Source organism: Acinetobacter sp. YH12105 (genome assembly GCF_013419095.1).
GTDB lineage: Bacteria > Pseudomonadota > Gammaproteobacteria > Pseudomonadales > Moraxellaceae > Acinetobacter > Acinetobacter pseudolwoffii.
Genome location: NZ_VPAU01000002.1, coordinates 1 through 57,671, shown reverse-complemented (window position 1 = coordinate 57,671; position 57,671 = coordinate 1). Strand labels below are relative to the sequence as shown.

The 57,671-nt window shown below is 42.9% G+C and carries 54 protein-coding genes and 1 riboswitch (1 of these 55 running past the window's edge); of the genes, 29 read left to right on the top strand and 25 right to left on the bottom strand.

What is annotated here, in order from left to right:
• The 5 genes from FTU44_RS02280 to FTU44_RS02260 all read left to right on the top strand — a co-directional run.
• A protein-coding gene (locus tag FTU44_RS02280) for a SulP family inorganic anion transporter (RefSeq protein WP_180049348.1) crosses the window boundary here: on the top strand, nucleotides 1–1,535 show its 3' portion. It extends 214 nt beyond the left edge of the window; 1,535 of the gene's 1,749 nt are visible here — the last part of the coding sequence; its start codon lies beyond the left edge, outside the window; its stop codon occupies nucleotides 1,533–1,535.
• A gap of 328 nt (nucleotides 1,536–1,863) precedes the next feature.
• On the top strand, nucleotides 1,864–3,060 hold the full coding sequence (sstT, locus tag FTU44_RS02275; protein ID WP_180049346.1) for a serine/threonine transporter SstT: 1,197 nt from the start codon (nucleotides 1,864–1,866) through the stop codon (nucleotides 3,058–3,060).
• Between the two features lie 42 nt (nucleotides 3,061–3,102).
• Nucleotides 3,103–3,777: a YoaK family protein gene (locus FTU44_RS02270; RefSeq protein ID WP_180049344.1), complete on the top strand. Its 675-nt coding sequence runs from the start codon at nucleotides 3,103–3,105 to the stop codon at nucleotides 3,775–3,777.
• A 15-nt stretch (nucleotides 3,778–3,792) separates the two neighbouring features.
• Nucleotides 3,793–4,329: a DUF2058 domain-containing protein gene (locus tag FTU44_RS02265; RefSeq protein ID WP_005096992.1), complete on the top strand. Its 537-nt coding sequence runs from the start codon at nucleotides 3,793–3,795 to the stop codon at nucleotides 4,327–4,329.
• A gap of 187 nt (nucleotides 4,330–4,516) precedes the next feature.
• Nucleotides 4,517–5,755 carry a mechanosensitive ion channel family protein gene (locus tag FTU44_RS02260; protein ID WP_180049342.1) on the top strand — a complete coding sequence of 413 codons (1,239 nt, stop codon included), beginning with the start codon at nucleotides 4,517–4,519 and terminating at the stop codon, nucleotides 5,753–5,755.
• A gap of 132 nt (nucleotides 5,756–5,887) precedes the next feature.
• Here the strand turns inward: FTU44_RS02260 and FTU44_RS02255 are convergent, their stop codons facing one another.
• Nucleotides 5,888–6,544, bottom strand: coding sequence for a hypothetical protein (locus FTU44_RS02255; protein ID WP_180049340.1), 657 nt, complete (start codon nucleotides 6,542–6,544; stop codon nucleotides 5,888–5,890).
• 207 nt (nucleotides 6,545–6,751) lie between these two features.
• On the opposite strand from FTU44_RS02255, the gene FTU44_RS02250 reads away from it, so the two are divergent.
• From FTU44_RS02250 to FTU44_RS02230, 5 genes are all read left to right on the top strand, one after another.
• Entirely contained in the window at nucleotides 6,752–8,605 is a 1,854-nt protein-coding gene (locus FTU44_RS02250) for an ABC transporter ATP-binding protein (protein WP_005096995.1), read from the top strand.
• Entirely contained in the window at nucleotides 8,605–9,054 is a 450-nt protein-coding gene (locus FTU44_RS02245) for a MaoC/PaaZ C-terminal domain-containing protein (RefSeq protein WP_005096996.1), read from the top strand. Before FTU44_RS02250 ends, FTU44_RS02245 begins: the two co-directional genes overlap by 1 nt.
• A 151-nt stretch (nucleotides 9,055–9,205) precedes the next feature.
• Nucleotides 9,206–10,234 (top strand): AraC family transcriptional regulator, encoded by a 1,029-nt coding sequence (locus FTU44_RS02240; RefSeq protein ID WP_100354802.1) that lies wholly within the window; start codon nucleotides 9,206–9,208, stop codon nucleotides 10,232–10,234.
• A gap of 82 nt (nucleotides 10,235–10,316) precedes the next feature.
• Nucleotides 10,317–10,691, top strand: coding sequence for a glycine cleavage system protein GcvH (gcvH, locus tag FTU44_RS02235; protein ID WP_005097000.1), 375 nt, complete (start codon nucleotides 10,317–10,319; stop codon nucleotides 10,689–10,691).
• 241 nt (nucleotides 10,692–10,932) lie between these two features.
• Nucleotides 10,933–12,117 carry an MFS transporter gene (locus FTU44_RS02230; RefSeq protein ID WP_100328583.1) on the top strand — a complete coding sequence of 395 codons (1,185 nt, stop codon included), beginning with the start codon at nucleotides 10,933–10,935 and terminating at the stop codon, nucleotides 12,115–12,117.
• Between the two features lie 55 nt (nucleotides 12,118–12,172).
• Here FTU44_RS02230 and FTU44_RS02225 read toward each other — a convergent pair whose 3' ends face one another.
• The 4 genes from FTU44_RS02225 to FTU44_RS02210 form a co-directional block, all read right to left on the bottom strand.
• Nucleotides 12,173–13,369: a PilT/PilU family type 4a pilus ATPase gene (locus tag FTU44_RS02225; protein ID WP_180049338.1), complete on the bottom strand. Its 1,197-nt coding sequence runs from the start codon at nucleotides 13,367–13,369 to the stop codon at nucleotides 12,173–12,175.
• A 251-nt stretch (nucleotides 13,370–13,620) separates the two neighbouring features.
• Complete coding sequence (locus tag FTU44_RS02220) at nucleotides 13,621–14,670, bottom strand: 3-deoxy-7-phosphoheptulonate synthase (protein WP_074382738.1); 1,050 nt, start codon at nucleotides 14,668–14,670, stop codon at nucleotides 13,621–13,623.
• 519 nt (nucleotides 14,671–15,189) lie between these two features.
• Entirely contained in the window at nucleotides 15,190–15,720 is a 531-nt protein-coding gene (locus tag FTU44_RS02215) for a hypothetical protein (protein WP_005097004.1), read from the bottom strand.
• A 210-nt stretch (nucleotides 15,721–15,930) separates the two neighbouring features.
• Nucleotides 15,931–17,043, bottom strand: coding sequence for an S-(hydroxymethyl)glutathione dehydrogenase/class III alcohol dehydrogenase (locus FTU44_RS02210; protein ID WP_159515735.1), 1,113 nt, complete (start codon nucleotides 17,041–17,043; stop codon nucleotides 15,931–15,933).
• A gap of 120 nt (nucleotides 17,044–17,163) precedes the next feature.
• Here FTU44_RS02210 and FTU44_RS02205 point away from each other — a divergent pair, with 120 nt between their 5' ends.
• The gene (locus FTU44_RS02205; RefSeq protein WP_180049336.1) at nucleotides 17,164–18,720 is read left to right on the top strand and encodes a phospholipase D family protein; all 1,557 of its coding nucleotides are present in this window, start codon (nucleotides 17,164–17,166) and stop codon (nucleotides 18,718–18,720) included.
• A gap of 170 nt (nucleotides 18,721–18,890) precedes the next feature.
• Entirely contained in the window at nucleotides 18,891–19,328 is a 438-nt protein-coding gene (locus FTU44_RS02200) for a hypothetical protein (protein ID WP_180049334.1), read from the top strand.
• Between the two features lie 275 nt (nucleotides 19,329–19,603).
• Here the strand turns inward: FTU44_RS02200 and FTU44_RS02195 are convergent, their stop codons facing one another.
• Together FTU44_RS02195 and FTU44_RS02190 are read right to left on the bottom strand one after the other, a co-directional pair.
• Entirely contained in the window at nucleotides 19,604–20,188 is a 585-nt protein-coding gene (locus FTU44_RS02195) for a uracil-DNA glycosylase family protein (RefSeq protein WP_005170739.1), read from the bottom strand.
• 32 nt (nucleotides 20,189–20,220) lie between these two features.
• A complete protein-coding gene (locus FTU44_RS02190) occupies nucleotides 20,221–20,931 on the bottom strand; it encodes an SGNH/GDSL hydrolase family protein (RefSeq protein ID WP_180049332.1) in 711 nt (236 codons plus the stop codon).
• Between the two features lie 182 nt (nucleotides 20,932–21,113).
• Between FTU44_RS02190 and FTU44_RS02185 the strand changes: the two genes are divergently transcribed.
• Nucleotides 21,114–22,484 carry an alpha/beta hydrolase-fold protein gene (locus tag FTU44_RS02185; protein ID WP_257226371.1) on the top strand — a complete coding sequence of 457 codons (1,371 nt, stop codon included), beginning with the start codon at nucleotides 21,114–21,116 and terminating at the stop codon, nucleotides 22,482–22,484.
• A gap of 41 nt (nucleotides 22,485–22,525) precedes the next feature.
• Here the strand turns inward: FTU44_RS02185 and FTU44_RS02180 are convergent, their stop codons facing one another.
• From FTU44_RS02180 to FTU44_RS02160, 5 genes are all read right to left on the bottom strand, one after another.
• Nucleotides 22,526–23,587 (bottom strand): fatty acid desaturase, encoded by a 1,062-nt coding sequence (locus tag FTU44_RS02180; protein WP_074382733.1) that lies wholly within the window; start codon nucleotides 23,585–23,587, stop codon nucleotides 22,526–22,528.
• Nucleotides 23,588–24,068: 481 nt separating this feature from the next.
• Nucleotides 24,069–24,812, bottom strand: a complete 744-nt coding sequence (locus FTU44_RS02175) for an SDR family oxidoreductase (RefSeq protein WP_005097014.1) — start codon at nucleotides 24,810–24,812, stop codon at nucleotides 24,069–24,071.
• 53 nt (nucleotides 24,813–24,865) lie between these two features.
• Nucleotides 24,866–25,564, bottom strand: a complete 699-nt coding sequence (locus FTU44_RS02170; protein WP_005097015.1) for a histidine phosphatase family protein — start codon at nucleotides 25,562–25,564, stop codon at nucleotides 24,866–24,868.
• Nucleotides 25,561–26,682, bottom strand: a complete 1,122-nt coding sequence (locus tag FTU44_RS02165) for a phosphotransferase family protein (RefSeq protein WP_005097016.1) — start codon at nucleotides 26,680–26,682, stop codon at nucleotides 25,561–25,563. The genes FTU44_RS02170 and FTU44_RS02165 overlap by 4 nt, the downstream gene beginning before the upstream one ends.
• Nucleotides 26,683–26,737: 55 nt before the next feature.
• A complete protein-coding gene (locus tag FTU44_RS02160) occupies nucleotides 26,738–27,979 on the bottom strand; it encodes an acyl-CoA dehydrogenase family protein (protein WP_180049330.1) in 1,242 nt (413 codons plus the stop codon).
• A gap of 92 nt (nucleotides 27,980–28,071) precedes the next feature.
• Here FTU44_RS02160 and FTU44_RS02155 point away from each other — a divergent pair, with 92 nt between their 5' ends.
• Both FTU44_RS02155 and FTU44_RS02150 read left to right on the top strand, forming a co-directional pair.
• Nucleotides 28,072–28,989 carry a LysR family transcriptional regulator gene (locus FTU44_RS02155; protein WP_180049328.1) on the top strand — a complete coding sequence of 306 codons (918 nt, stop codon included), beginning with the start codon at nucleotides 28,072–28,074 and terminating at the stop codon, nucleotides 28,987–28,989.
• 222 nt (nucleotides 28,990–29,211) lie between these two features.
• Nucleotides 29,212–29,766, top strand: a complete 555-nt coding sequence (locus tag FTU44_RS02150; protein ID WP_180049326.1) for a thermonuclease family protein — start codon at nucleotides 29,212–29,214, stop codon at nucleotides 29,764–29,766.
• A 67-nt stretch (nucleotides 29,767–29,833) separates the two neighbouring features.
• Here the strand turns inward: FTU44_RS02150 and FTU44_RS15140 are convergent, their stop codons facing one another.
• Genes FTU44_RS15140 through FTU44_RS02140 form a run of 3 tightly spaced genes read right to left on the bottom strand, consistent with a single transcriptional unit; the run spans nucleotide 29,834 to nucleotide 32,397 of the window.
• Complete coding sequence (locus FTU44_RS15140; protein ID WP_100328576.1) at nucleotides 29,834–29,941, bottom strand: DUF2474 domain-containing protein; 108 nt, start codon at nucleotides 29,939–29,941, stop codon at nucleotides 29,834–29,836.
• A 9-nt stretch (nucleotides 29,942–29,950) separates the two neighbouring features.
• On the bottom strand, nucleotides 29,951–30,955 hold the full coding sequence (gene cydB / locus FTU44_RS02145) for a cytochrome d ubiquinol oxidase subunit II (RefSeq protein ID WP_180049324.1): 1,005 nt from the start codon (nucleotides 30,953–30,955) through the stop codon (nucleotides 29,951–29,953).
• Entirely contained in the window at nucleotides 30,952–32,397 is a 1,446-nt protein-coding gene (locus FTU44_RS02140) for a cytochrome ubiquinol oxidase subunit I (protein WP_005097024.1), read from the bottom strand. The genes cydB and FTU44_RS02140 overlap by 4 nt, the downstream gene beginning before the upstream one ends.
• Nucleotides 32,398–32,653: 256 nt before the next feature.
• Here FTU44_RS02140 and FTU44_RS02135 point away from each other — a divergent pair, with 256 nt between their 5' ends.
• Together FTU44_RS02135 and FTU44_RS02130 are read left to right on the top strand one after the other, a co-directional pair.
• A complete protein-coding gene (locus FTU44_RS02135) occupies nucleotides 32,654–33,094 on the top strand; it encodes a MarR family winged helix-turn-helix transcriptional regulator (protein ID WP_180049322.1) in 441 nt (146 codons plus the stop codon).
• Nucleotides 33,094–34,293: an MFS transporter gene (locus tag FTU44_RS02130; protein WP_005097026.1), complete on the top strand. Its 1,200-nt coding sequence runs from the start codon at nucleotides 33,094–33,096 to the stop codon at nucleotides 34,291–34,293. Before FTU44_RS02135 ends, FTU44_RS02130 begins: the two co-directional genes overlap by 1 nt.
• Before the next feature lie 6 nt (nucleotides 34,294–34,299).
• Here FTU44_RS02130 and FTU44_RS02125 read toward each other — a convergent pair whose 3' ends face one another.
• Nucleotides 34,300–35,280 carry a GlxA family transcriptional regulator gene (locus tag FTU44_RS02125; RefSeq protein WP_100354793.1) on the bottom strand — a complete coding sequence of 327 codons (981 nt, stop codon included), beginning with the start codon at nucleotides 35,278–35,280 and terminating at the stop codon, nucleotides 34,300–34,302.
• Nucleotides 35,281–35,394: 114 nt separating this feature from the next.
• Here FTU44_RS02125 and FTU44_RS02120 point away from each other — a divergent pair, with 114 nt between their 5' ends.
• Nucleotides 35,395–37,182: an acyl-CoA dehydrogenase gene (locus FTU44_RS02120; RefSeq protein ID WP_180049321.1), complete on the top strand. Its 1,788-nt coding sequence runs from the start codon at nucleotides 35,395–35,397 to the stop codon at nucleotides 37,180–37,182.
• Between the two features lie 54 nt (nucleotides 37,183–37,236).
• Here the strand turns inward: FTU44_RS02120 and FTU44_RS02115 are convergent, their stop codons facing one another.
• Nucleotides 37,237–38,451, bottom strand: coding sequence for an alkane 1-monooxygenase (locus FTU44_RS02115; RefSeq protein WP_180049319.1), 1,215 nt, complete (start codon nucleotides 38,449–38,451; stop codon nucleotides 37,237–37,239).
• Nucleotides 38,452–38,638: 187 nt separating this feature from the next.
• On the opposite strand from FTU44_RS02115, the gene FTU44_RS02110 reads away from it, so the two are divergent.
• Nucleotides 38,639–39,589, top strand: a complete 951-nt coding sequence (locus FTU44_RS02110) for an AraC family transcriptional regulator (RefSeq protein WP_180049318.1) — start codon at nucleotides 38,639–38,641, stop codon at nucleotides 39,587–39,589.
• On the opposite strand, the gene lpxB is transcribed toward FTU44_RS02110, so the two are convergent.
• Nucleotides 39,578–40,750 carry a lipid-A-disaccharide synthase gene (gene lpxB, locus FTU44_RS02105; protein WP_180001439.1) on the bottom strand — a complete coding sequence of 391 codons (1,173 nt, stop codon included), beginning with the start codon at nucleotides 40,748–40,750 and terminating at the stop codon, nucleotides 39,578–39,580. The genes FTU44_RS02110 and lpxB overlap by 12 nt on opposite strands.
• A gap of 389 nt (nucleotides 40,751–41,139) precedes the next feature.
• On the opposite strand from lpxB, the gene FTU44_RS02100 reads away from it, so the two are divergent.
• The 3 genes from FTU44_RS02100 to FTU44_RS02090 all read left to right on the top strand — a co-directional run bounded on the left by FTU44_RS02100 (nucleotide 41,140) and on the right by FTU44_RS02090 (nucleotide 43,838).
• Nucleotides 41,140–42,030, top strand: a complete 891-nt coding sequence (locus FTU44_RS02100) for a sulfite exporter TauE/SafE family protein (RefSeq protein WP_005097034.1) — start codon at nucleotides 41,140–41,142, stop codon at nucleotides 42,028–42,030.
• Nucleotides 42,031–42,157: 127 nt separating this feature from the next.
• Nucleotides 42,158–43,249 (top strand): 3-deoxy-7-phosphoheptulonate synthase, encoded by a 1,092-nt coding sequence (locus tag FTU44_RS02095; protein ID WP_180049316.1) that lies wholly within the window; start codon nucleotides 42,158–42,160, stop codon nucleotides 43,247–43,249.
• A gap of 64 nt (nucleotides 43,250–43,313) precedes the next feature.
• On the top strand, nucleotides 43,314–43,838 hold the full coding sequence (locus FTU44_RS02090; RefSeq protein WP_005097036.1) for a hypothetical protein: 525 nt from the start codon (nucleotides 43,314–43,316) through the stop codon (nucleotides 43,836–43,838).
• A gap of 2 nt (nucleotides 43,839–43,840) precedes the next feature.
• Here the strand turns inward: FTU44_RS02090 and ispF are convergent, their stop codons facing one another.
• On the bottom strand, nucleotides 43,841–44,329 hold the full coding sequence (gene ispF / locus FTU44_RS02085) for a 2-C-methyl-D-erythritol 2,4-cyclodiphosphate synthase (protein WP_180049314.1): 489 nt from the start codon (nucleotides 44,327–44,329) through the stop codon (nucleotides 43,841–43,843).
• A 100-nt stretch (nucleotides 44,330–44,429) separates the two neighbouring features.
• Here ispF and FTU44_RS02080 point away from each other — a divergent pair, with 100 nt between their 5' ends.
• Entirely contained in the window at nucleotides 44,430–45,083 is a 654-nt protein-coding gene (locus FTU44_RS02080; RefSeq protein ID WP_180049312.1) for a hypothetical protein, read from the top strand.
• Nucleotides 45,084–45,167: 84 nt separating this feature from the next.
• Here FTU44_RS02080 and FTU44_RS02075 read toward each other — a convergent pair whose 3' ends face one another.
• The 6 genes from FTU44_RS02075 to FTU44_RS02050 form a co-directional block, all read right to left on the bottom strand.
• Nucleotides 45,168–46,412: a D-amino acid dehydrogenase gene (locus FTU44_RS02075; RefSeq protein WP_180049310.1), complete on the bottom strand. Its 1,245-nt coding sequence runs from the start codon at nucleotides 46,410–46,412 to the stop codon at nucleotides 45,168–45,170.
• A gap of 135 nt (nucleotides 46,413–46,547) precedes the next feature.
• A riboswitch (glycine riboswitch) is annotated at nucleotides 46,548–46,635 on the bottom strand.
• 330 nt (nucleotides 46,636–46,965) lie between these two features.
• Complete coding sequence (locus FTU44_RS02070) at nucleotides 46,966–47,874, bottom strand: AEC family transporter (protein ID WP_180049308.1); 909 nt, start codon at nucleotides 47,872–47,874, stop codon at nucleotides 46,966–46,968.
• A 127-nt stretch (nucleotides 47,875–48,001) separates the two neighbouring features.
• On the bottom strand, nucleotides 48,002–48,520 hold the full coding sequence (locus FTU44_RS02065; protein ID WP_180049306.1) for a GNAT family N-acetyltransferase: 519 nt from the start codon (nucleotides 48,518–48,520) through the stop codon (nucleotides 48,002–48,004).
• A 68-nt stretch (nucleotides 48,521–48,588) separates the two neighbouring features.
• Nucleotides 48,589–49,683, bottom strand: a complete 1,095-nt coding sequence (gene aroC, locus FTU44_RS02060; RefSeq protein ID WP_005170683.1) for a chorismate synthase — start codon at nucleotides 49,681–49,683, stop codon at nucleotides 48,589–48,591.
• Between the two features lie 13 nt (nucleotides 49,684–49,696).
• Nucleotides 49,697–50,707 (bottom strand): 50S ribosomal protein L3 N(5)-glutamine methyltransferase, encoded by a 1,011-nt coding sequence (gene prmB, locus FTU44_RS02055; protein WP_034609000.1) that lies wholly within the window; start codon nucleotides 50,705–50,707, stop codon nucleotides 49,697–49,699.
• A gap of 204 nt (nucleotides 50,708–50,911) precedes the next feature.
• Nucleotides 50,912–51,298 (bottom strand): hypothetical protein, encoded by a 387-nt coding sequence (locus FTU44_RS02050; protein WP_005097047.1) that lies wholly within the window; start codon nucleotides 51,296–51,298, stop codon nucleotides 50,912–50,914.
• Between the two features lie 199 nt (nucleotides 51,299–51,497).
• Here FTU44_RS02050 and FTU44_RS02045 point away from each other — a divergent pair, with 199 nt between their 5' ends.
• The 6 genes from FTU44_RS02045 (at nucleotide 51,498) to FTU44_RS02020 (ending at nucleotide 57,465) form a co-directional block, all read left to right on the top strand.
• Complete coding sequence (locus FTU44_RS02045) at nucleotides 51,498–51,806, top strand: hypothetical protein (protein ID WP_005097049.1); 309 nt, start codon at nucleotides 51,498–51,500, stop codon at nucleotides 51,804–51,806.
• A 160-nt stretch (nucleotides 51,807–51,966) separates the two neighbouring features.
• The gene (locus FTU44_RS02040) at nucleotides 51,967–53,340 is read left to right on the top strand and encodes an AarF/ABC1/UbiB kinase family protein (RefSeq protein WP_005097050.1); all 1,374 of its coding nucleotides are present in this window, start codon (nucleotides 51,967–51,969) and stop codon (nucleotides 53,338–53,340) included.
• A 239-nt stretch (nucleotides 53,341–53,579) separates the two neighbouring features.
• A complete protein-coding gene (locus tag FTU44_RS02035; RefSeq protein WP_074382715.1) occupies nucleotides 53,580–54,875 on the top strand; it encodes an acyl-CoA dehydrogenase family protein in 1,296 nt (431 codons plus the stop codon).
• Between the two features lie 22 nt (nucleotides 54,876–54,897).
• Complete coding sequence (locus tag FTU44_RS02030) at nucleotides 54,898–56,097, top strand: acyl-CoA dehydrogenase family protein (protein ID WP_180049304.1); 1,200 nt, start codon at nucleotides 54,898–54,900, stop codon at nucleotides 56,095–56,097.
• An 89-nt stretch (nucleotides 56,098–56,186) separates the two neighbouring features.
• On the top strand, nucleotides 56,187–56,675 hold the full coding sequence (locus FTU44_RS02025) for a GNAT family N-acetyltransferase (protein ID WP_100328563.1): 489 nt from the start codon (nucleotides 56,187–56,189) through the stop codon (nucleotides 56,673–56,675).
• Nucleotides 56,676–56,886: 211 nt separating this feature from the next.
• A complete protein-coding gene (locus FTU44_RS02020; protein WP_005097055.1) occupies nucleotides 56,887–57,465 on the top strand; it encodes a transglycosylase SLT domain-containing protein in 579 nt (192 codons plus the stop codon).
• Nucleotides 57,466–57,671: the final 206 nt, after the last annotated feature.

The window sequence follows — 57,671 nt, the reverse complement described above, 5'->3', positions numbered from 1 at the left end:
TCGGTGGCAGTTCGACTTTATCGATTGGCCCGGTGGCGATCATTTCAATGATGACTTTTGCCACGCTCAATCCACTGTTTGAAGTCGGCTCACCGGTCTATATCGAAGCTGCGACCTTATTAGCACTCATGGTCGGTATTATTTCCCTGCTCTTGGGGTTATTCCGTTTCGGTTTCTTAATTCAGCTGATCAGTCATCCGGTCATTCAGAGCTTTATTATTGCCTCGGCACTATTAATTGCTTTTGGACAATTGAAGTTCTTGGTCGACCTGCCCTTAAAAGCCAATAACATTCCAGAATTTACAACAAGTCTCCTGGAGTATCTGCCGCTCCTGCATTTACCAAGCCTGTTATTTGGCCTGTTGTCGATGGCTTTACTGATCTATCTGCCCAAGTTGCTAAAATCTCAGGCAGTACAAAGCCGGATCGGCTCTACAGATTTTCTGGTACGGGCTGTGCCTCTCATTCTGGTATGTCTCGGGATTGCAGCGATTGTATTTCTGAATTTAAAGGGCCAAGGCATTAAAACAGTGGGTGCAATCCCGTCCGGTTTTCCGCCCTTGTCTTTTCCGCACTGGAACTGGGAACTGATTGTGACCTTGTTACCGGGTGCCAGCATGATCGCCATGATCAGCTTTGTGGAATCACTGTCGATTGCTCAAGCCACAGCCTTGCAACAACGCAGTCATTTAAACAGTAATCAGGAATTGATTGCCTTGGGGATTGCCAATATCAGTGCAGGCGTCAGTTCAGCCTTTCCGGTTACTGGCAGTCTGTCGCGTACCGTGGTCAATGCCGATGCCGGTGCCAAATCCCCCATGGCAGGAGTTTTGTCCTCCATTCTGATTATTTTCGTCAGCCTGTTCTTTACCGGATTTTTTGAAGATCTGCCCCTGACCATTCTGGCCGCCACGATTATTGTTTCCATCTGGAAACTGGTCGATTTTCGGCCTTTCTTTGATGCCTGGCGTTATTCTAAAGCCGATGGTATTGCCATGTGGATTACCTTTCTGGGTGTGGTGCTGATTGATATTTCCACTGGTCTGATTATTGGGATCATATCGACGTTTATCCTGATGTTATGGCGAATCAGTCGTCCGCATATTGCAGTGCTCGGATTGGTCGAAGGTACACAGCATTTTCGTAATATTCAGCGTCATCAAGTCAGTACCTCCGATCGGGTGCTGTCACTGCGGATTGATGAAAATTTGACCTTTCTGAATGCCAATAGCTTCAAAGGTTATCTGATCAATCAGATGAGCCTGAATGACAAGTTGCAACATGTGATTTTAAATTGCTCCAGTATCAGTGCAATTGATTTAAGCGCTTTGGAAATGCTGGAAGATTTAAATGCGGAATTGGCCAAACTGAAAATTCGACTGCATTTTGCCGAAGTGAAAGGCCCGGTGATGGACAAGCTACAAGCCTCGAAGCTGATGATTCATCTGAGTGGCCACATTTATCTGACTCATTTTCAGGCAATTCGGGACTTGGCTCCAGAAATCTTTGAGCAGCATAAAGACTATACGATTTAGGACAGCAGATCGTTAAACTTATGGCCGGAGATTCAAACCGGTCATGACGCCAAACTTTTTTAAATTTTCAAATATAATTTGAATTTATCGATTTAACTTTGATATTTATTTCATGAATATAACTTTAAAAGAGATGATTTATTCAGCATCTTTAGATTGTTTTTTCAAATAAAAGTATTCTTTTATATTGATTAATTTTAGAATAAATCAATTATATCAATAACTTGTTTTTTATATAAAAATATATTTCAAGCCTTGTTTAAATTAAGTATAAAATAGCGAAACTTTTTCCCAAATTTAGCCCTCGTAATTTTCACAAGGCAATCTTATGTTTTCTGCCCTTATGCGTATGAGCCTAGTCTCTCGAATCATCATCGCCATTATTTTAGGTGTAGGTGTGGCTGTGGTATTTCCCGAAGCTACTCCCTCATTAAGCCTATTGGGCGACCTGTTTATTAAAGCCTTGAAATCTGTTGCACCGATCCTGGTTTTCATTTTAGTTTTAGCTTCTATCGCAAATTTTAAAGTGGGGCAATCCAACACCGCCATTAAACCGATTATGATGATGTATGCGGTAGGTATGTTCCTTGCTGCACTCAGTGCTGTCGTTTCGAGTATGTTATTTCCAAGTACGCTGTTTCTGGATATTGCTGCACAAGCGGACTTACAGCCACCTGGCAGTCTGGTAGAAATCCTGAAGAATCTGCTGCTTAGCTTTGTCGCCAACCCGGTCGTTGCTATTGCTGAAGCAAATTTCATTGGCGTTCTGGCCTGGTCTGTGGCATTGGGCATCGCCTTCCGTCATGCATCGGATACCACCAAGACCCTTTTGAATGATGCCGCCTTTGCGGTTAATTATGTGATTCGTTTAGTGATCAGTTTTGCACCTGTGGGTATTTTTGGTCTGGTTGCAGTGACTTTTGCTGAATCCGGTCTGGATACGCTGACCAGTTATGCACATTTACTTGCGGTACTATTAGGTACGATGGCTTTTGTTGCACTGGTAATTAACCCAATGTTGGTGGCTTTAGTGACGCGTCACAACCCCTATCCACTCGTCTTTACCTGCTTGCGTGAAAGTGGCATTACCGCCTTCTTTACCCGTAGTTCGGCAGCCAACATTCCCGTCAATCTGGACTTGGCAAAACGTCTGGGCGTCAAGGAATCAACTTCAAGTATCGCAATTCCTTTGGGTGCTACGATCAACATGGCAGGTGCTTCTGTGACCATTACTGTATTGTCATTGGCGGCTGTAAATACTTTGGGGATTAGCGTCGATTTCAGCACTATGCTCATTCTTTCTGTGGTGGCAACCGTTTCGGCATGTGGCGCTTCAGGGGTTGCAGGCGGTTCATTGTTACTGATTCCAGTTGCATGTGGCCTGTTTGGTATTTCTTCGGATATCGCCATGCAAGTCGTTGCGATTGGTATGGTCATCAGCGTATTGCAGGACTCTACTGAAACTGCGCTAAACTCATCGACCGATGTTTTATTTACTACAGCAGTAGACCGCGCATCAAATTGATTTTATATTGATTAATCAATATGTTTAGCCAATGATGTTGTTATGCCATTACAGCGTTTACCTACCTGGGTACAATTAGGGGCGTTTTTTCTTGCGGTCAATGCCGGCATGATTAACGTCCTGGGTCTGGTGACGGTACTGCACCAGTCTGTTTCACATATGACCGGCAATGTCAGCATGCTGGCCATGGCGCTGCTGGACTGGCAGCCAGACATGATGCTATATCTGCTTCTGGTCACACTCTGCTATGTCATTGGTTCTCTGTATAGCGGGCTGATTCTAGGAAATAGTCACTTTCGCTTGGGACGACTTTATGGTTACCCTTTAAGCCTGGTGGCTTTTTTTATTCTGATCTGCTGGTTATTATTGCCCTATTTCCCGCGCTATGCCCTGTTATGGGCCTGTGTCGCGATGGGTCTGCAAAATGCCATGGTCAGCCATTATAAAGGTGCCATTATTCGCACCACGCATTTATCTGGTGTACTGACCGACCTTGGCTTGGCCATGGGTTACCGTTTACGCGGCTTAGATGTAGAACCACGCCGAGTCGTTTTACATTTACTTATTTTGCTCGGTTTTTTAAGCGGTGGTATTCTTGCCAGCTGGCTTTATCCTTATTTAAAATTAAATGCATTCCTGATCCCGGCAGGGCTGAGCCTGATGCTCAGTCTGATTTACTGGGTGATTTATTTACGTTATCGACATCAACACGATTAATTTCTGGACATTCTCATGGTTAAAAATGCATTGCAGGCACAATTGTTAAAGGCAGGTTTGGTCGATAATAAAAAAGCCAAAAAACTGTCTAAACAGGCTGTGCATGAAAAACGCACCGGTGATAGCACCGAGGCTGAAATCAAGGCGAAAATTGAGCAAGACAAGCAGCAGAAACTGGCCAAAGACCAAGCCATCGAGTTAGAGAAAAAAGCGGCCTTACAGGAAAAAGAACTGAAAGCCGCGATCATCCAGATGATTAACCAGCACAAAATCCGCGATACGGATGGTGATGCGGTGTATCAGTTTATTGATGACAGCAAGATCAAGAAGGTTTACCTGAACCAGCAGATCTATAATGCACTGGTGGCAGGCAGTCTGGTGATTGCACGTGAAAATGACAGTTATGTGTTCTTGCCTAAGGCTTTGGGAGATCGTATTAATGCCAAGATGCAAGGCTTTATCATTGTGAATAATTCAGAGAAAAATGAACAAATTACCGATGAAGAAGATCCGTATGCAGCCTATGTCATTCCGGATGACCTGATGTGGTAAGTTATTATTAGTATTTGATATCATACTAAACCGGCTTAGGCCGGTTTTTTTATATCAGATCACAGTCTAAAAGCTATTTCAGGTAAACACTTTCCAAAGATATGTATTAAAAGTTTAATTAAAATTAAAAAACTCAGCTTAAAGCTATAAACTCTTTCACAATTTTAACAGTGTGAGAAAAGATAAGTTGGAACAGTTTAAGCTTGTCCAGAATATACAAGTGTGGGCAGATCAATATCCCTGGCTAGAAATGCTCTCTTCATTGAGCATTGTGATTTTACTGGCAATTATTGCAAATTTATTTGCCAAACAAGTCGTTGTTCGCGGAATTCGTAAACTGATTTCCAAAATGCCTTTTGCACATAATGAAATCATTGCTGAGCATAGCGTGATCCGCCGTATTGCCAATATTGTGCCGGCCATTGTGATTATGAATGGAATTACCACCGTTCCGCATTTATCAGACAAGGTCGAGACCTTTATCCAGATGGGTGCGCAGGCCTTTATCTTCCTGACCATTGCCCTGGCGATTGGCGAATTGCTGAATATTTTTAACCTGATTTATCAGCGCAATCCGAAATCGCGTAACAAGCCGATTAAAGGCTATTTGCAACTGGTCAAGCTGATCATCTTCATCGTTTGTGGTTTGATGATTCTGGGGACTTTCCTCAAGAAAGATGTCTTTACCTTGCTGGCCGGTTTTGGTGCCATGGCTGCGGTACTGATGCTGGTGTTCCAAAATACCATCCTATCGCTGGTGGCTTCGGTACAGATTTCCTCTTATGACATGGTGCGTATTGGTGACTGGATTGAAATGCCATCTTTAAATGCGGACGGCGATGTCATTGATATGTCATTACACACTATTACCGTGCAGAACTTTGATAAAACAGTCACCACCATTCCGACCAATAAACTGGTGACGGATACCTTTAAAAACTGGCGTGGCATGCAGGAAGCCGGTGCGCGCCGGATTAAACGTTCCATTCATGTCGATCAGAGCAGCGTGCATTTCATGTCAGCTGAGGAACAGAACAAGCTGAAAGAATTTATTCTGCTGGATCAATATCTAAATACCAAAACTGAAGAACTGCAGCAATTTAACTTGCAGCTCAGCCATCATTCGCAATATAACCAGCGCCGTCTGACCAATCTGGGGACTTTCCGTGCCTATGTGGAGTTTTATCTGCAACAGCATCCGGGAATTAGTAAAAATCACTCGCTGATGGTTCGTCAGTTACAACCGACCAGTGAAGGTTTGCCTCTGGAAATTTATGCATTTACCAATACCACGGTCTGGGTCGAGTATGAAAATATCCAGTCGGATATTCTGGATCACCTGTTGGCGATTATTCCTGAATTTGGCCTAAAAGTGTATCAGGCACCTTCAGGTTTCGACATCAAGGAATCTTTTAGCGTTTCCTGAAAAGCTGCGACAATCTTCAAATAAAATAAAAGCCTGAAACTGGCTACAGTTTCAGGCTTTTTAATTGGTCTAATTAAATAAAAATATAAAAAACGACAACTTAAACAAATATTAGATTGGATATTGAGATGCTCAGGCTGAGATTACAGACGCTTGCGGCTGCATCAGTTCTTGTAGCATTTTATAAAAATCATGTTCTGAGTCAAACTGCTCTTCACAGATCCTTTCGCCGTTTAGTAATAAATGATGATAGCTTTGATGCTCATAAATCACCGTGTTCAGAAACTGTGCACCGGGCATATGCTTGAGCAGGTGCTGTGTCTGTTTCATTTCTGCAAGTTGCTGCTGTTCAGGAATCTTATTCAATACCGTATAAATTTTTAATTGAGTATTATATTGTGCGATCCCAATCGCCAATTGCACCAGTTCGGTTTCAAGTTGAATATCTTCTGGATTGATGGAACTGGGAATAATCAGCTTATCTGCATGTTTCAGGACTGAACGCAAGGCAGATGTATCCTGCCCGTCAATATCAACAATAATATAGGCGAACTGCTGTTTCAGTAGTTCCAGACGATGATCCAGACTACGACCATCTTGTTTTAAGATATCCAGATGCTCGAAAGAAAATTGTTTATTTTTCAGATTTGCCCATTCATAACCATACGGTTCCAGATTGGCATCAATTAGCAAGGTCGCGCCTTGCCCACGTAATAACTCATTGATATACATCGCAATCGTGGTTTTTCCTGAGCCTCGTTTACGGCTGGCCACTACCCAAATACTCATCTTTAAGCTCTCTCGTTTTTGATTCTTTTTATGAGGAAAAATGGTTTAAACTTTAATATAATTATGGATTTAGAATTACGTATCTGGCATGAAAAGTAAAGTCTGATTTGGATAATAATTTTGTGGCTATTTCATCTAATCCTAGGCTTAAAAAAATTCAATCCTTTATAATCACTACAAAGCAAAATGCATGATAAGAGTACGATAATGTTTCGATGGCTTGAAAGACTGGTTGATCCCTATCCCACCAAAAACCTGAATCAACCTTTACCGACCAAGTTTTTTCCATTTGTCTGGCAGGCAGCCTACGGTGTGCGCCGTTATTTGCTGATTCTGGTGCTGTGTACGGCCGGTGCTGCCAGCTTTGAAGCCTTACTCTACTCAAAAATTGGCGATCTGGTAAATTGGCTCAGCAAAAGCCAGCCAGATACTTTTCTGGAACAACATGCCAGCAACCTAACCTTGCTGAGCATTATCCTGCTGGCCAATATTTTCTTTGCCAGTGCCCAATCCCTGATCAAGCACCAGATTTTGTATAGCAACTTTCCGATGCGGTTACGCTGGCGCTTTCATAATTTACTGATGAAACAAAGTCTGGATTTTTTCCATAATGATTTTGCCGGACGTTTATCTGCCAAAGTCATGCAAACGGCGCTGGCCATCCGGGAATTCTGGGTCATTTTGGGAGATATGCTGGCCTATGTGCTGATTTATTTCGTCACCATCAATATCGTTTTAGGCAATATTTCTCCCTATTTAGTTATCCCTTTGATGGTGTGGCTACTGCTATTTATCTGTGCGGCCTGGTACTTTATTCCGCGTTTAAGCAAGATTTCCAAGTCACAGGCCGATGCGCGTGCCGTCATGACCGGCCGTGTCACCGATGCCTATACCAATATCCAGACTGTCAAGCTGTTTGCCCATGCTGGTCGAGAAAGCCAGTATGCTAAAACCTCCATGCAGGAATTTATGGTCACGGTTTACAAACAGATGCGTCTGGGGGCTCAGTATGAAATCAGTATTTTATTTCTGAGCATTATTCTCTATGGCGGTGTGTTGGGTACGGCCATCTGGCTATGGATGGAAGGACAGGCCGAATTGGGCATTATTGCAGCCACCACGGCCATGATACTCAAACTGAACAGTATTGCCGAGTTTATGATGTGGCAGACCTCTGCCCTGTTTGAAAATGTCGGGACCATTCAGGATGGTATGAAAACTTTAGGCCGCAAGATTGCCATTGAAGATAAACCCAATGCCAAAGAGCTACAGCTTCAGCATGGTGAAATTAAATTCGACAATGTCAGCTTTGCCTATAATGATAAAAATGTCATTGACCAGTTTAACCTGACCATTCGCCCGGGTGAAAAAATCGGGATTGTGGGACGTTCAGGCGCAGGTAAATCGACCCTGATTCAGTTATTGCTGCATTTTTATCATCTTGACCAAGGTCGTATTTTAATCGATGGGCAGAACATTGAAGATGTGACGCAGGACAGTTTGCGTAAGAACATTGCTTTAGTGACTCAAGACACTTCGCTGCTGCATCGTACCGTTGCAGAGAACATCAAATATGGTCGTCCTGATGCAACCGATCAAGAGATGTATGAAGCGGTACGTAAAGCCAAAGCAGAAGAGTTTATTCCTCATCTGACCGACTTACGCGGCAAAAGAGGCTATGAGGCTTATGTCGGTGAGCGTGGTGTAAAACTTTCTGGTGGTCAACGTCAACGTGTTGCAATCGCACGGGTATTTCTAAAAGATGCACCCATTTTGATTCTGGATGAAGCCACCAGTGCGCTGGATTCTGAAGTCGAAGCGGCCATTCAAAACAGCCTCGATGATCTGATGCAAGGCAAAACCGTAATTGCCATTGCGCATCGTTTATCGACAATTGCCCAGATGGATCGCCTGATTGTAATGGATCAAGGCAAAATTGCCGAGCAAGGTACCCATGATGAACTGGTAGCATTAAATGGAATCTACGCCCAGCTTTGGCAGCGTCAAACGGGCGGATTACTGATACAACAACAGATCAAAGCAACGAAGGATCGTGAATAATGCTGTATTTGGAAGATTTGAACATCGCTGACCGCTTTAGCAGCCGTAAATATCATATGGGACTGGAAGAAATTCAAAATTTTGCCCGGGCTTATGACCCACAAGTCTTTCATACTGATGAACAGCAAGCTGCAGCCCATCCGGTATTTCAGGGAATTGCCGCCAGTGGTTGGCATACTGCGGCAGTGGTTATGCGCTTGTGGACTGAATGTTTTCCTGTGGCTTATGGGCTCATTGGTTCAGAGTCGCATCTGCGTTGGCCTTGTCCGACCCGCCCCGGGGATGAAATTCACGTCGAAGTCGAAATCATGGATATTCAGCCCTCCAGAAGCAAAACTGATCGTGGGATCGTTAGCTACCAGACGCAGGCATTTGACCAGCATCATAAAATGATTTTTAGTTCAACCACTAAAATTGTGGTATTTAAACGAGGATTTTCTCCGGTTTAAATTGATTTTTAGGCGAAATTCAGGCTAATCTGCCACAATGATTGTGGCAATAGCCAAAACTTTGTCCAACAATTTTAATGAAAAAAATGGCAGTTTCATGCCAATATCAGACCATAAATAAAAAAATTTAAGTGAGTGCAACGGATCGCGCATGAAAACAATTGCTCCACGCCAAGATCATGGAATTCCAGGTGTATACGCTCTTTTGCTGCTCGATGTCATTTCCCGCTGGGGATATAATGACGAATCGTTGTTCAAGCCCTTTGGCCTGAGTACGGAGCAGCTGGCGGATCCTGATTTTCGCATCCCGACACCTGTGGCCAATGAACTGGTCAAACATGCCCTCAAGCTGAGCGGTGAACCGACACTTGGTTATCATCTGGGTACCCAGATGCGGATTTCTATTCATGGTTTTATCGGCTATGCCATCATGACGGCCAAGGATATTACCGATGCATTAGTACTGGCCAACCGTTTCATCCAGCTGCGTATGCCCTTTTTACAGCTATTCTTTTCGACCTTTGGTGCCAAGGCTACAGTCCAGTTGCAAACCGATATTCAGCTGGAACCCTTACGCACCGAAATCTCGATTGCACTGATTTTTGGCATGATCAGTATGGCCAAGGCCATTACCGGAATTGATTATGCCGCTGGAGAAATCGATTTTGATTTCAAAAAACCGGAAGGCTTTGAACGCTTTATGGCCAAATTTCCACATCATCAGTTTCGCTTTGAACAGCCGCATTTGATCTTGAGTTTTGATAAGAGCTACCTGATGAACAAGCTGGTGCATGCCGATCCGATTGCCAGCCAGATTGCAATTAACCAGTGTGAAACTGAACTCTCGGCCTTGGGCGAGCGACACCGGATTGCGATGCGGGTTCGTGATATTCTAACCCATTCCGAGCAGCATTATCTGAGTATTGAAAGTGTGGCAGATCGTCTGCATATGTCCGACCGCACCCTAAAACGCCAGCTGGCGGCTGAAGGTACCTCTTTTTCTACGCTGGTCGATGAAGTACGCTACCGGCATGCGACGTCGTTATTGTCCCGGACCGACTTTAGCTTGGAACAGATTGCTGATGAACTTGGTTATAGTGATGTCGCCAATTTTAGCCGGGCATTTAAACGCTGGAGTGGTCGCAGCCCGAGCAACTGGCGCAAAGATCCTTATTTATAAAGGGTCATAAGCCTTTTGTTTTGGCCAAAAAGAATGTATAAAACATGTCAAAAATGATCTAAAGATTTTTAAGGAGTTATCAATGAATCATCCTTCAGAATTAAAGTACGCAAGTACGCATGAATGGGTACGCATTGAGGGTGATCTTGTTGTGACCGGTATTTCCGACCATGCACAGGATGCATTAGGTGATTTGGTCTATGTAGAAGCACCAGATCTTGATTCACACATCACTGCGGGTCAGCAAGCCGGTGTAGTTGAATCGGTCAAAACTGCGTCTGATATTCATGCACCTGTTTCTGGTATTGTCGTTGAAATCAATCCTGATCTTGAAGATGATCCTGATTTTATTAATGACGATCCCTATGGCAAAGGGTGGATCTATAAAATCAAACCAGACAATATGTCAGATGTTGAACACCTGCTTTCCAATACAGCATATGAAGCTGGCCTATAAACCCGCTTATATTTAGAAAATCAGCCTGCGGGCTGATTTTTTTATGCCATAGATATTGTTCAGCTTTCCCAATCGGCTTCAATTACATATATTCATATTAAAATATTATTGTATTTTTCACGTATATTTCCTAAAGTACTGAACAGGACGCGCTGCACTCCTGAATATGCCACACTTATTTATAACAATAATTCCCCCATTCTAAGACCAGCGTCTCATCACCCATCATTTTAGGATAATCATGAATGCCATTGTAGCGCCGTTATGGACCAAGTCATTTGTACTGTGTCTGGCCAACAACCTGTTTTTATTTATTTTCTATTTTGCGCAAACCACAATTTTGCCGATTTATATCTTAAAAGAATTAGGTGGTAATCTGACCCAAGCTGGTCTGGCCATGACCTTATTTATGGTCTCTGCCATTGCAGTACGTCCTTTTAGTGGCTTAATTATCGAAAAATTTGGCATACGCAAAACTTTAATTGTCTCAGAAATATTTTTCAGTCTTTTTTCCTTAGCTTACCTGCTCGCTGATCAGCTCACGATTCTGTTTATCATCCGTTTCTTGCATGGCATCTGGTTTAGTATTCTGACCACAGCCTGTGTGCCGGTGGTCAACCAGTTTATTCCAGAACAGCGTAAAGGCGAAGGCATGGGTTATTTTGTCATGTCTGTCAATCTGGGAATTGTCCTGGGGCCTTTAATTGGTCTGAGTTTAATTGAATACTGGTCTTATTTTCAGGTCAGCACCTTGTTGATCGCTTTGGTTTTTATCGGCTTTATCTTCTGTTTACTGATTCCGGTCAAAGAGCCTGAAAAAATGATCGACAACACCGACAAGAAAACATCACTAGGGCTGACTGATTTTGTCGAAAAGAAAGCACTGCCTGTGGCAGGACTTGCCATGCTGATTTCCTTTTCTTATGCCAGCATCATGTCTTTTATCGCGCCATTTGCAGCCAGTAAGGATTTAATGGCCTATGCCGGTTTATTCTTTGTGATATTTGCAATTTCCATGATGAGCCTGCGTCCGATCACTGGAAAAATTTATGACCGCAAAGGTCCACAATACGTGATTTATCCGGCACTGCTGGCTTTTAGTCTGGGTCTGTTTTTACTGAGCCAGATTCAGACTTTATGGGGATTTATGCTGGCTGCGGTTCTGGTCGGAGTCGGTTTTGGTAGTGTGCAACCGTGCATTCAAACCTTAGCCATTCAACGTGCACCAAAACACCGGATTGGCTACGCAACTTCGACTTTTTATACCTGCTATGATCTGGGTATTGCCATTGGCTCAGTCCTGATCGGTGCTATCATTGCCGCTTATAGTTATCAAACTGCTTTTGTGATTTGTGCTGTCTTGACCCTAAGTAGTATGGGATATTTTCATCTGGTGGTTCAGGCTAAAGCAGTCAAAAATAGCTAACCCAAAACAGGCAGAATTCAAATCTACCTGTTTTGATTGTGCTTCAAGACACTCTTTATTCAGCTACATTTTGATTTTCTGCTGATTTTTCTTCAGGTTTTGGTTCTTGTAGCATAGAAAACTGCGTACTTTCTCCGACTGCTGCATTATCCTGACGATTACTTTTCAGCTTGATCTGTAAGCGTAATTCATTGGTGGAGTCGGCATTGCGTAACGCTTCCTCATAAGAAATTTCGCCCTGGTTATACAATTCAAATAAGGCCTGGTCAAAGGTTTGCATCCCCAATTCACGGGATTTTGCCATAATCGCTTTCAGCTCATGAAACTCACCTTTCAAAATCAGGTCGGAAATCAATGGTGTATTTAACATGATTTCAATCGCTGCACGACGGCCTTTACCATCCTGCGTCCGAATCAGACGCTGGGAAATAATCGCCTTCATATTCGAGGATAAATCCATCAATAACTGATTGCGGCGTTCTTCCGGGAAGAAGTTAATAATCCGGTCTAAAGTCTGATTGGCATTGTTGGAGTGCAAAGTTCCCAGACAAAGATGCCCGGTTTCGGCAAAAGCAATCGCATGTTCCATGGTTTCAGTATCACGAATTTCCCCGATCAGAATCACATCGGGTGCCTGACGCAAGGTATTTTTCAGCGCATTGTGCCAGGAATGACAGTCCACACCGACTTCACGATGCGTAATCATGGATTTTTTATGTTTATGTACATACTCCACCGGATCTTCCACGGTAATAATATGCCCGGCTGAATTTTCATTGCGGTAGTCAATCATCGCCGCGAGCGAGGTTGACTTTCCTGAGCCGGTTCCCCCGACCACCAGCACCAGACCACGTTTCTCCATAATCACATGTTTAAGTGAATCAGGAAGTTTGAGCTTCTGGAAATTTGGAATTTCTGCGGTAATAGTACGAATCACCATACCAACATTCAGTTGTTGCTGGAACACGTTAACCCGAAAACGCGAAACACCCGGCACAGTGATAGCAAAGTTGCACTCCAGTTCTGTTTCAAATTCCTTGCGCTGCTTTTGATTCATCAGGCTATAGGCAAACAGCTTGGTTTTTTCAGCCGTCAGTTCTTGCTGTCCAAAAGGCTTCATTAAACCCTGATGTTTAATACTCGGTGGAAAGTCGGCGGTAATAAATAAATCTGAACCACCATATTCGACCACTTTGGTCAGCATGTGGTGCATGAATTTTCGTGCTTCTTCTAAGAGCTCTGTTGCAAACATCAAGATCCCCAAACAACCTGCCATGACATTAAATTATTGAAAAAAAGGTTATATATTCAAATGGATATATTGTCTTTTAATTGTGTAGGGATTTATAAGAGGACACAAACAGATTTTATTTATTTTATAAAATTTATCATCTTATTTGTGTGATGTATTTCATGTTAAGTCAATTTACTGGGAAGCACTTTAAGCTTCTAAAATAAAATGCACTTTCACCAAACCTGTTCAGAGAAAGTGCTTTTAAAGCTTTATGCACTGCGTTTTAGACAGCGAAGCGATAAATGCTGAGCAATGCCAAGCAACAACTGTTCAGTTTTTACCCAGCCCAGACATCCATCAGTAACTGATTGACCATACACCATCTCTGCAGAAATTTTCTGGTTGCCATCCACCAAGTGACTTTCCAGCATTACGCCGCGAACATTGGTCTGCAGGCGTTCTGCGACGATTTGCTCCAGCACTTTAGCTTGCAGCATTGGATTTTTTGCACTGTTGCCATGACTACAGTCAATCACCAGTGCTGGCAATTCTGCTGAGTGTTTCGCTTTGATTTTCTCGATTTCTGAGCACTGGTAATTCGGCCCACTGTTTGAGCCACGTAAAATCAAATGTGCTTTAGGATTGCCCTGAGAGTTTAAAATACAGGGTAAACCGGACTGACTCATGCCTAGGAATTGATGCGGATGAGAGGCAGACTGGATTGCATCCAGAGCAATCTGGATTGAACCGTCAGTGCCGTTTTTGAAACCGATGCTGTAGGGCATGTGACTTGAGATTTCACGGTGAATTTGCGATTCACTGGTGCGTGCGCCAATGGCACCCCAAGCCAGTAGATCATCAAAATAAGCAGTTGCCATCGGACTTAAAATTTCAGATGCAATTGGCAAGCCCATTTCAATAATTTTAAGGTATAAAGCACGGGATTTTTCCAGGCCCAATTGCATATTGGAAGAACCATCGAGGTTCGGATCGTAAAGAAAACCTTTCCAGCCCACGGTCGTGCGTGGTTTTTCGATATAAGCACGCATGACCAGAAAAATTTGATCAGACACCTGAGCTTGTAGCTGTTTTAATTTTTCTGCATATTCTAAAGCCGAGGCTTCGTCATGAATGGAACACGGGCCTGTAACCACCATTAATCGATGATCCTTGCCTTCTAATATATTTTGAATGGTTTGACGTTGTTCAGCGACTTGATGAGCCAATTGCGCAGACAGGGGCAATTGCTGTTTCAGTTGCTGAGGTAAAGTTAAAATGGTTTCAGCGTGATGTTGTTGTGATGTATTTAAGGTATTCATGACTTTAATCCTGGGACTGGCAATCAGTCCAAACTTTTATTTGAGCGTTATGGGTCTAATTAACGAGGTCGAGAGTGTCATGAGCTGACTAAAGTAAGACCAATAAAAGTTGTTAAAATATGAATAGTTAAAGTTTGTCATGGCTGTCTCCAAAGTTTTGTAAAAATGATAAGCATAAAAAAACCTGATCAGGGTTGCCGATCAGGTATAAACTGGTGGGCAACCTGTTCATTGCCCAAACGCATTCAGGCAATTATCTAAACTGCCAGAAATAAAAATATGCGTTTGAAATGATAGGTTGCTTTAACATGTTATGTCTTTCATAAAATGTGAATCTAAAATTAAAATACGCGGTCTCTGCGCATTTGACAAGCATTAAATATAAAAAAATATTTATTAACTTTTCTACTTTTATTTATCAATTTACTGAATAGTGTTGAATATCGATAAAATTGGCAAAACCTGTAAATTTAATATAGGTCTTGCCAATCAAACTTGTTTCAATACACAGATTAAAAATTAGTGTGTAACGCGATTCCAGGCATCACGTACCGCATATTTCGCCTGTTCCCAGTTTAAACGCGATTGGCCCTTCATCTGTTCCCATTTTACTCTAAGCTCAGGTTCAACATCTTCAAAACGGGTATTGGCATCATAGCTGCCGCGGTTTTCATAACCGACCCGATACGCCGTATCATAATCACGGTCATAATCCAGATCGCTATAGGTGGTACGAGCCTCTGAATAGTATGGTGTATTAATGGAATTATCACGCCAATAAGCTTGTTCTTCTGTTGGGTTCATTGCTTCGCCGACACCCTTACCTGCCAGACCGCCGACCACTGCACCAACAACCCCACCCACAGCTGCACCTACAGGGCCACCTGCTGCACCAATGGCTACACCTGCCGCTGCGCCACCTGCAGCGCCTACACCTGTACCAACAGGGTGTGCGCCCGGTTCACCGGTAATTGGATCGGCATTTAAATCATCACGCACATCTTTAGGAGAGTTTTTTATTACATCACGATCAAAATTATCATTCGACATAGCGCTTATCCTTATTTTTTAAAATGGTTTAATCACGTATTTTGATACGCTCTATTTAATATAAGCATCTCGAATGTAATGACATTAGCAGGCTTGTGTTGTTTAAGTGATTCTCTGTGACGCTTTCATGCACTAATGTATCCTGAATTAAGTGAAACGCGCATAAAAAAGACCGGTATTAAACCAGTCTTTTCAAAATCAAACGCTCACTTATTCAAAATGAATAACGGTACGAATTGATTTGCCTTCATGCATCAGGTCAAAAGCATCATTGATCTGTTCAAGCGGCATGGTATGCGTCACAAAAGGTTCAAGTTGAATTTCACCTTTCATGGATTGTTCTACCATGCCTGGTAATTGTGAACGACCCTTCACTCCACCAAATGCAGTCCCCATCCATTTACGGCCTGTGACTAACTGGAATGGACGGGTGGAAATTTCTTTACCTGCTCCAGCGACTCCAATAATCACCGACTGACCCCAGCCACGGTGCGCACATTCAAGCGCTGAACGCATTACATCAACATTACCGATACATTCAAATGAATGGTCTACGCCCCAACCCGTCATTTCTACAATTACCTGCTGGATTGGCTGATCAAATTCTTTTGGATTTAAGAAATCTGTGGCACCAAACTGTTTTGCCAGTTCAAATTTATCCGGATTGGTATCTACCACAATAATACGACCTGCTTTGGCCTGACGTGCACCTTGTACCACAGCCAGACCGATACCGCCTAAACCGAATACTGCAACACTATCGCCTTCTTGGACTTTAGCCGTGTTATGCACCGCACCAATACCAGTGGTTACGCCACAGCCGAGCAGGCAGACATGCTCATGATTGGCTTCAGGATTGATTTTTGCCAGGGAAACTTCAGCAACCACGGTATATTCAGAAAAGGTTGAGCAGCCCATATAATGATAAATCGGCTCACCATTATAAGAAAAACGTGTGGTTCCATCCGGCATGACACCCTTACCTTGAGTTGCACGCACAGCCACACACAAGTTGGTTTTGCCAGATTGACAGAACAAGCATTCGCCACATTCAGCAGTATAAAGCGGAATTACGTGATCGCCCGGTTTCAGACTGGTGACACCTTCACCAACTTCGACCACCACACCTGCGCCTTCATGGCCTAAAATCGCCGGAAATACGCCTTCAGGATCTTCACCAGACAACGTGAATGCATCGGTATGACACACTCCGGTATGGCTAATTTTTACCAATACTTCACCTGCTTTGGGTGGAGCAACATCTACTTCCACGATCTTTAAGGGCTGACCTGGACCAAACGCAACCGCTGCACGTGATTTCATGTAAAACTATCCTTTTTTGCTGATTTACAGATGACTAACAGTAACCTCTTTCTATTCGGAGATTCAACTATTAACATCAGAAGATAAGGAATAAAAAATCCTATAATCAATGGAACATCAATGACTAACCCTTCACCTTTTGTTTGTTTGAACATTTTAACTTTGAGCATAATTCTTTCTGGCTGCGAACTGGCTGCAAATACTGCTGAACAAGCAGAAATCACGCCGGTTCGACCTGCGCACTGGATTGATAATCAAATTTCAAAACAGCAGATGAATGAAGGAAAAACTGCTTTTTTACCACTCTATGATGGTTTTATGAGTATGGCCGCACGTTTGCACCTGATCAATAAAGCCCAATATCATCTGGATCTGCAATATTACATCTGGAAGGATGATTTTATCGGCAACATAATGCTGGCCCAGCTGTTAAAAGCCGCAGATCGCGGTGTCAAGGTGCGAGTGCAGATTGATGACCAAAATGGCACCCAGCTTGATGATAAACTGCTGGCCTTAAGCCAACACCCAAACTTTGAAGTGCGGATTTTTAATCCTTATAAATTCCGTCATTTACGTGCGCTGGATTATGGCTTTCGAATGAAACAGATCAATCATCGCATGCACAATAAACTGATCATTGCAGACGGTACCGCAGCTGTCACTGGTGGCCGCAATATCAGCAGTGAATACTTTGATGCCAGCGAAAATTTCCAGTTTACCGATGTCGATATTTTCTTTGCAGGTCAAGCCGTAGAAAATGCCAATCAGACCTTCATCAATTTCTGGAATGATAAGCTGAGTTATGATGTTCGGCAGATTCTGAATGATTCAGGTCATCCGGAAATGTTAAAAAGGCTAAGAGCTGATTTTGCGCGCGAAGAAGTGGATGAAACTGAATTAAAACGCCGAGTAGGTATTGCCGAAAAACAAGTTGCAGAGCACTTAAAGAAACAACCCATCTACTGGGCACTGGCTTATTTTGTCGCGGATACACCCGCAAAAGTACGTCCTCATGCAAAAAATGGCGATTATATTTACACCCATATGCTTGAACTGATGGGCGAGCCGAAAAATCATCTGGAACTGGTCTCCTCGTATTTTATTCCCACACAAAAAGGCACAGATTATTTAAGTATGCGTGCACAACAGGGTGTCAAAATTAGAATCCTGACCAATTCTTTTCAGGCCAATGATGTAGCTGTGGTACATGCTTATTATCAGCAATATCGTCAGCAGCTCTTGAAAAATGGCATCGAACTCTGGGAGTTTAAACCTTATATAGTCCGGCCAGAACGGACTTGGTATGAAATTATGACCGGTGACATCATCCCTGCCAAAAATAAAAACAGTTCGAGTCTACATGCCAAATTTTTTGATCTGGATGGTATGGTATTTGTGGGTTCATTTAATTTTGATCCGCGTTCAGCTTATCTGAACACCGAAGTCGGTTTGGTGGTTAAATCGGAAGATTTTCAAAAGGAAATCTCTAATGCGATGAATCAATTTTTACCGCGTGTGGCCTATCAGCTCAAACTAAATGAAAAAGATGAAATAATCTGGTTAGAGCACCAAAAAGATGGCCGTACTATTCAGCATGTACATGACCCTGAAACCACAAAATTTCAGCGTTTTATGATGAATCTGGTGACGAAATTCCCGGGGGAATGGCTGATGTAATGACATTGTAATTAATTTGGAATTACACAACGTACATAATCCATTTTCCGGGGGCATGGTAGCGTCAAGTCATCTGGCGCTATCATCGCTTAAAGGGTTTTACAGGCGATTAGCCTTGCTTTAAAATTCAACTTTTCCAATATTTTGCGATTTTTTCGCCCTCTACTCCCATGCAATTTTTTGATTTAAGCCGTCAGTTTAAATTCAGTGATATTCTGACGCCTGTAAAAACTCTCCATGATTTATCTCAGCAAGAATGGTATTTGGCCAAAATTCGGGTAGAACATGATTGTCTGTCTGAATCCGATATTATTCAGGGTCAAGTTGTTCTAAAATCCAGTGAAAGTATACAGCTCGAGTTAGAGTGGTTGATTCACGATAGCGGTCATGATTTACAGGTATTATTCAAAGGTGTCGAAACTGAAGCGCTTGAAGAAACCTGCGTGATCTTAAAAGGCGCACAACTAGTCGATGAACAACAGCAATTGCTCTCTGCACAGGCGCTCAGTTTATGGATTGATGGGACGTTATTGCCGATGTTGCCAGAGATCCGTCAGGAAATTAAAACCCGTTTAAACCTGTGGGACTATGTGGAATATCAGGATTGAGCAGTGATTTAGCATTGAAATAAATATAGGGTGACCACATTCACCCTTTTTTATGTGTGAATGTTCTTAAACCAATGAATGCCGAGTATAGCATCCAGCAATAAGACTCTGCTTAAATCATGTCAGCCTGTTCATTATAAAAATAATGAGAAAATAGCAATATAATCACCAAAATTCAGAACAACCTCTTGTTTTAAAAATTCTTACATATTCTAAGTTTAACTAAGAAAAAATCAGAGTGAGCTTCGATTTCATTAATTTTCTCCTGTCATCCGCTAGACCAGTCCAACATCTAAAAAGAGTTGTCGATAAGCTTCAGCTTTTCTATCTAAAGCCAGAGGATAAGCTCGAGATGAAGATGGCATTCGATATAAATGCAGTTCGCGTCCTTCCAGGTTGGTTTGCGTCGGCTCTCCAATTTTGGGCTTTTCTGCATCTTCAGGCATAGACAGCATCATGGTATCGGTGGCTTTATCACCGGTGGTCATAATGTAGGTACATTCTGGGATCTGTAGCAATAAATCCTTTAAATTGGTCGGTACCACAATTTCCAGAAACTTATCTGAAGCATTGCCCGTCAGCCGTCTGATCTGAGAGGCACTATCAAAAATCGCAATTCCAGTCTCCAATAGAAATTCACGGATCAATGATTCCTGAAATTTTTTATTCTCAATATCCAGAAAGTAATCTTTATTTTGAAAGAAAATTAAACCAAAAATCCGCCACATATCGTTTTGATAATTTGGATAATAAAAATTCATTTTCCAGCGAGTTGCTGGTGGTGGAAAACTACCCAACATCAGTAATTTGGCATTTGGCGGTAAAAAAGGCGGTAATGGATGCGTTTCAATATCAGACATAGAATTCCTTAAATTGAGAACTTTCAACTATTTTAGAGTGTCTGCCGAATCTTGCTAGCCACTTCTTGTCCCCAAAGTGTATAAACTTCCTTACTCGGATGAAAACCATCTGCAGCCATTTCTAAATTCATGGCACGATATTTTTCAATATCATATTCAATCCATTGCATGCTGTCTTGGCTTGCTACGAATTTCGCCAGTTGCTGATTCATTTTTTTGGCATATTGTCCAAATAACCAGGCCAAAGGATTTGGTAATGCCGGGAACATATTCATGGGTGGCACACCTGCTGCAATGACCAATTCAGGACTGAATTTTTGCTGAATCATAGCATATAGTTTTTTCTGTTTTTGAATCCAGATATCAGCCGGCATGAGCTTGGTTACATCATTTACACCAACCGAGCTAATGACCACATCAAAATGTTCTGTCTCCAGTTGTTCTATGGCACGAATCACTTTAGCTGTGCTATCCCCTGTTTTTGCATGCAATTTCCATTGAATTTTAAAGTCATGCTGCAAATCTTTTAAAATGGCGCCCAGCAATGCATCATCCTGATGCTCTACCCCAACGCCGGCAGCCGCAGAATCGCCGACAATCAGTATAGAAAGCGGCTGGCCTTGACCGCACGTTCCTTCACGTTCACCCTCCGGTTCTGGGAGTTGCACAGTGTTTTTTTTGACGCGATTGCCCTGAATTACCAATACTGGAATTAATGCAAGAGTCGATATTTTCAGCCACATAAATCTATACTTTAAATATAAAACAATGAATTAGAACTTTATTGTAACCTGTCATGCTATGAGTTTTGATAAAACATCATGTAAATAATTGAATAAATATATAAAAATAATTGAAAGACAAATCTGTATTTATAATTGATAATAATTATCATTACTATTTTTTAAAATTAATTGGGGATGATTTGAACTACTTATACTTAAGCACACTCTTACTAAGCGCACTATCATTACATAGTTTGGCAGATTCACCTTCTTCAATAGAGCAAGCACCCTATGCTGCAGCGTGTGAAGCAGTTCAACCCAAAAGCGACCTGTTAAAAAGTTTACAGCAGCAATTAAAGCAGTCTCCTGAAAACCGAGCGGGATTAATCCAACAATTCTGGGAAAAAGTGCAAAATCAAACTACACCGATTATTGAGCCACTTGATCAGGATCATGTTCGACTGATTTTTTTATGGAAAGCAGCCAAACATAATGTGCGTCTGGTCGGTGGCCCGAGTAATGATCATGAATGGTTGACTCGCCTGCCCGATACCGAGATCTGGTTTAAGGAAAATATTGTGAACCGTCGCTATATCGGCAGTTATAGTTTTGCAGTGGATTTACCAAATTTGGAGGGTTATCTATCGAATTACTGTGCACATTTAAACCCAGAACTCAAAGAACCCCAGGCGCAGCGCCGTGCTGTATTGCAGGTATTACAACTTGATCCATTGAATCCAAAACGCTGGCTTAAAGAAAATACTGCCTCTAAACTGAGGAATGAAAATATTATCGCCCTGGATCAAGCCCCTCCCTTTATCGATCCTAAACGCTATCCAGATCATCCGCAGCCTGAACTAAAACGTTATCAGCTATCCAGCCAGTTTTTAAAAAATCAACGTCGCGTTGAAATCTATCAATCTAAAAAAACTGCACAACAATCTTATATCACGGCTATTTTCTTTGATGGAAATGAATATGCCCATTTGGTTGATGTGCCAAAAGTGCTGGATATTCTGGTGGAACAAGGCAAACTTCCACCGATTCAAGCGGTTTTTTTACATGCACCGAATAGTGAACTTCGTCCTAAAGAGCTGACACCAAACCCGAAATTTTCAGGTTTTTTTAATCAGGAATTTTTGCCTTGGCTCGATCAGAAAATTGTACGTGATAAGCAAAAAACAGTTCTTCTCGGTTCCAGTTTGGGAGGGCTGAGTGCAGCTTATCTTGCCTTGGAAAATCCGCAGCACATTAGTCATGCTGTGCCTTTATCCGGCTCGTTCTGGTGGTCACCTGAACCACACTCAAAAATCAATGGTATGAATCAATTGATTCATAACTTAAAGAATCAGCCTCAACAGTATTTTCATATTTCAGCGAATCGTTATGAATCTTCGCGTACCAACAATGACTTAAGTATTCTGGAAACGTCACCCATCGTGGCACAAGCTTTAAAATCCAAAGGGCATGAGGTCAGATATCAGGTTTATGAAGGCGCACATTCCTATGCAATTTGGCAGGTGATATTGCAAGATGCTTTGCTGCACTTCTTTGCAAATTCCAAAGAGTAGATAAAAAAATCCTGCATTTGCAGGATTTTTTTAATTTAGTTTTATTTTGTTTGAATATCATTCCAGCGGTTTAAACGTTTAAATGTGCCCAGGTCATTAAAACGTACGCCCACTTCTTTCATCACTTTATGCGCCGTTTTCGAGGTCATTTGACGAATATAAAAAGGCTCTTTAACGACAAAGTGATGAATCGCATGCGTGGCCCCAAAATTGCAGCAAAACAACTGAAATGGCATCATCCACCAAGGCGTCAGTACTTGTGTTTGCTTGATGACATCCCTCGGATCAATATCGCCATAATAATGCATATTCGAGCTGACAAATTGCAGGCTAAATGAACGGATAAAATTGGGAATCAGCCAGATGACTGCAATAAAATTAATGATTGGCATTGCTTCGATTACGACTTGCGACCAGCGCATCTCATAGCCAAATAAAGGCACGATTGCATTTGAAACATGGAACACGACAAATAAATAAAATAAGCCATAATAAAGAATGCTTAATGGCACAAAGCCCAATAGCTGGGAAATCATGGCAATTTTACGTTCTTTTTCAGGCTGTTTTTCCAGAAAAAGATGGATCATTTTAAACATCTGAAAAGGACGCAGATAAACCGACATCAATTGATCACTGATGATCAAAATCCGGCGAATTCCCCAGGGCATACCATTGCTGATTCCACGTTCTTCCAGATCATGTTCAGTTCCAGAATATTTATGATGATGCAGGTGTAAACGACGACGTGCCCACGGACTAATGGTATTTGGACGCGCCAACCACACCAAAGCCAGCATCAAGTGATGTGCCCAGGGCGTTTTTTTGAAATACATATAATGAATTAAGTCATGCTCTAATTCATGCGTTAATGAAGCAAAAATTGCAATTAAAGGAATCGTCAGCCATACAGAAAGATAGCCATAGGCATAGGCCAATGCGCATAAAACCATACCGATCCAGGCAAAACCGAGAATACTGGCACCAATAAAATTTTGATGTTTCAATATTGGATAACGGTTACGTAAATCTTCACCTGCCTGTGTCACCACAGTTCTAACTTTGGAGATACGCTGCTGGTCTGTCATCTCTGAAGATGTAGACATATAGAGAACCTTTAATTTCTGGACAGTTGCACATTAAAGGAAATTAAAAAAAAGAGAAGTGATCTTTTGACTGTCCGAGCGAGTATGTCCAAGTTTTGGACAATTTTGGCACTTTTTCTAAGATGAATAAAAATACAGGGAGGTCATGCGTAATTTTTTATGAGATTCAGTCTCTAAAAAATCTGCTTTTTAACAGCAATTTATCTCTATATTAATTAAACTTGGTTTGCCTTGAAATAATAAATATTTCATTATTAAAAGCTTATCAAACTACCTGATCCTGATTAATCGAATTAACGAGCTTTGTTTTCTTTACACAGGATAGTGCATGTATTTGGCACATTTTTATCTGCAACTTTGCTAACGCTAGCATTAGCGTTGACTTTGCAAAGCAATTTTTTCAAGTGAAATTACCAGCAAAAAAAGTTCTGAAGTTCTAGAAAAGTAAAAAGCCCCTTATGGAGCTTTTAGATTTTAAACCTTAGCCTAATTTATTCACCAATTTCAGCGGCAATATTTTCATCGCCAGACCCAATGGCAGCCATGGCCATTTTGGCACATAAGCCTTTACTGGCGCTTTTTCAATTTCAGCAGCAAGTAAACGCGATCCGGTTTTTTCATCCACTTCAAATGGCAGTTTCTTGGCGCCTTCATTAAGTTCGGTACGAATATAGCCCGGGAAAATTGTGGTGACTTTGATTGGTGTATCAATCAGTTCGGCACGAATCCCTTCGGCCAGATGTGCAACACCTGCCTTACTTGCACCATAAGCGGTTAAATGTTTAGGCATACCGCGCATGGCACTCATTGAAGAAATCATGACCAGATGGCCTGAATTTTGCGCCCGGAAAATCTCTACTGCTGCTTCACATTGTGCCAAGGCCGAAATGAAATTGGTTTCAACTGTGGCCTTATTAATGGCAAAGTTGCCCTTGCCAATACGACGGCCTTCACCGACTCCGGCATTGACAATCACTCGGTCAATCGTGCCAAAATCTTGTTTAAAAGCACGAAATACGTCAAAGACCTGATCATAATTAGTGACATCTAAAGTTTTAGCAATTACTTGAATGCCGTATTGACTCTCCAACTCTTGTTTAAGTATTTCCAAACGATCCAGGCGACGCGCGCAGATGGCCAGGTTATAGCCTTTCTGAGCAAATTCGCGTGCCATACCTGCACCAATTCCTGAACTTGCACCAGTAATTAAAATTGTTTTTGCCATGTGTTTTACCTTATTCCTTTATTTTTCTAAGCAATCAGATTTGCAATATAGATTTAAATCCAGGTCAATAAATCCGGACGTTGCGCTTTAATATAATGATGTTCATTTAGGCTTAATAGCTGGGGTTGGTTGCCTACCAGACGTAGCGTGGTCATGCTGGTATTGGTAATTGCCCAGTTTAAAGCAAAAGTTTTATTCGGAGACAAACCGAGAATTTTGCCCGCAGCAACCGAAATGACTCCGCCCGACGTAAACACTACAGCATAGCGCGGTTTCTTTTCAGCCAGATCATCACACAAATGCTGCAATGCCGTTTCCACCCGATGTTTGAAATCTGGCCAGGATTCTTCATATTCATGGTGATAGTCACCGCCAGTCCAGCGCTCAATTGCACCTTCAAAAATTTTACTTAAATAGGCGCGTGGATTGGCATGCTGCGATACATCTTCTTTCAGCAGTTCTGGCTGATTAAAGCGTGGCTCATATTGAGCAAAGACTTGTTGATGATTAAATTCGTTCCAAGCTGAATCTGTAACTGGCTCACTTTCAGGAAAACATTCAGCCAAGGCCAATTGCGCCGTTTGTTGATGACGCTGCATGGAGCCTGCCACCACATAAGGTGCTTCTTTTAAAATTTCATCAAAATAGCGGCCCAATAATTTGGCTTGTAATTCACCATTTGGAGAAAGTTTGTCATAGCTTTCTGCACCGAAAGACGCCTGTCCATGGCGGATTAAATAAATCGTCGTCATTTCGGCATGAACTCCTTAAATTTGGTCATATATTTCTGTGCAATATCATTGGCCTCAATTTTCTGGCGGCCAATCAGTTTTAAGGCACGAATATGCAAGGCATGAATCACAATCCAGAAATCCTTAAATGCTGGATTATTGGTCTGTTTATGATAATAGCGATAATAAATTTGCTGCGCGATCACCGCTAAACGGAAAATTCCAAAGACTTCATAGAAGGTCCAGTTTTCAGGGGTTAATCCGGTTTTTTCCAGATAATAATCCACCACTTCTTTACGGCTAAACATGCCTTTTAAGTTGGTGGGTTGACGACGTGTGGCTTTAAAAATTGCATTATCCGTATCTTCAACCCAGTAAGCCAAAGCTGAACCCAGATCCATCAATGGATCACCGAGTGTCGCCATTTCCCAATCCAGAACGCCAATGACTTGAGTCGGATCGTTTGGATCTAAAATGACATTATCAAAACGCCAGTCATTGTGAATCAGACAGGTTTTAGCATCCACTGGGGTATTGTCTTTAAGCCACTGACGGACATATCTGAAAGATGGCACATTCAAGGTCTTGGCTTTGGCATAACGTGCATCCCAACCATCTACCTGACGATGACAATAGCCCTCGCCTTTGCCTAATTTCTCCAGTTCAGTACCCACATAAGGCACCTGATGCAACTCAATCAGCTTATCAATGACGTTAATACACAGTTCACGTACCTGAGCTTCATTAAAATTCAGTTCTCTGGGTAAATTGGCGCGTGGAATAATGCCTTCAATGCGTTTCATCACATAGAAGTCGCAGCCAATCACGGATTCATCCTGACAAAGTGCCACCATCTCTGGTAATACCGGATAAAACTCGGAAAGTGCGTGCTGAACCTTAAATTCACGGGCCATGTCGTGGGCAGATTTGGCTTTGGTACCTTTGGGTGGACGACGCAGAATTAGATCGGCATTGGTATATTTCAGACGATAAGTCCAGTTCGATGCGCCACCCGAATATTGAGTAACTTCGACCGGACCTTCAAGTTGAACTCCCTGCCCAATCAGCCAGTTTCCTACAGCCTGAACATCCAGTTCCTCACCTGCACGAACCGATCCACCGACATCAATAACTGCCATAATTTTTCCTTCAATTCTTTTTCAAATGTCTTCAAACTTTATATCGTGTTTAAGCTTATTTTTTATGGCGTGTACTGTAACCACGTTTAGCCAGTTCCAGTTTTGCGATCATACCTTTATGCACTTCATCTGGTCCATCCGCCAAACGTAGGGCACGTGCCTGAGCAAAGAATCCGGTGAGTGGCGTATCACGGGAGACACCAGCACCACCGTGAATTTGTATGGCCATGTCTACTACTTTTTCTAATACACTTGGCGCAACCACTTTAATGGCCGAGATTTCAGTCAAAGCCGCCATATTCCCTAAAGTATCCATTTTATAGGCTGCATACAAGGTTAAAAGACGTGCTTGATCAATCGCGACCCGTGCTTCAGCAACACGTTCCAGATTGCCTCCCAGTTTTAAAATTTCTTTACCAAAGGCAGTCCGGCTCATACCGCGGTCAATCATCAGCTCCAAAGATTTTTCCGCAGCGCCGATACAACGCATACAGTGGTGAATACGGCCTGGCCCGAGACGACCTTGAGCAATTTCAAAGCCTTGGCCGGCACCACCAATAAAACTGGCAACTGGAACGCGGACATTTTCAAAACTGACTTCACCATGACCATGCGGTGCATCATAGTCGCCAAATACCGGTAACATTCTTTCGATTTTCACACCCGCCGTATCGACAGGAACCAGAACCATGGAATGCTGATGATGACGGTCTTTGCTTTCATCTGGCGTATGCGCCATAAAAATAATGACTTTGGCATTAGGATCGCCCAGACCTGATGACCACCATTTACGGCCATTCAGAACAATTTCATCGCCTTCGATGACCGCCGTTGCTTGCATATTGGTCGCGTCACTAGAAGCCACCGCCGGTTCAGTCATACAAAATACAGAACGGATTTTGCCTTCAAGTAATGGCAGAAGCCATTGCTGTTTCTGTTCTTCAGAGCCATAACGCCAGAGGACTTCCATATTGCCGCTGTCTGGCGCATTACAGTTAAATACGGTCGGTGCAATCAGGCTACGGCCCGAAAGCTCGGCAATATGAGCATATTCATTGACTGATAAACCTTGGCCCAGTTCAGGACATGGCAGAAACATATTCCACAGCCCTGCTGCTTTGGCTTTGGCTTTTAAAGTTTCCAGTTCAGTCGGCCATTGCCATTTGGTCCAGTCACTGCCTTGATTTAACTCATGCACTTGCTGCCAAAAATCGGCTTCAACAGCGTCGATTTCATCTTTAATAAATTTTTTAGTCCGTTCAACATAGTCTTGTGCGCGTGCGGATAACTCAAACATGGCTATTTCCCTCTGGATATTTTGTATTCTGCTTTACAAGACCTTAACTTAAAAACTATTATGAATAAAATGATTTTAATCCATAGCTCATCATGCATAGCATTCATAATAAAACACTGATGGATATGAGTGTTTTCTATCGTATAGATATCAATTTATATCCACTTTTTGTCGCTATTTTTGAACAGAACAGTATTTCTAAAGCAGCACAGCGATTATGTATCACCCAATCTGCTGCCAGTCACGCTTTGCAGCGGCTCAGAAATCAGTTGCAGGATGATCTGTTCGTACGTTTTGGTGCAAAAATGCAACCCACGCCGTTTGCTGAACAGATTTATCCCGCCATTAAAAATGCCCTGATGACGATTCAAAGTATTTCTATTCAGCATCAACAATTTCAACCAAATATGGTGCAAAGTTTAAAAATTGCCGTACATGATGAAATTGAACCAATGATTTTTCCAAAGTTGGTGGCACATTTTCAGAAAATGAATCTGGATATTCAGTTTAGTAGCATCAAGCTGGATCGTAAAAATATCAGTGCTGACCTGGCGGCGCAGCAGGTCGATTTTGTCATGGATCTTGAGCAAAAACTGGGAGATAAAATTCAGTTTGAACCCTTAGTACAAGATGAATTTGTCGTCTGTACGCAGCAAAATAAAATTTCAGAACAATCCTATCTTTCCTCCCCACATATAGGCGTATCATCTCGCCGTACAGGTATCTTAATTGAAGATCTGTATTTGAGCCGTAAGCAGCTTTCAAGACAAATTTTTTTACGCTGTCAGCATTATTCAACTGCGTTGCAAATTTTGGAGCAATATCCCCAAGCGATGTTGACTATGCCACGCAATATCTTAGAGCATTTACAGATAGCCAAAATTCTTAATTTTTTTGAAGTGCCTGTGCAACTGCCTAAGATTAATATGGGAATGTATTGGCACAAAGATTTACAGGAAAATAAGAGACATCAATTTTTGCGAAGCGAAATTAATAACATTTTTGCTTAGGCTATTTCTAAGTGGATATTAATTTTGCTTAGGCTATTCTAATGGTTGGTATTGTAGCCTGAAATGTCAGGCTCAACCTAAATTGCTTAGGCTATTTATAAATACAAAATGAAACACTGACTGTTTAGCTTTTGAACTCTAGTGCTTGGGGCTTTCCTCTACAATCATGCATCTGCTTGCTGTTGTTCTTCTACAGCTTCTTTTGATGATCTGGATTTTAGCTTGTTGCCTCTTTCTCCCACCTGGCAAATTGTGCTGGGTTTATTTGCCTTATGCTTTTCCTATTATTTGCTGCACAAACTCACCATTTACCTCAAGGATATATTTCGTCCCTTTAAAAAAGGACAGAAATACTGGTGTCGTGTTAAGGCGGTTAGCGATGGGGATACCCTCACCTGCTACCGTCTCAATATTAGACGTTCTGAAACCAGACTACGTTTTGCCTATGTGGATGCGCCAGAATCCAGCCAAAGCTATGGCAAAGAGTCACAGCGTCTAGTTAAAAGCATGGTGAAAAACAAAATAGTTCGCGTGAAAATTACAGATATTGACCGTTATGGTCGCTGCGTCGGCGTCGTTTATCGCTATCGTAAAAATATCAATGAAGAAATCGTGAAACGCGGCGCAGCATGGGTCTACGAAGATTATATTAAAGATAAAAACCATTTACGCTATATGCTAGACTTGCAAAACAAAGCCAAAAAACAGAAAAAAGGGCTCTGGAAAAGTAGCCGACCTGTACGCCCGAGTGTGTATCGAAAACAGGTAAAATCCTAATCTTTGCTGATTTCTCTTCGCTATTAAAAAGTGATCCGGCTCGCCAGATCACTTTTTAATTTTTAAATTAATACGCCAGATGGACAAAAAACCTGAATGCGCCTGCAATTAAAGCCAGAGTAACGAAGCCTAAAATCCATAGGCCCACAAACCATAATATCTGCTTCCCTTTCATTGTTGCTCCTTAATGATAGCCATCATCCCCGACCCGCACTTTATGGCGGAATACCCAGTACGACACGCCGGTATAAATCAGAATGATTGGAATAAGTAATAAAGCACCAATTAAGGTAAATAATTGACTACTTTCTGGCGCTGCCGCCTCCCAGATGGTCACTGACGGTGGAATGATATAAGGCCAGAGACTGATCAGAAATCCGGTATAGGCCAGAAAAACCAGCACCAGCATGTACATGAATGGGCTAAGTTCCTTACGTTGTTTGCAGGCACGTAAAGCCAGCCAGGTAAATAACAGGACTAAGATCGGCACGGGCATGAGATACATAAATTGTGGCTGACTAAACCAGCGTTCCGCAATCTGCGGATGATTCAGCGGCGTATAAATACTGACAGCGCCCAGGATAATCAATAAGGCGATAATCATTTTTGGCATTAGCTGATACATACGGTCTTGTAACTGATCGGCCGTTCTAAAAATCAGCCAGCCACAGCCTAAGGCAGCATACAGCACCATGACACTCAGACCGGTAAACAGGCTAAATGGTGTCAACCAGTCCAGCCCGCCGCCCGCATAAATGCCATTTCGGGTTTCAATTCCCTGAATATAAGCGCCTAAAATCACCCCTTGCAGGAAGCTGGTCAGCGCAGAACCACCAATAAAGGCTTTGTCCCACCAATGTTTACTGCGATTGGCCTTAAAACGGAATTCAAAAGCAACACCACGGAAGATCAGCGCAATCACCATCAGGATGATCGGCATATACAGTGCAGATAATACGGTAGAATAGACCAGCGGAAATGCTGCAAATAAACCTGCGCCACCCAATACCATCCAGGTTTCATTGCCATCCCAGACAGGCGCAACAGTATTCATCATCACATCACGGTCATCCTGATGCGGAAAAAACGGAAATAGAATGCCAATGCCCAGATCAAAACCATCCAGAATGACATAGATCAGGACACCAACGGCGATGATCACCACCCAAATCAATGACAAATCAATCATTTTTTATTCTCCTGATCTGCATTATCGGCCCCATCCTCAATACTCTCGCGAATACTGCTCAATGGCCGGCGAGATGCCTGAATTACGTCACTATCAATTTCATGTGGGGGTGTAGAATGAATAAATTCCGGGCCTTTGTGCATGAGTCGCAACATATAATAAATACCGGCGCCAAAGACCACACAGTAGACCACGACAAAGATAATCAGGGTCAAGCCTACCTGCTCTGCCGATACCGGCGATAGGGCATCTTTGGTACGCATGATGCCATAGACCACCCAGGGTTGACGGCCAACCTCCGTCGTAAACCACCCAGCCAGCATGGCAATAAAACCGGAAGGCCCCATAATCAGGGCAAACCGATGTAATCCTCGGGATTCATAAAAGCGACCTTTTTTACGTGACCATGCCCCCCAGATTGCCAGCAGTAGCATCAACATTCCTAGCCCGACCATGATCCGAAAACTCCAGAACACGATTGCCGAATTAGGACGGTCTTCAGGTACAAAATCCTTTAAGCCGGTGACAGTACCGTCCATGGAATGTGTCAGGATCAAGCTGCCCAGATTAGGAATGGCGATGGCATATTTGGTTTCCTCAGCCTGCATATCTGGCAGTCCAAACAGATATAAAGGCATGCCGCCATCATGATTGGTTTCCCAATGACCTTCCATTGCCGCCAGTTTGGCGGGTTGATGTTCAAGCGTATTTAGACCATGTACATCACCCACCAAAACCTGTAGCGGCGCAAGTGCCAGAATCAGCCACATTGCCATGGAAAATGAAGTTTTGACCAAGGCATCACGACGGCCCTGAATAAGATGCCAGGCTGCTGTGGCTGCCACCAGCAATGCAGAAACCAAAAAGGCAGCAATCGCCATATGCGCCAAACGGTAGGGAAATGACGGGTTAAATACGATGGCGATCCAGTCTTTGGGGACAAACAGACCATTTTCGATGGCAAAACCTTGAGGCGTTTGCATCCAGCTATTGGAGGATAAAATCCAGAACATCGAGATACAGGTGCCTACCGCGACCATCAAGGTCGAGAAAAAGTGTGCACGTGGCCCCACCCGTCCCCAGCCGAAGAGCATAATTCCCAAAAAGCCCGCTTCCAGAAAAAAGGCGGTAAGAACTTCATAGGCCAGTAATGGGCCAGTCACGCCACCTGCAATCCGGGAGAATTCACTCCAGTTGGTGCCGAACTGATAGCTCATGACCACGCCAGAGACCACGCCCATCCCAAATGCTACAGCGAAGATTTTCACCCAAAACTTAAACAGATCCCGATAAATCGGGTCTTGGGTTTTGAGCCAGCGCCATTCCAGAATCGCCAAAAAGCTGGCCAATCCGATTGAGATTGCAGGAAAAATAATATGAAAAGAGACAGTAAAGGCGAATTGTATTCGCGCTAACTCTAATGCGGTTAAACCCAGGGTCATACATTTCACCTATATATAATTATTTGTAGGAGCCTTGCTTAGATTTATTAGTGAAGTGTTTTTTCTTGGTCTTAGCTTAGGCTTAATTTGGCTTGGCAATATGTAGACTTTTGTCGGTTATTTTTTACTCAAGTTAACAATGTGTGAGCGCTATTTAATTAAATATGCAAGTGAATATTTAATTGAACGGTGACCACTTGTGTAATCCAAAAAATAGGCGTAAATTGGCTGTAAATTAGTTAGCCAGGTTAACTATATGCCTTCTGCCTCTCTTCCATTTCGCGCCTTGTTATTACGCTGTGCACGGTTACTCAGTGATGAAATCAATACGATTTTATTATCTTCACAGTTAAATTATTCCTTATGGCAAGTGCTGTATGTGATTCAGACGCATCAGCAATGTACCCTGATGAATATTTCTCATTATTTGAGCGTATCTAAACCCAGCATCAGTAAACGTATCCAGAATTTAGTGGAACTCGGTCTAATTAGCCAACTCGAAACTGCAGACAAGCGTCAGAAGCTATTCACACTGAGTGAGCAAGGAGTCGAGACTTTTGCCCTGGGTTCCACACAGATTGAGGCATTTGAAAAGCAGTTGCTTGAGCAAATTGCCTCAGATGATATTGAAAGTAGTAAAAATATCTTGATGCAGCTCATTCAGCAGTTACAACCCGCTTCGCAGGATCGACTTTAATGAGCCAAGAACAAACGCCTTTATGGACTCCCAATTTTATTTTGATCAGTCTGGTGAATTTCCAGTTGGTGCTGGTGTTTTATTTGCTGGTGATTGTGATTGTCGGCTACTCGGTAGCAGAATTAGGTGCAACCACGGCACAGGCAGGGCTGGTTTCTGGCTTGTTTATTGTCGGTACCTTATTCGGCCGTCTTATTATCGGGAAACTGCTAAACCGTTTGGGCCTAAAAATTACGCTTGTGGCCGGTCTGACAGGTTTTCTGCTTTTTTCTGGCCTCTATCTGATTCCGGCCAAGCTGGAAATTTTACTGGGCATCCGTCTGATGCACGGTTTTATGATGGGTGTGGCCTCAACGGTATTAGGCACCGTGATTGCCCAGACCATTCCTGCGACTCGACGTGGTGAAGGCATTGGTTATTTTAGTATGAGCAGCACACTTGGCACGGCGATTGGCCCCTTCTTAGGCATCTGGCTAATGTCAAATTTTAACTATCAGGTGATTTTTGTTTTTACCAGTGTAGTCGCACTCAGCTGCCTGATTTGCAGCCTGTTTATTCAGCCGCCACAGATTAAAATAACGAATCCAGTCAATCATATAGAAAATCAGTCATCCAGCAGACTGGCGCAATATATTGAACCCAAGGCTTTGCCGATTTCGATGATTGTTCTGATTGTGGCAACCTGCTATTCCGGCGTCTTATCTTTTATTCATTTCTATGCCAAAGAGATTAATTTAGTCGAAACGGCTTCTTTTTTCTTTTTGATGTATGCCATTGCGATTTTGCTTTCACGTCCATTTACCGGCCCGCTAATGGATCGTAAAGGTGAAAACATCATCATCTATCCGGCCATTGTGATTATGGCCTTAGGAATTTTATTACTCAGTCAGGCCCATAATGCTACGATGTTATTGGCCAGCGCCGCACTGCTTGGTTTTGGCTTTGGTAATCTCCAGTCCGTCTGTCAGACCATTGCGGTAAAAAGTACCAGTTTGCAGCGTATGGGGCTGGCGACTTCAACCTTCTTTATTGCGCTAGATGCAGGTTTGGGTTTTGGACCTTATTTCCTCGGCATGCTTCTGGATCAGATCGGTTATCGTCAGCTTTACCTGTACTCTGCTGTACTGACCATCAGCTGTCTGATCTGGTATTACCTGTTGCATGGCCGTAAAGCGGGGGAAATACAACCTTCTTATTAAACACTTCTAAAAGCGACGGCTAAAGCGGCGCCGATATTCCAACGGCGTCAAGCCAGTTTTTCTATGAAATAAACGGCGAAATGAACTTGGGTCCTGATAACCAATATTTTGCATGATCACATCCACCGCCTGATCGGTTTCTTCCAGACGTTTGCGTGCAGCTTCAATCCGGATCGCTTGCAGATACTGATTTGGCGGCAAGTCCAGTGCCTGTTTAAAATGGCGAATCAAGGTACGCGTGGTGACATTAAAACGTGTTGCAATATCATCCAAGCTAAAAGACTCATGAAAATGCTGCTCCAGCCAGTTCTGGACATTTTGCACCAGTTCATCATGATGCGGTTGTCCAATCTTGAGTAAGGAATAAGACAGCTGGCTATCGCGTCGATAATCAATCACAAAAGATTTGGCCGATTGCATGGCCACCTCAAAGCCATAAAAACGTTCAATCAGATGCAAACCTAAGTCGAACCAGGCCAGGCCACCACCCGCGCAATAGATATTCTGGTCGCGGCTAATCATCAGATCGGCATTCAATTTGACCTGCGGATAATGCGTCCGGAAAATATCTTGAAAGCCCCAATGCGTCGTTGCCACGCGATTATCTAAAATACCGGCTTCTGCCAGAAAGAAATTTCCGGTGCAATTTCCAGCAATTAAGGTCGAATCTGCATGAGCAGATTTTAGAAACCGGATCAGCTCAGGGTTTTGTTGCAATACATCCTGAATCGGTGCAGCTATGGTTGGCACCACCACAATATCTGCAGTTTGAATCTCTTGATAGGAACAATGTGCCTGTAATTCCAGACCATTAATACAACGAATCGGTTGTCCATCAGGACTGGCAATACTAACTTTAAACAGGCGCTGTACATCCTGCTGCTGAATGCGGTTCCAGCTCACACCGGCCATGGCAAATAAATCGACGACACCGGTAATGGCAGAAGCCAGAGCGCCATCAAAACTCAAAACTACGACTCGCTGCATCTTGATCTCATTGTCATTTTTTACCTGTTTGATGTCATTATTGACAATCCTGCTGAATAAAAGCAACTGTTAGTCTTGGCGCTATCTTAAGGATTTTACATTCAGGACAGTACCGTGACCGAGCTAATAAATGATAAAGATCTTAATTTTCTACTTTATGACGTATTCAAACTTGAAGCGCTGACTGAACTGCAACGCTATCAGGATCATGATAAAAATACCTTCGACAGCATTCTGGAAACGGCAAAAGGTATCGCGACTGATTATTTTGCGCCGCATAATGCCAAAGCTGATCAGCATGAACCGAACTTTGATGGCAAACAGGTCAAAACCATTGATGAAGTGAAGACAGCCTGGCAGCAGTTTGCCGATGCCGGCCTGCTTTGCGCCCAGCATGATTATGCAGATGGTGGCATGCAACTGCCCACTTTGGTGAATATGGCCTGCAATGCTTATTTCATGTCAGCCAATCCGTCCACCGTGGCTTATTCTTTTCTAACAGCCGCTGCGGCGAACCTGATACAGGCTTTTGCCTCCCCAGAACAAAAGCAAATATTCCTACCGCATATGTTGAGTGGCCGCTTTGCCGGCACCATGGCCATGACCGAGCCGAATGTAGGTTCCTCTTTGGGCGATCTGACCACTAAAGCCATTCCTCAGACAGATGGAATTTATAAAATTAAAGGCCAGAAAATGTTTATTTCGGGTGGCGATCAGGACATTACTGAAAATATTGTGCATCTGGTCTTAGCCCGGATTCAGAATGCACCGCAAGGCGTGAAAGGAATTTCTCTGTTTATCGTACCAAAATTCAAAACCAACGAGGATGGTTCACTCGGTGAAGCTAATGATGTACAGCTGGCTGGCTTACTGCACAAAATGGGCTATCGAGGTACCACATCCACAGTTTTAAGCTTTGGAGAAAATGACAATTGCTTAGGCTATTTAATTGGAGAACCAGGACATGGTTTAAAATATATGTTCAAGATGATGAATGAAGCGCGTGTTGGCGTAGGCCTCGGCGCAGCCATGATTGGCTATCGTGGCTATCTGGAATCTCTGGATTATGCTAAAAACCGTCCGCAAGGCCGGCCAGTTCATGAAAAAATACCTGATTCCAAAGCAGTGAATATCATTGAACATACCGATGTCAAACGCATGCTGCTGGCGCAAAAGTCGTATGTAGAAGGTGCGCTGGCGCTGTGTCTATTTGCAGCGCGGCTGATTGATGAGCATCAGGCAGCTCAGGATGAAGATAGTGCCATTCTGCTGGATCTGATCACACCGGTGGTGAAATCCTTCCCTTCCGCCTATGGTCCGAAAGCCAATGATCTGGCCATTCAAGTCTTGGGCGGCGCGGGTTATACCCGTGAATATCCGGTGGAGCAATGTTACCGTGATAACCGGCTCAATCCGATTCATGAAGGAACTTACGGCATTCAATCTCTGGATCTGCTGGGACGTAAACTCTGGCAGCATAATGGCAAAGGGCTAAATCTGCTCATGCAGCGCATCCAGAAGACCTTGTCAGAGATTCATGAACCTGAGATAGTGGAACTGGCAGAGATATATAAACAGCACCTTGCCACTGTACAAAAAACTACTCAGGTTTTAGGTCAGGCCCTACATCAAGGCAAAGTCAGTGAAGCTTTGGCCAATTCAGGCCTGTATCTGGATATGATGGGCAAAACCATCCTATCCTGGCTATGGCTGGAAATGGCAAATCAGGCTCAACTCGAGTTTGGCACATCTTCGCAGGCAGAAGATCAGACTTTTCTGGCAGGGAAAATTCAGGCAGCTCAATATTTTATTCGCTGGGAACTCCCTGAAATTGAACATCAGGCCAAATTACTGATGAATCTGGATGATACTTGCCTGAATATGCAAGGCGACTGGTTCTAGGCAGAATTCATCAAAAAATGCGCCTTTATCGGCGCATTTTTATTTTTTAATTCATTAAGCTGCAGAGTCTTTTACACCAAATTTTTTTAAAAGCTTGGCACGCTTGGAAGGCAAGATATTGGCCTTGCTTAAATCGCCCTGATAATGCTGATAGACTCGCTGATCCATGATTTTGTACCATAAAGGTGGAATCAGGGCTGGAATCAACATGGTCGCATAACCGCTCGGTAATTCTGGCGCTTCATCAAAATGCCGTAGCGCCTGAAATGGCCGGCTTGGAAAGGCATGATGATCGGAATGGCGTTGTAACTGATACAAAAACAGATTGGTCACGATATTGTTGTTATTCCAGCTATGTTCCGGCAAGGTTCGCTCATAACTGCCATCCGCTTTCTGTCCGCGTTTTAGTCCGTAGTGCTCGATATAATTCACAATCTCAAACAGGCTGACGCCATAAAATGCCTGTGTCAGTGTATAAGGAATAATTTTCTTGCCATACGCCTTTAGCATCAAGGCATGATAGCCGGCACTCATGGCCCAACCATGAAACAGTTCATTTTCCTGACTAAAGAATTTCAGTCCCTTACGCTCGAGCCGTCTTTTTTCAATCTGGATTGCAGATTTTAATCCGCCTATTACGGTACGTGGCCAGAAGCGGTAAAAAGATTCACCCATTTTCGAAGATGCCGGATCTTCAGGCGTGGCTACCCGTTTATGGTGTCCATAAGGATGTTCAATCCGGAAATGGTTATAGCCCAAAGGCATCAGGCTGGCATTAGACCAGTAATGGTCTTTTTTCTGCGGACGATGGCTGAGTTCATGTGCGGTATTTACGCCCACACCATTAATCGCACCCATAGAAATTCCAAGCAGTACCTGATCCAGCAAAGACACATTTGGTCGGCTTACGACATAGCCAGCAAAGGCATTGGCTGCCATTTGCAAGGGAATAAATGCTTTTACAATGCGGTCATAATAAGGATCGTTAACCAGTGCCTTGATCTGCTCATCATTTGGATTATTGGCATCATCGCCAATCAGGGCATCTAATGTCGGAATAATCACATGCAGTAATAAAGGCCCGCCCATCGCAAAGATTTTTTGAGTGGCTTTGGGACCAAAATGATAACCGGCCAGAATTCCCATTCCGATCACAGGCAGACCTGGGCTGAGCAACCAGCCAAAACGTTTTTTATCCAGCTTTACACCTTTTGGTGCGTACGCTTCCTTCGTAAACTGCGCTTTCTGGATTTGTGCAGGGGCATTCATTGCGACCTTCCTTTTTTATGTTACTCTGCACTTATAGTTGAATATTTCAGCAGTAGCGAACAGTATTCAACGTCCAGAAAAGCTATGTCAGCGTCTTTGGCACATGCTGCCAAATTCTGGCCTAAAATCACAAAGTTAAAAAATTTATAGTCAATTAAATGAAATAAATAGAAGAATAGAGTTAGGCATGGATGCTTTAAGTAAAATTTTTGATGATATTCATCTGGCAAAATCTGAATATCTTTATCTGAATGTGTTTCATCCGGGCGGCTTTGACTATCAACATGAACCCTTTATGCTGGCCTATATCCTGTTACAGGGACAGGCGCAATTAAGGTTCATGAATGGTGATCGGCTCGAGCTGCAACAAGGTGATCTGGTGCTATTACCCGCAGGTTCCGCCCATCATGTTTCCTGCCCAGACAATGCCAATTTTTCTGCACGCTGTGCGATTAATCCTTATTTCCAAAGCCATGCACAGCAATGTGTCGATCTTAATGGGGAAAATTCGGCGGAGCATAGTTTCATACTGGCCCTTCGTTCCAGTCTGGATATGCAGATGGCAAAGCCTCTGCTAAGTGCCTTACCTAAATACCTGCATATTCAGCATATTCTGGGCGACACCGCACCGGAATGGTTACAGGTCGGTTTACAGTTTCTGGCGCTGGAAACCCAGCAGATGCGGCCGGGACGTGACAAGATTCTGGATCATCTGGTCAGTATTTTACTGATTGAATGTGTGCGAGATTATATTTTAAATCTGGAAAATTCCTCGAGCTGGCTGAATGCGCTCTCGCATCCGGAACTGTCCAATGCACTCGCTGCAATTCATGGCAAACCTGAGCAGTTCTGGACCGTAGAAAGTCTGGCTGAGCAATGTCATATGTCACGTTCCAAATTTGCCCAGCTCTTTACCCAGATTGTCGGTGAGCCGCCACTGGCTTATTTGCAACAGCATCGCCTTCGGCTGGCGGCACAATATTTGCGAAATAGCGGATTTAGCATTCAGCAGATCGCACATGGCGTTGGTTATTCATCCGAGACGGCCTTCAGTCAAAGTTTTAAAAAACAGTTTGAACAGACGCCCACCCAGTACCGGCTGAATTGTCAGAACAATAATGTCAAATTACTGGATTAGCGCGAGCACGGCTTTGACCGGGTCTTCGCTATTACCAGACAATAGCTGCTTATGCATGGTGATATGCTGCATCACCTGAATTTGTGCAGTTTCAATATTCATTAGTTTTTCAATTTCAGCCGCCAGCTTTTCAGGCGTAGCATCGGCTTGAATCAGCTCCTGAATGACTTTTTTGCCGGCAATGATATTTGGTAGCGAATAATAAGGAATTTTGATGAGAAATTTCACCACATGATAAGTCAACCAATTCAGCTTATAGAAAGTCACCATCGGACGATGTAATAACATCGCTTCCAATGTCGCAGTACCTGACGCCAGCGCAATAATATTGGATGCATTCATGACCTGACGGCCGATTTTTGACTCGGTACCGCTGTTTTCCATTAAGCGGATTTGAATCTTTAGACTTTCAGGATAAGTCACCAGCAAGCGTTCTATCTGTTGCTTGCGCGCCTCATTAATTGCCGGAATCAGGAAAGTATAGTCCGGATATTTCTGATGCAGAATCTTGGCTGCATCCAGAACCAAAGGCCCCAAACGTTCAATCTCACCGCGGCGACTTCCCGGTAATAGTGCAATATGCTTCTGATTCGGATCAAGATTCAGTTCTTGTTTAGCATCGATAATCGGATTTTCAAGCGGCAACTGACTGGCCAGAGGATGACCCACAAAAGCGGCTGGCACATCCCATTTTTTAAAGAAGGTTTTTTCGAATGGGAATAAACACAGCACAAGATCAATGTTGGCCTTAATACCATGCACACGTCCCTGACGCCATGCCCAGACGGAAGGACTGACATATTGCACGGTCTTCATCGGCAACTGTTTTTGTTTAATGGTTTTCGACAGGCGCAGGTTAAAATCAGGTGCATCTATACCAATAAAAATATCGACAGGGTTTTTAGTCCAAGTTTCGACCAGCCCATCACGTACAGCAAAGAGTTTTTTAATATCCTTGAGAACTTCAACAATGCCCATCACCGATAAAACATCCATCGGATAATAGCTTTTAAAGCCTTCTGCGATCATTTGTGGACCACCGATGCCTTCAAATTCGGCATCAATCCCTTGCTCACGAAAACGGCGAATCAACTTTGCGCCAAGCGTATCTCCAGAGACCTCACCGACCACGATTCCAATTTTTAGTTTTCGATTTAGCAAGTGAGTTCCCTCTCAGATCCGTATTGAACTGTATTTAATCGTAATTCTAACATAAAGCTGGGTTTATGCCTGAATAAGCAGTGAGCATCTTATATTTTAAGAAAGGTATGCTTTAGAATTACTTAGCCTACTCTTAATCTTCCCTGATGATTTTTTCTATTGAAGTGGTTTTCCTGATTCATCTTCATTTTCAGGCAGATCAAAGTGTCCTTTAAAATAAGTGACCGGTCTTTCACGTTATTTTCTATAGCGAGGATGAACATGAAACTTCATTTAATTTTAAGCCCAGTGCTTTATCTTTTTTATGCATAAGTAAATCAATAATCAAGACAACGACTTATATCCAAAAGTCATAAGATATCCACGTTTTTTGATTTTGGCATATATGCATGTTTGGTCCGATTGAGTTTATTTTAGCAGGTGTGTTGGTAGGTTTTTGTGTTGGAGTAACCGGTGTCGGTGGTGGCTCATTGATGACACCCATTCTGATCAGCCTATTCCGGATTGAACCCCACATTGCAATTGGTACGGATCTGCTCTATGCCGCGATTTCAAAATTCTGCGGTTCTTTTGTGCATGCCAAAAAAATGAATATTGTCTGGCCAATTGTGATCTGGCTGGCAGTAGGCAGTATTCCAGCATCTTTTGCCACGCATTGGGTACTCGACAACTATTTAAGCCAATCGACACATTACAAGGCCGTCCTGACCATGGTATTGGGCTTTATGCTGACCATTACCGGCTTGTCTATTCTGTTTCGCACCCAGATCGAAAATCTTTTCAACAAATACCGAAAACAAGAACTGCCAGATATGACGCAGGATCTGGAAAAAGTAAAACTGCAAGCCAAGGAAAAGCGCATCGCCATCATGATTATGGGCGTTATCTTGGGTATTTTTGTCACCTTATCTTCAGTCGGTGCAGGTGCATTTGGCATCATGGCTTTAGTGGTGATGTTTCCGAATCTGCCGATGATTCGTATCATTGGCTCAGACGTGGTGCATGCGGTGTTACTGACGCTGGTTGCAGGCTTGGGGCATATGTCATCAGGCAATGTCGATTTCATGCTGCTCATGTGGTTATTGGTGGGTTCTATTCCAGCGATTATTGTCGGCACTTTACTCAGTTCACGGATGCCAGAAAAACTGATTCGCAAAATTTTAGGCATTACCTTATTTGGGCTCGGCCTGAATTTCATGCTTAACCCTGTAAAATCAAAACCGGCTCAACCTGCCGAAACAGCGATGGTCGTCATGAGCCAGAATTCCCAGTCCGTTTAATTTAACTATGCGATTCATCACTTTTTTTTCAAAGAAGTATTCATCTTTTTTATAACAAAGTGACGCATCATTCATGTTATATTCGGGCTATTAAACAACCTTTTGTATGATCGAACCAGTGACGGCAATGAATACACAACAGTCAAATCCCATTTCAGCATCAGATATTGATGACGTGAATATCCACAGCATGATTCCTTTGGTAACCCCTGCTGAGCTTAAAGCAGAATTACCTTTGACTGAAACTGCTTATCAAACCGTACTGCATGGTCGTGAAACGATTCGTAAAATCCTGGATGGTGAAGACAAACGCCTGTTCGTTGTCATCGGCCCCTGTTCTATTCATGATCCTGCGGCTGCACACGAATATGCTGAACGCTTAAAAGCGTTAAGCGAAAAAGTTAAAGACAGCTTATACATCGTGATGCGGGTTTATTTTGAAAAACCACGTACCACAGTGGGCTGGAAAGGCCTGATCAACGATCCGGATATGAACGACTCGTTCAATATCGAAAAAGGTCTGCGTATCGGTCGTAAGCTGTTACTTGAACTGAATGAAATAGGTTTACCATGTGCCACTGAAGCACTTGATCCGAACTCACCGCAGTATTATCAAGACCTGATTTCATGGTCTGCAATTGGTGCACGTACGACTGAAAGCCAGACGCATCGTGAAATGTCTTCAGGTCTGTCTTCACCAGTCGGCTTTAAAAACGGGACGGACGGCGGTTTAACCGTGGCAACCAATGCGATGCAATCGGTCAAACATGGCCATAGCTTCCTTGGTTTAAACGATCAAGGTCAGGTGGCTGTGATTCGTACTTCAGGTAACCCTTATGCTCACGTGGTACTGCGTGGCGGTAATGGCAAACCGAACTACGATGCAGGCTCGGTGGCAGATGCAGAAGCGGCGTTGGCCAAGGCCAAAGTCAGCACCAAGATCATGATTGATGCCAGCCACGCCAACTCAAACAAAGACCCGTACCTGCAACCACTTGTACTTAAAAACATTTCAGAACAAATTCTTGATGGAAACAAGTCAATTGTTGGTATTATGGTAGAAAGTCATCTTAAGGGCGGTCGTCAGGACATTCCGGCCAACCTGAATGATATGGAATACGGTCAGTCCGTTACGGATGGCTGTATCGACTGGGAAACGACTGAAAAAGTTTTACTCGACATGCATGAGGCATTGAAAGACATTTTACCTAATCGTTAAATGATCTGACCAACGCCATCGCCAAGATGGCGTTTGCATTTCTAGAATAAGGAAAATTTATCTGATGAATGATATTGAAACGGCATTAAGCCAGATTGAGAATTTTCAGTTCATACACGAACATCTGTTTAGCTCTGGTCAACCGACCACTGCCCAGTTACAGCTAATGAAAGAATATGGTGTGTCTACGGTCATCAATGTGGCATTAACCGATAGCGAACAGTATCTATCACATGAAGATAAAATTTGCCTTGAGCTGGGACTGAACTATATTCAGGTTCCGATTTCCTGGGAAACGCCTTCAGACAATCAATGCCTGCTGGTACTGGACCTGATCGATCACCTGGTGAAAGAGCAAATGGTCTGGGTGCATTGTTTGCAAAACTATCATGTCAGCTGTTTGATGTATTTATATCGTCAATACTATATGGATATAGATTTGCCTACGGCGCATGAGCATTTGCATCAAATCTGGGAACCGAATGAAACCTGGACCGGTCTCATGCATGCGGTTGCCCTGCAACTACAAGGCCGTAAAGCTACTCAGGAACTGGAATTATCCCTGATTAATCCGAATCATTTTGCCTGATCTTATTTGCTGTGGCTCAATAGCACGGTTGCCATGCACATGATGCCTTCCTGACGACCGGTAAAACCTAACTGTTCAGTCGTCGTGGCTTTGATACTGATTTGAATGACATCGACACTCAACACATCCGCAATACTTTGACGCATTGCCAGATTGTGTTTGGCCAGTTTCGGACGTTCACAGGCGACCGTAATATCGGCATTGTTCAGCTGATAGCCACGATCCAGAATTAACTGATAAACATGCTTCAACAATACACGGCTGTCCGCACCTTTAAAGTTCGGATCTGTATCCGGGAAATGCTGGCCAATATCTCCCAGCGCCAATGCACCTAACAAAGCATCACATAGTGCATGCAGAATCACATCACCATCCGAATGTGCTTTCAGACCGTGCGTATGCGGAATTTGAATGCCTGCCAAAGTAACAAAATCACCTTCTTCAAATGCATGCACATCCAGACCCTGACCAATACGAATTTGTGCGATCACCTTATACATCCTTTAGAAATAGCCCATTGAAATCTTGTACACTTGCTTTCTATTTCGCTATAGTTAGACCAAGCGTAACACAGTGAAAGTATAAGCGATCATGCTACTGAAAACTGATATAAATATGTTGAAAATAATTGGCCTGATGCTCGGCCTGGGGATGATATCTGCGGGTAGTTCAGCGAACCCACTCGAGTGTAACAACGACAGCAAAAAAACAGCGGCCATGAATAAAGTCTGCTCAGTAGCGCTGTCCGAAGCTCGGGAAAAACTCGCTGACCAATACTTGACCGCTTTTTTAATTACTGATGCCCCCGTTCGCTTATTGCAAGACACCCAACAGTTATGGGCAAATCGGTTACAGCAATGCAAAACCCTAGATTGTTTTAAACAGCAGTTTGAATGGCGCCTCGATGATTTAAATATCTATATTTCACTGAATCAAAGCCTAACTCAGCATTATATTAAGTTCGAGCAGGGACAAATGGCCAAACAGCCTGTGCATATCAAGATTCATCAACTGACTAAAGACCGCATCAAGATTGAAGGTCTGGCCTATCGCAATCCCAATAACCGGGCCGAAACGCAGACTGTTCCATTTTTAGCCTATACCACGCCTGCAGCAAAAGAACAGATCATAGATAATGAAAATGACTGCCGCTATGAGTTTAACTATAGTAAAGCAATTCTAGCCGTCAACACTCAACAAAAAGGTTGTGAACGTTTTACTGGGATTTATCGCTTATATGATTGATTCAATTTAAAAAATATTAAAAACTTAACCTTATATAAAATGAGAAATTTGATGTAAAAAATAGCCCACATGCGGGCCATCAATTTAAACAGGATAGTATTGAGCAATTTCCTTGCTAATCAGTGCAGCCGTTGCAGCCGACAAGGTCCAGCCCAGATGACCATGGCCGGTATTATAAAATACCCGCTCATGTTGACCACGGCGCACCACAGGCATCATATTTGGCATCATCGGGCGTAAACCTGCCCAAGGTACGACATGCTCGGTACACAGATCAAAGTTACGATTGCTCCAGTCAATCAGTGGTTGAATCCGGTCTGCACGAATATCCCGGTTATAGCCATTAAACTCGGCGGTTCCTGCGACTCGTAAACGATCCTTACCCAGACGTGACAAGACAATTTTGGCACTTTCATCCAACAAGCTGACCCATGGTGCATTGTTTTGGCTCTGTTCATCATTCAGCTGCACGGTAATTGAATAGCCTTTGACCGGATAAACATTGACTCGTTCCCCTAAAATCTCGGCCAATTGATAACTGCCCACACCCGCACACACCACAATGGCATCTGCATTAATTTCCAGAATGTCATCTGTAGAATGATGTACATTTTCAGTACTGGGTTTGCATTTCACCCGAATATGTTGAGCCTGATGATCGACGGCAAAGACATCTTGGCCAAATTCAAATTTCACGCCTTTTTGCATGCAAGCTTTGGCCAGTCCTGTACTGAATTTATGAATATCTCCGGTCGCATCGCTCTGGCAGTAAAATCCGGCATAGTAATCGCCTGTTAATGCAGGTTCGATCTGCTTGATTTCCGCATTGGAAATGGCATTGCGCTCCAGTCCGCCGCTACACAACAGGTCATTGACCTTGATCGCGACATCGTAATCCGTCTTGTTATGATAAAAATGTAAAATGCCGCGTTTTTCCAGGTCAAAATCAATCTGTTCTGTTTGGGCAATTTCATACAAACGTGCTCTGGCCAATAAAGCCAAACGTACAGTCTCTCGGGTATTGGCTTCATAATGTTTGATATTTCCCAAAAATTCCATGAGCCAACTATATTTATGCACACTAAAAGAAGGATTGAGCAAAAGTGGTGCAGTTTTTTGAGACATCCATTTGATACCTTTGAGTACCGTGGCTTTCTGGTTCCATACTTCGGCATTACAGGCCGAAAGCTGGCCGCCATTGGCAAAAGATGTCTCCATGGCCGGATAGAGGTGTCGATCTACCACAGTCACCTGATAGCCTGCCAAAACAAGCTCATACGCTGTGGTTACCCCAGTAATACCCGCCCCAATCACCACGACATGACGCATAGACACCTCCTTGATTATATTGATGTCTTTTCCCATCTGTCATGTGTACCTGAGAGCTTCGGTCGCTGCATTGCACATCAATGCGAGCACCTTCCCCTTCGGTGAGTGATTGAACACTTCTCTCCAGAGTTTTTATCCATTATCACAGTCCTTTTGCCTGAGAGTTTCCTGGGAACTTGCTCCTTCGGCGAATGCAGAAGCATTTCTCTCCTGCAATAATGTTTTATTATCATGAGCAATTTATATACCATTTTATTCAATAAGACAGTTTTTATTTATGTGAGTTCACGTGAATCAATTTGTAATTACTGTTCCGAATTAAACTGAATTATTGCTGCTGACTGATATTGCCCATCTACCAAATTTTTAGATTTCACTTTTGTTCTATTCAGCGAGATACAACAGATTCTAAACTTTATAAGATTTTAGGATTGATTTGATTTTGGCGCTTAAATAGAACCTTTATTGCTTAGGCTATTTTAATGGTTCAAAGCATAGAGAGTTTAAATTCAGTATTTAGATCTTATATCATCTATTTGAGAATCAAGGAATTTTAAATAATCCAGGAAAGTACCAATATTAAGCTTCCCGCCGCTACGACGGTTTGTACACTAATGATGCTCGCCATTAACTGGCTATCGCCGCCATATACCCGGGTTAACACATAAGACGCTGAGGCAGTAGGTAAGGCAAAGAACAATACCAATACTTGCGTGGTGAATACATCAATCTGGAAAATTTTACAGACTAAAAATGCAATCAGCGGCATTCCAAACAGGCGACCAAAGGTCATCAGACTGAGTGGCAATACATCTCGCTGAAAGCCCTGAAACTTTAAGGCTGCTCCTACACACATCAGACCGAGTGGCAAACTGCATAGTGCAATCTGTTTAAGAAATTGCTCTGCTCCGGCCCAGAGTGCCAAACCGGAAAGATTAAACACACCACCCACAATACAGCCTAAAATTAATGGATTTTTAGATAAATCCAGAATGATTTTTTTCAGCTGCATATCGTGACTGCGGGTAAATGCCAGCACCGACAAGATATTCACCAAAGGAATACACAACACCATGATCACAGCGAAGATGGTCATGCCCTGCTGTTGAAATAAGCTACTGACCGCAGCAAGTCCGATATAGGTATTGAAGCGCAACAAGCCCTGAACATAGACGCCAAAACGCGCATAAGATATCTGGTACATATGGCGCAACATATACAGTGCGATACTGACCACGATCATGATACTAAATACCACCAGTACCACATCCTGAATCACATTCATCTGAATCTTGGCAGTGGCCAGATTTAAAAATAACATCACTGGAAATAGTGCATAATAATTTAACTTTTCTGCACCGCGCCAAAAGTCTTCACTCAACCATTGCCCATGCTTAAGCAAATAGCCAAAGCTGATCAAGCCAATAAGAGGAAATAAAGAAGTTAAAATAATTTGCAGCATGTGCCATCCTGGTCTGTTTCCTGTCTATTTTTCAATACCCTTTAGACGGTGCACAAAAACTAGCATATTTAGTGGCTGTTTCACCAATTAATTTAAGAAGTAAAATGCTTGAACTTTCATCAACTCATTATATTGATCTGATCAGTTTTTCTAAAATCAGTAAATGTAACGGAATCAAAGGCTCTCCGACATTTTGATCTAGTGGATATGCTTCAATTTTTTCAGTCAATAGATAGCCCCGGCGCTCATAATAAGCAATCAATTCTGTACGGACATTCAATACTGACATTCGAATCACTTTCTTCTGATACGTATCAATAATATAAAACTCGGCAAAATCTAGTAACTGCTTTCCATAACCCGAGTTTTGTTGGTCTGGATCAATGGCAAAACTTCCAATTTCGATAGAGTCATCGAATTCAGTCAGCCCAATACAGCCAATGATCTGATCATGATTCTCTAATACAAAAAGCTTAACATTGGTCTGTGCCAAGAGAATCATTACCTGATCACAATTAATCCGTTGCCCAGCAACCATCTTATGTTCATGTGTCCAGCCACGATTGGAACGATAAGCTGTATTGATCAATACAACAATGTTCTGGATATCTGTAGTTTTTGCCAAGCGAATATTGTTATTTTTCATTATATAAATATAAAAAAAGCCAGACCGAAGTCTGACTCTAATCGTATCCGCTTCAGATGAAAAGCGAATTATTTTGGTTCAATCGGCTCAAAAGGCGTAACTACATCGGCATTTTGCGCACGATGACGCATAAAGTGATCCATTAGCACAATCGCCAGCATCGCTTCTGCAATTGGTGTCGCACGCACGCCCACGCAAGGATCATGACGGCCTTTGGTCAACACGTCTGTATCTTCACGATCGATATTAATGGTTTTACCCGGAGTAGTGATTGAAGCCGTTGGTTTCAGTGCAATCGCGACACGAATGTCCTGACCACTAGAAATACCGCCTAAAATACCACCGGCATGGTTTGCCAGAAAACCGTCTGTTGTTAACTCATCACGTGTTTCATGACCAAATTGCTCAGCGACGCCAAAACCATCGCCAATTTCAACGCCTTTGACCGCGTTAATCGACATCATGGCATGCGCAATATCTGCATCTAAACGATCGAAGACCGGTTCACCCCAACCCACAGGTACTTTAGACGCAATAATTTCAAGTTTTGCACCGCAGCTGGTGCCTTGTTCACGTAGTGAAGTCACGAGCGCTTCAAAACGTGACACGGCATCCACATCGCCACAGAAGAATGGATTGTTTGGTACTTCATCCCAGTCCAGTTTTTCTGCTTTTTCAGTACCAATTTGTGTGACATGGCCACGAATTTCAATGCCAAATTTCTCTAACAGGAATTTCTTGGCAATGGCACCCGCTGCCACACGCATCGCTGTTTCACGCGCGCTTGAGCGGCCACCACCACGATAATCACGGAAACCGTACTTCTGGGTATAGGTATAGTCTGCATGACCCGGACGGAAAGTTTGCGCGATATTGCCATAATCTTTCGATTTCTGATCCGTATTACGAATCAAGAGCCCGATCGATGTTCCAGTGGTTTTACCCTCAAACACACCAGAAATAATTTCTACTTCATCCGGCTCTTTACGCTGGGTGGCAAATTTCGATGTACCCGGCTTACGACGGTCCAAATCTTTTTGCAAATCGGCTTCACACAGCTCAATACCCGGTGGAACCCCATCAACGATGGCCATCAGGCCCACACCGTGAGATTCACCACAAGTCGTCACACGGAACAGTTGCCCTATACTATTACCTGCCATGTCACACGACTCCTTATGCTTGAATAGACTGAATGAATAAATCGCGGTAAGTACGGCATTGCTGTGCAGTGAGTGCAAAGATACCTGAACCACCTTTCTGGAATTGTAACCAGTAGAAATCGACTGAATTGAAGTTCTGTTTCATCGCCCATTCCGAGTTACCGACTTCAATGACAATAAGACCGTCTTCAGTCAGGTAATCTGCCGCTTGTGCCAACATTTTACGTACAAGATCCAAACCATCCTGACCCGCAGCCAATGCCATTTCAGGTTCGTGATGGAACTCATCGGGAAGATCAGCCATATCTTCTGCATCCACATATGGTGGGTTCGATACGATTAAATCATATTGATTTTCAGCAGGAATTTTTTCGAACAGGTCAGACTCAAGCAAGGCCACATTAAACTGTTGGTTATGATGTTCACAGTTAATTTGTGCTACTTCTAAAGCATCCTTAGATAAATCAGTGGCATCGACTTCGGCTTCCGGAAAAGCATAAGCCAGAGCAATCGCGATACAACCTGAACCTGTACACATATCTAAAATACGGCGAGGCATTTTTGGATCTGGATTTTCAGGTAGATTGTTTACACCTTCACGCGCCTGATAATTTTCATCCAGGCAGTAAGGTGCAAAACGATTTTGAATCAGTTCAGCAATCGGTGAACGTGGAATCAGTACACGCTCATCCACGTAATAAGGTTTATCGTCAAAGTAGGCTAAATTCAATAAATATGAAGTTGGCATACGCTCATTGATACGGCGCTCCAACAATCCTAAAAATTCAGCTTTTTCACTTGGGAGTAATTTTGCCTCGAGAATTTCAGCATCCGCTTTCCATTCCAATGACATGCTTTGTAATACCAATGCTGAACTTTCAGCAAAATAATCTTCTGTACCTTGGCCTAAGTGCGCATCATATTGACGTAATGCTGTCACACCAAAGCGGATAAAATCACGAATTGTGCTTAGGTTTTCAGCGGCTTCCTGAATATGTTCAGGGCTAATAGTCGGTCGATCCACGTAGGGCGTCTCCAAGGTCATTTTTTTAAACGCCTTATGATACCTTGTTTTGCCTGCTTTTATAATGCTAAAAGTATGAAAAACACGAATTCTCTAGGCTCATAAAAATGATAAAATTCGTGTTTTTTTACACAATCCTTAACCTGTCATTCTAGTTTTTTTAGAGCAAGTTCAGACGATTCAAACTATGCCTCATGTGGTGATTTATCGTGAACCTGGTGCATAGGAGCGGGATTGATAAAGATTTGCCTGATCCATAATCAAGGCCAGCATACATTGACCTTGCTGCTGTTTGGCATATTTTCCAGACACTCTTAAATTACATTGCTGCGACAGTTTACGTTCCCAAAGCACATGCTGACTGCGGATGGCCGCGGTCTGATTCGGATTCAGCTTTAGATAATTTTTATAGCTTTTCTTCAGACGTTTGTTGTGTAGTTTCAGCTCTTTCTTTAGGCATTTCTCTGCTTTAGCGGTATTACCATAACTAAAGTTCATACACTGCGAATATTCCTTGGAATATCCTACAGCAGCCTGAGTCTGAACTGCACTACCCGCAAAAACTGCAACCAAAAACCATGCAAGACGCATAAAATCCCCTTTACCTAAACTGGTATAATTCCAATAAATGTTTAACAATCAATATTGTTTAAATTATCCATGAATATTAACGCAGTCCTTACAAAAATCCTATGTATTTCTCCGGCAGCAAATTAAACAGTTGTGCAATTGAAAACTGGCATATCACCCACATATAATCCGAATTAAATCTTCAAACGAGCCCGGTCCTATGAGCTATAAGCACAATAATCTTATGGCAATGCGCCAAAATTACTGGAATGACCAGGTTTCCGGTCAGGTGCAGCAAGAAAAGGTATTTTTGCAGTCAACTTTAATCCAGCATGGTGTATTTAGCAGTGCCACACTGGACGATGCCAAATATCTGTTTTTTGGTTTGCCAAGTATTGTGATTGTAAAAGGCTATGCTTTGGGCTTTATGCACGACAGTGTCCAGCACCTGATTCATCAACATATTCAAACAAATAAACAACAGTTACAACAACGATCTGAATTAAAAATCCAATTTCAAATGGCATAATGCCCTGTCTAAACTGATACAGGCTGGTGAATAAATGAAAGCTTGCCTAGCTTTTACTATGAATTCAGCGGCTTAAACTTTTTTAATACGTGCAGAAGCGCTAATATCCCCTACAATGATTTATTCTGCTTCATGCTGATGATGAAAGGATTGAGTTTACATGTCAGATCAGAACGATAAGCTTAAACAACTGAAAACCTCCTCTATGGATCGACGCTTATCGATCGCAAAGGCATCCTTGCTGGCAGGCACGCGTTGGGCGGCTTCCAGTGCAGGCTCCATATTTTCGAGTGAAGAAGAAAAAGAAAAGAAACGTAAAAAAGCCATGAAAGAGCAGGCGGATTATCTGGTTGCAGAAATTGGTAAGCTCAAAGGTTCAATCGTTAAAATCGGCCAGATGATGGCGCTGTATGGCGAACACTTTTTGCCAGAAGAAGTCACACAGGCTTTAAATACGCTCAACAACCAGACCGTGGCACTGGCTTGGCCAGCGATCAAGACACAATTACAGCAGCAGCTCGGTGCAAAGCTGAATGATCTCACCATTGATCATGAGCCTTTGGGCACTGCATCTTTAGCCCAAGTCCATCGCGCTACCCGCAAATCTGATGGCATGGAACTGGTCTTAAAAATTCAGTATCCCGGTGTGGCAGAAGCCATTGATTCAGATATGAGCCTGTTTAAAAACATGCTCAAACTGACGCGTCTGGTGCCGCAAACCCGCGAGTTCGACCAGTGGTTCGATGAAGTCCGTGAGATGATGCATCGTGAAGTGGACTATCAGATTGAAGCAGATACCACACGGCGTTTTGCGGCACGTTTAAAAGACGATCCGCGCTATATCGTGCCGACGATTATTGATGAGTATTGCTCTGATCGCGTGCTGTGCATGACTTTCGAACGCGGTGTACCGATCAATAGCCCAGTAATGTTGTCTCTGCCACAAGAACGCCGCAACCAGTTGGGTGAAGCATCGTTAGAAATTGCCGTACGTGAAATTTTTGAATGGGGTGAAATGCAGACCGATCCGAACTTTGGGAATTATCTGGTTCGTCTGGGCAATGGCGAAGATATTCCTGACAAGATTGTCCTGCTCGACTTTGGTGCCATCCGTCAGTTTGACCAGCATTTGCTCAGCGTCGCGCGTAATCTGATTCAGGCCGGTTATCATCACGACTCAGATATGATGGTCAAAGCCATGACCGGTTATGAGTTTTTTGATTCAATTCCGCAAAGCATCAAGCCAGATATGGCCAAGGTCTTTTTACTGGCCACTGAGGCTTTTAGCTCACCATTGAATAATCAGGAGCTGCCAGCTAATGTGATGGATCAACATAATCGTTATGACTGGAAAAAAAGCCAATTGCATAGCCGTGTCATGCAACAGGCTTCAAGATCTATGGCTTCACGTTATTTCAGTGTTCCACCCAAGGAATTTATGTTTATTAGCCGTAAATTCATCGGTGCATATACCTTTATGACCGTGATTGATGCCAAAACCAATGTGCGTGCCATGATCAAAAATCACCTTTGATACCCCAATAGACGCTACATAGAAACCCGGATGATTTTGTCATCCGGGTCAATTTTTATTCAAAAATAATTTTCTCTTTTCTTGTTTTTAATTATATTTTCATAAACTTAGCTTACCATCTATTAACTTTTAATAACTTAAAAATTGTCAATCATTCATGTCAGCGATGACATGGTTTTTTCTTGGCGTGCATGTCAGCATGAATAAAATAACGTGACAACACCCATAGGATAATCAAAATGAATAATATGGTGAACAAAGCTCAAGGATTTGGCTTGTCCATGCTGACCAAAATTGCGGGTAGCGAAATATTAGATCAATTAAAGCTGCGTAAATTTATAGAAAAATCCCTGTATCAAAGTTCCAAAGCAGGATTTAAAACCCTGAGTCAAACCCAGAAAATCCTGAAATCTGGCCAGAACATTCAAAAACAGCGTCTCCCCCCTCAATCTAAAGCACTGTTTGATCTAAACCTGTCTGTAGAACAGCAACTGACCTGCGATGCGATGCAGAAATTTGCTCAAGAGGTACTTTATCCATTGGCGCATGCTGCCGATCAGCAGGAAATATTTCCGTATGAACTGTGGCAATATAACACCGATCTCGGTCTGAATTTCTATGCCTTGCCCGAAGCTTTAGGGGGTATCGCCTGCGAACAGAATATTGTCAGTAATATTTTAATTGCACAACATTTGGCTCGCGGGGATTTCAGTTTGACTGCCGGTTTACTGTCTAGCTTTAGTGTGATCAATGCCATTACCCGCTGGGGTTCAGAGCAGATTCAGGCAAAATATCTTGGTGCTTTCGCAGAAAATCCAGAGCTGAAAGCAAGCTTTGCGGTACAGGAAGAAACCGCCGCATTTAATCCGTATCAACTAAAAACTCAAGCGATTGCTCATCAGGCGCATTATCTGATTAGCGGTGAAAAGACCTTGGTCATGCTCGGAGAAAATGCGGATCTTTATCTGGTCAGTGCCGATCTAGACGGAACACCTGAGGTCTTTGTGGTACAACGTGACCATAGCATTACTGCAAAAAAATCCCCTGCCATGGGTCTAAAAGCAACTGAAAGCGTCACACTTCAATTTAAAAATACACCAGCGCAGCGTTTGGGTGATGATGATTTCGATTATCATACTTTCGTTGATTTAGGCAATTTGATGTGGTGTGCCATGGCCGTCGGCACTTGTGAAGCCGTGAAAAAATACTGCATACAATATGCCAATGAACGGACTGCTTTCGGTGAACCTATTTCCCATCGTCAGAGTGTCGCTTTTATGATTGCCGATATGGCGATTGAAATTGATGCCATGCAGATGCTGATTTTCAATGCTGCCAGTCTGGCTGAATCCGGCCAACCTTTTCATCGTGAAGCTTATCTGGCACGTTTACTCTGCGCAGAAAAATCCATGAAAATCGGTACAGATGGCGTACAGATTTTGGGTGGTCATGGCTTTACCAAAGAACATCCGGTCGAACGCTGGTATCGAGACCTCAGAGCCACTGCGATTGTTCACTCTGGCCTACATGCCTGATCGGAGAATAAAGAGAACTATCATGAATCTACAAAATCCAAAAAAATTCAGACTCCTGATTGATCAAGCGCACGAAGTTGCACTCAATGTACTCCGCCCTATTTCGCGTAAATATGATAAGGCTGAACACACTTATCCTAAAGAGCTGGATATGCTGGCCTCCATCGTAGATGGCATGAATCAAGGCAGTGAAGGTATGAATGCGGGCGCAGCAGTGAATAAACGGGGCGAGACTGACAGCAGCAATAAAAATGGTATTAATATGTCTACTGCCCTGAGTATTATTGAAATGTGCTATGGCGATACGGGTTTATTGCTGTCTATGCCACGTCAAGGTTTAGGAAATTCAGCTATTGCAGCGGTGGCAAATGAAGAACAGCGACAACGTTTTCATGGGACTTGGGCAGCCATGGCGATTACCGAACCTGGTTTCGGCTCAGATTCCGCTGCAATTCGCACCACTGCGACCAAAGATGGTGATGACTATATTTTAAATGGTGAGAAGATTTTTGTGACCTCTGGGGAACGTGCCGATGCGGTTGTGGTCTGGGCAACATTAGATAAAAAACTGGGACGATCGGCAATTAAATCATTTGTGGTGACCAAAGGTACGCCCGGAATGAAGGTTGAACGACTGGAACATAAGTTAGGAATTAAAGCTTCGGATACTGCCACGATTCGCCTGATCAATTGTCGAATACCTGCGGCAAACTTGCTCGGTCATGCAGAAATCGATGTTGCAAAGGGCTTTGCCGGTGTAATGGAAACCTTTGATAATACTCGGCCATTGGTCGCTGCCATGGCAATTGGCTGTGCCAAAGCCTCGCTGGAACGTATCAAGGAAATTTTTAAGGATCAACTGGATTCCAGTTATGCCACGCCCTATTTACAAAGCTCCAATATCGCTGCACAAATATATCGCATGGAAGCAGAATGGGAAGCTGCACGCTTGCTGATGCTCAAAGCGGCGTGGATGGCAGATAATCATAAACCGAATTCACGTGAAGCATCTATTGCAAAGGCCAAAGCTGGACGTATGGGGAATGAAATCGCCTTAAAATGTGTAGAATTGGCAGCTGCGGTAGGCTATAACGAAACTGAACTGTTAGAAAAATGGGCACGTGATTCCAAGATTCTGGATATTTTTGAAGGTACCCAGCAGATTCAGCAACTGATTATCGCCCGACGCGAACTGGGTAAATCTTCGAGTGAGCTAAAATAAAACTTTATCGAAGGAAAATTGAACGAAAAAGATGGCTTTTTTAAAGTTTTCGGACTATAAAAATTCCATCTTCTTTTATGTCATGTGCTATGTATTCTATTCGTCCCATTCAGCCTCAAGATAATGCTCAAATTGCCAAGATTATTCGTGACGTTTCCATGGAGTTTGGTCTGGCAGCGGAGTCCGGTTTCGCTGTAGGTGATTCAATCCTGGATCACCTGTATGACGTATATCAACAGCCAAATTCTGCCTATTGGGTCATTGTTGATGAACAGGATCAGGTCTATGGCGGTGGTGGTATTGCTCCACTACAAGGTGATCACAATATTTTAGAAATACAGAAAATGTATTTCCTACCAGCCATTCGTAGATATGGCTTTGCAAAACAGATTTTGAATTTGGCCTTTGATTTTGCCCGACAACATAAATTTGAACGGATTTATCTCGAGACTACCAAAAATCTTTGGCAAGCGGTGAAGCTGTACGAGAACTTAGGTTTTGAGCATCTGGATCGGCCTGAAGGCGACACTGGCCATAGTCAAGCCTGTGAAGTCTGGATGCTTAAAAACCTAGCCTAATCGATGTCGATCCTCATCTTATCCATAACACCAAGAAAAGCCTTAAATAAATATCTATTCCAACCGGCTTTTCTTTGATCATCTCTTCATAAATCATCCATGATTCAAGTAGATCTACTTTGACTTTGTAAACAAATCATATAATTTCTTGACGATTTTTATACATCTTCCTAAGATCAGTTTAATTTTAAAAATACATGGAAGCTGAAAGTTGTTAGGCAAATTTTCTGTTAGAAAAAACTTATTATTACCAGTATTCAATAGCACAATTTTTAAAATTGGGCTGCTTGGTCTAAGTACCGTGTTATTTAGTGCCTGTTCTTCTCTCGGCGGCAATTCTTTAGAAAAACGTTCTGCTCAACTGTCTAAAGGAATTCAGACAGCCTACGGTGTTCCAGCAACCACAGCAACTCGCGTTTCACCTTTGATTATTCAGAATGCAGAAAAAAATCGTCTGGATCCATTACTTGTAGCAGCCGTAATTCGTCAGGAGTCAACTTATCGTAGCCAGGTGGCTTCACATGCTGGAGCTGTTGGCCTCATGCAAATTATGCCAAGATATTGGCAAGCGACTTGTGGTGATGATTTATATAATGAAGCTATAAATATTTCATGTGGTAGCCATATTCTTTCTCGTTATCATGAATCCAGTGGTAGCTTAGAAAAAGCACTGGGCTATTATAATGTAGGTCCGACTGCCTATGAGAAAAACCGTAAAATGCGTAAGCAAGGCAAACGTTATGCACAACAAGTGAAACAGCATAAAAAAGATCTGAAGAATGTAATTTAATTTATCTTTAACATAATGCTTGAATCAGTTTAAAACTCCTGAAATTAAACTGATTCATCTTTTATCGGCTATATTGATTCGGCTTTGTTGTATAAAGGTTTGAAAGGCTGAACTCCTCTAAGTAATCCAAATTTAAGAGACAACTTGGGTATGCGGGCGACCTAATTCTGTGAATTTATTCAAAACCGCTACGCGTGCGTGGATCT

What these genes read in the sequence shown, in the direction of transcription:
- sstT (WP_180049346.1), top strand. Translation starts at nt 1,864, where the DNA reads ATGTTTTCTGCCCTTATGCGTATGAGCCTAGTCTCTCGAATCATCATC.
- FTU44_RS02270 (WP_180049344.1), top strand. Translation starts at nt 3,103, where the DNA reads ATGCCATTACAGCGTTTACCTACCTGGGTACAATTAGGGGCGTTTTTT.
- FTU44_RS02265 (WP_005096992.1), top strand. Translation starts at nt 3,793, where the DNA reads ATGGTTAAAAATGCATTGCAGGCACAATTGTTAAAGGCAGGTTTGGTC.
- FTU44_RS02255 (WP_180049340.1), bottom strand. Translation starts at nt 6,544, where the DNA reads ATGAGTATTTGGGTAGTGGCCAGCCGTAAACGAGGCTCAGGAAAAACC.
- FTU44_RS02250 (WP_005096995.1), top strand. Translation starts at nt 6,752, where the DNA reads ATGTTTCGATGGCTTGAAAGACTGGTTGATCCCTATCCCACCAAAAAC.
- FTU44_RS02245 (WP_005096996.1), top strand. Translation starts at nt 8,605, where the DNA reads ATGCTGTATTTGGAAGATTTGAACATCGCTGACCGCTTTAGCAGCCGT.
- FTU44_RS02240 (WP_100354802.1), top strand. Translation starts at nt 9,206, where the DNA reads ATGAAAACAATTGCTCCACGCCAAGATCATGGAATTCCAGGTGTATAC.
- gcvH (WP_005097000.1), top strand. Translation starts at nt 10,317, where the DNA reads ATGAATCATCCTTCAGAATTAAAGTACGCAAGTACGCATGAATGGGTA.
- FTU44_RS02230 (WP_100328583.1), top strand. Translation starts at nt 10,933, where the DNA reads ATGAATGCCATTGTAGCGCCGTTATGGACCAAGTCATTTGTACTGTGT.
- FTU44_RS02225 (WP_180049338.1), bottom strand. Translation starts at nt 13,369, where the DNA reads ATGTTTGCAACAGAGCTCTTAGAAGAAGCACGAAAATTCATGCACCAC.
- FTU44_RS02220 (WP_074382738.1), bottom strand. Translation starts at nt 14,670, where the DNA reads ATGAATACCTTAAATACATCACAACAACATCACGCTGAAACCATTTTA.
- FTU44_RS02215 (WP_005097004.1), bottom strand. Translation starts at nt 15,720, where the DNA reads ATGTCGAATGATAATTTTGATCGTGATGTAATAAAAAACTCTCCTAAA.
- FTU44_RS02210 (WP_159515735.1), bottom strand. Translation starts at nt 17,043, where the DNA reads ATGAAATCACGTGCAGCGGTTGCGTTTGGTCCAGGTCAGCCCTTAAAG.
- FTU44_RS02205 (WP_180049336.1), top strand. Translation starts at nt 17,164, where the DNA reads ATGACTAACCCTTCACCTTTTGTTTGTTTGAACATTTTAACTTTGAGC.
- FTU44_RS02200 (WP_180049334.1), top strand. Translation starts at nt 18,891, where the DNA reads ATGCAATTTTTTGATTTAAGCCGTCAGTTTAAATTCAGTGATATTCTG.
- FTU44_RS02195 (WP_005170739.1), bottom strand. Translation starts at nt 20,188, where the DNA reads ATGTCTGATATTGAAACGCATCCATTACCGCCTTTTTTACCGCCAAAT.
- FTU44_RS02190 (WP_180049332.1), bottom strand. Translation starts at nt 20,931, where the DNA reads ATGTGGCTGAAAATATCGACTCTTGCATTAATTCCAGTATTGGTAATT.
- FTU44_RS02180 (WP_074382733.1), bottom strand. Translation starts at nt 23,587, where the DNA reads ATGTCTACATCTTCAGAGATGACAGACCAGCAGCGTATCTCCAAAGTT.
- FTU44_RS02175 (WP_005097014.1), bottom strand. Translation starts at nt 24,812, where the DNA reads ATGGCAAAAACAATTTTAATTACTGGTGCAAGTTCAGGAATTGGTGCA.
- FTU44_RS02170 (WP_005097015.1), bottom strand. Translation starts at nt 25,564, where the DNA reads ATGACGACGATTTATTTAATCCGCCATGGACAGGCGTCTTTCGGTGCA.
- FTU44_RS02165 (WP_005097016.1), bottom strand. Translation starts at nt 26,682, where the DNA reads ATGGCAGTTATTGATGTCGGTGGATCGGTTCGTGCAGGTGAGGAACTG.
- FTU44_RS02160 (WP_180049330.1), bottom strand. Translation starts at nt 27,979, where the DNA reads ATGTTTGAGTTATCCGCACGCGCACAAGACTATGTTGAACGGACTAAA.
- FTU44_RS02155 (WP_180049328.1), top strand. Translation starts at nt 28,072, where the DNA reads ATGCATAGCATTCATAATAAAACACTGATGGATATGAGTGTTTTCTAT.
- FTU44_RS15140 (WP_100328576.1), bottom strand. Translation starts at nt 29,941, where the DNA reads ATGAAAGGGAAGCAGATATTATGGTTTGTGGGCCTATGGATTTTAGGC.
- cydB (WP_180049324.1), bottom strand. Translation starts at nt 30,955, where the DNA reads ATGATTGATTTGTCATTGATTTGGGTGGTGATCATCGCCGTTGGTGTC.
- FTU44_RS02140 (WP_005097024.1), bottom strand. Translation starts at nt 32,397, where the DNA reads ATGACCCTGGGTTTAACCGCATTAGAGTTAGCGCGAATACAATTCGCC.
- FTU44_RS02135 (WP_180049322.1), top strand. Translation starts at nt 32,654, where the DNA reads ATGCCTTCTGCCTCTCTTCCATTTCGCGCCTTGTTATTACGCTGTGCA.
- FTU44_RS02130 (WP_005097026.1), top strand. Translation starts at nt 33,094, where the DNA reads ATGAGCCAAGAACAAACGCCTTTATGGACTCCCAATTTTATTTTGATC.
- FTU44_RS02125 (WP_100354793.1), bottom strand. Translation starts at nt 35,280, where the DNA reads ATGCAGCGAGTCGTAGTTTTGAGTTTTGATGGCGCTCTGGCTTCTGCC.
- FTU44_RS02115 (WP_180049319.1), bottom strand. Translation starts at nt 38,451, where the DNA reads ATGAATGCCCCTGCACAAATCCAGAAAGCGCAGTTTACGAAGGAAGCG.
- FTU44_RS02110 (WP_180049318.1), top strand. Translation starts at nt 38,639, where the DNA reads ATGGATGCTTTAAGTAAAATTTTTGATGATATTCATCTGGCAAAATCT.
- FTU44_RS02100 (WP_005097034.1), top strand. Translation starts at nt 41,140, where the DNA reads ATGTTTGGTCCGATTGAGTTTATTTTAGCAGGTGTGTTGGTAGGTTTT.
- FTU44_RS02095 (WP_180049316.1), top strand. Translation starts at nt 42,158, where the DNA reads ATGAATACACAACAGTCAAATCCCATTTCAGCATCAGATATTGATGAC.
- FTU44_RS02090 (WP_005097036.1), top strand. Translation starts at nt 43,314, where the DNA reads ATGAATGATATTGAAACGGCATTAAGCCAGATTGAGAATTTTCAGTTC.
- FTU44_RS02080 (WP_180049312.1), top strand. Translation starts at nt 44,430, where the DNA reads ATGCTACTGAAAACTGATATAAATATGTTGAAAATAATTGGCCTGATG.
- FTU44_RS02075 (WP_180049310.1), bottom strand. Translation starts at nt 46,412, where the DNA reads ATGCGTCATGTCGTGGTGATTGGGGCGGGTATTACTGGGGTAACCACA.
- FTU44_RS02070 (WP_180049308.1), bottom strand. Translation starts at nt 47,874, where the DNA reads ATGCTGCAAATTATTTTAACTTCTTTATTTCCTCTTATTGGCTTGATC.
- FTU44_RS02065 (WP_180049306.1), bottom strand. Translation starts at nt 48,520, where the DNA reads ATGAAAAATAACAATATTCGCTTGGCAAAAACTACAGATATCCAGAAC.
- aroC (WP_005170683.1), bottom strand. Translation starts at nt 49,683, where the DNA reads ATGGCAGGTAATAGTATAGGGCAACTGTTCCGTGTGACGACTTGTGGT.
- FTU44_RS02050 (WP_005097047.1), bottom strand. Translation starts at nt 51,298, where the DNA reads ATGCGTCTTGCATGGTTTTTGGTTGCAGTTTTTGCGGGTAGTGCAGTT.
- FTU44_RS02045 (WP_005097049.1), top strand. Translation starts at nt 51,498, where the DNA reads ATGAGCTATAAGCACAATAATCTTATGGCAATGCGCCAAAATTACTGG.
- FTU44_RS02040 (WP_005097050.1), top strand. Translation starts at nt 51,967, where the DNA reads ATGTCAGATCAGAACGATAAGCTTAAACAACTGAAAACCTCCTCTATG.
- FTU44_RS02035 (WP_074382715.1), top strand. Translation starts at nt 53,580, where the DNA reads ATGAATAATATGGTGAACAAAGCTCAAGGATTTGGCTTGTCCATGCTG.
- FTU44_RS02030 (WP_180049304.1), top strand. Translation starts at nt 54,898, where the DNA reads ATGAATCTACAAAATCCAAAAAAATTCAGACTCCTGATTGATCAAGCG.
- FTU44_RS02025 (WP_100328563.1), top strand. Translation starts at nt 56,187, where the DNA reads ATGTATTCTATTCGTCCCATTCAGCCTCAAGATAATGCTCAAATTGCC.